Origin of the sequence: Rhodococcoides fascians A44A (assembly GCF_000760735.1) — a bacterium.
Classification (GTDB): Bacteria; Actinomycetota; Actinomycetes; order Mycobacteriales; family Mycobacteriaceae; genus Rhodococcoides; species Rhodococcoides fascians_E.
Genome location: NZ_JMEX01000007.1, coordinates 286,842 through 344,512, shown reverse-complemented (window position 1 = coordinate 344,512; position 57,671 = coordinate 286,842). Strand labels below are relative to the sequence as shown.

Annotated in this window: 50 protein-coding genes (2 of these 50 cut by a window edge); 32 read left to right on the top strand and 18 right to left on the bottom strand. The window is 64.9% G+C overall.

What is annotated here, in order from left to right; translation table 11 throughout:
* The 6 genes from BH95_RS11965 to BH95_RS11940 all read left to right on the top strand — a co-directional run.
* Positions 1–469: the 3' end of a GTP pyrophosphokinase gene (locus BH95_RS11965; protein WP_019666676.1), read on the top strand. 500 nt of this gene lie to the left of the window's left edge; 469 of the gene's 969 nt are visible here — the last part of the coding sequence; its start codon lies off the left edge, out of view; it ends in the stop codon at positions 467–469.
* A gap of 77 nt (positions 470–546) precedes the next feature.
* Positions 547–2,001, top strand: coding sequence for a DUF2079 domain-containing protein (locus BH95_RS11960; protein ID WP_037182333.1), 1,455 nt, complete (start codon positions 547–549; stop codon positions 1,999–2,001).
* A gap of 178 nt (positions 2,002–2,179) precedes the next feature.
* A complete protein-coding gene (locus tag BH95_RS11955) occupies positions 2,180–7,648 on the top strand; it encodes a glutamate synthase-related protein (RefSeq protein ID WP_037182324.1) in 5,469 nt (1,822 codons plus the stop codon).
* Positions 7,649–7,668: 20 nt separating this feature from the next.
* Entirely contained in the window at positions 7,669–9,456 is a 1,788-nt protein-coding gene (locus tag BH95_RS11950; protein ID WP_037182323.1) for a sulfite reductase subunit alpha, read from the top strand.
* Between the two features lie 53 nt (positions 9,457–9,509).
* Positions 9,510–10,565 (top strand): hypothetical protein, encoded by a 1,056-nt coding sequence (locus tag BH95_RS11945; RefSeq protein ID WP_037182322.1) that lies wholly within the window; start codon positions 9,510–9,512, stop codon positions 10,563–10,565.
* Positions 10,566–10,666: 101 nt separating this feature from the next.
* A complete protein-coding gene (locus BH95_RS11940) occupies positions 10,667–11,527 on the top strand; it encodes a TY-Chap domain-containing protein (RefSeq protein ID WP_037182321.1) in 861 nt (286 codons plus the stop codon).
* On the opposite strand, the gene recD is transcribed toward BH95_RS11940, so the two are convergent.
* The 3 genes from recD to recC are packed head-to-tail and all read right to left on the bottom strand — an operon-like array spanning position 11,489 to position 20,018.
* Positions 11,489–13,387: an exodeoxyribonuclease V subunit alpha gene (gene recD / locus BH95_RS11935; protein WP_037182319.1), complete on the bottom strand. Its 1,899-nt coding sequence runs from the start codon at positions 13,385–13,387 to the stop codon at positions 11,489–11,491. The genes BH95_RS11940 and recD overlap by 39 nt on opposite strands.
* Complete coding sequence (locus BH95_RS11930) at positions 13,384–16,746, bottom strand: UvrD-helicase domain-containing protein (protein ID WP_037182318.1); 3,363 nt, start codon at positions 16,744–16,746, stop codon at positions 13,384–13,386. Before BH95_RS11930 ends, recD begins: the two co-directional genes overlap by 4 nt.
* Positions 16,743–20,018 (bottom strand): exodeoxyribonuclease V subunit gamma, encoded by a 3,276-nt coding sequence (gene recC / locus BH95_RS11925; RefSeq protein ID WP_080738008.1) that lies wholly within the window; start codon positions 20,016–20,018, stop codon positions 16,743–16,745. The genes BH95_RS11930 and recC overlap by 4 nt, the downstream gene beginning before the upstream one ends.
* Before the next feature lie 117 nt (positions 20,019–20,135).
* Here recC and BH95_RS11920 point away from each other — a divergent pair, with 117 nt between their 5' ends.
* The 5 genes from BH95_RS11920 to fahA all read left to right on the top strand — a co-directional run bounded on the left by BH95_RS11920 (position 20,136) and on the right by fahA (position 24,413).
* On the top strand, positions 20,136–20,549 hold the full coding sequence (locus tag BH95_RS11920) for a nuclear transport factor 2 family protein (RefSeq protein WP_052060040.1): 414 nt from the start codon (positions 20,136–20,138) through the stop codon (positions 20,547–20,549).
* Positions 20,550–20,591: 42 nt separating this feature from the next.
* Entirely contained in the window at positions 20,592–21,119 is a 528-nt protein-coding gene (locus tag BH95_RS11915) for a MarR family winged helix-turn-helix transcriptional regulator (RefSeq protein WP_020113024.1), read from the top strand.
* Positions 21,120–21,194: 75 nt separating this feature from the next.
* The gene (locus BH95_RS11910) at positions 21,195–22,388 is read left to right on the top strand and encodes a homogentisate 1,2-dioxygenase (RefSeq protein WP_033187813.1); all 1,194 of its coding nucleotides are present in this window, start codon (positions 21,195–21,197) and stop codon (positions 22,386–22,388) included.
* The gene (locus tag BH95_RS11905; protein ID WP_037182317.1) at positions 22,385–23,182 is read left to right on the top strand and encodes a hypothetical protein; all 798 of its coding nucleotides are present in this window, start codon (positions 22,385–22,387) and stop codon (positions 23,180–23,182) included. Before BH95_RS11910 ends, BH95_RS11905 begins: the two co-directional genes overlap by 4 nt.
* Positions 23,183–23,237: 55 nt before the next feature.
* Positions 23,238–24,413: a fumarylacetoacetase gene (fahA, locus tag BH95_RS11900; protein ID WP_037182316.1), complete on the top strand. Its 1,176-nt coding sequence runs from the start codon at positions 23,238–23,240 to the stop codon at positions 24,411–24,413.
* On the opposite strand, the gene BH95_RS11895 is transcribed toward fahA, so the two are convergent.
* Entirely contained in the window at positions 24,410–25,072 is a 663-nt protein-coding gene (locus BH95_RS11895) for an IclR family transcriptional regulator (protein WP_052060039.1), read from the bottom strand. The genes fahA and BH95_RS11895 overlap by 4 nt on opposite strands.
* Before the next feature lie 196 nt (positions 25,073–25,268).
* Here BH95_RS11895 and BH95_RS11890 point away from each other — a divergent pair, with 196 nt between their 5' ends.
* From BH95_RS11890 to BH95_RS11840, 11 genes are all read left to right on the top strand, one after another.
* A complete protein-coding gene (locus BH95_RS11890; RefSeq protein WP_037138895.1) occupies positions 25,269–26,093 on the top strand; it encodes an SDR family NAD(P)-dependent oxidoreductase in 825 nt (274 codons plus the stop codon).
* Positions 26,086–27,525, top strand: coding sequence for an FAD-dependent oxidoreductase (locus BH95_RS11885; protein ID WP_037182450.1), 1,440 nt, complete (start codon positions 26,086–26,088; stop codon positions 27,523–27,525). The genes BH95_RS11890 and BH95_RS11885 overlap by 8 nt, the downstream gene beginning before the upstream one ends.
* A 39-nt stretch (positions 27,526–27,564) precedes the next feature.
* Complete coding sequence (locus BH95_RS11880; RefSeq protein WP_371828319.1) at positions 27,565–28,899, top strand: MFS transporter; 1,335 nt, start codon at positions 27,565–27,567, stop codon at positions 28,897–28,899.
* An 11-nt stretch (positions 28,900–28,910) separates the two neighbouring features.
* Positions 28,911–29,684: an SDR family NAD(P)-dependent oxidoreductase gene (locus BH95_RS11875; protein WP_033187819.1), complete on the top strand. Its 774-nt coding sequence runs from the start codon at positions 28,911–28,913 to the stop codon at positions 29,682–29,684.
* A 51-nt stretch (positions 29,685–29,735) separates the two neighbouring features.
* Entirely contained in the window at positions 29,736–31,400 is a 1,665-nt protein-coding gene (locus tag BH95_RS11870; protein WP_371828318.1) for an FAD-dependent monooxygenase, read from the top strand.
* 73 nt (positions 31,401–31,473) lie between these two features.
* On the top strand, positions 31,474–31,827 hold the full coding sequence (locus BH95_RS11865; protein ID WP_037182314.1) for a VOC family protein: 354 nt from the start codon (positions 31,474–31,476) through the stop codon (positions 31,825–31,827).
* A 197-nt stretch (positions 31,828–32,024) separates the two neighbouring features.
* Positions 32,025–33,437 carry a dicarboxylate/amino acid:cation symporter gene (locus BH95_RS11860; protein ID WP_020113013.1) on the top strand — a complete coding sequence of 471 codons (1,413 nt, stop codon included), beginning with the start codon at positions 32,025–32,027 and terminating at the stop codon, positions 33,435–33,437.
* A 58-nt stretch (positions 33,438–33,495) separates the two neighbouring features.
* Positions 33,496–34,620, top strand: coding sequence for a hypothetical protein (locus BH95_RS11855; protein ID WP_230595473.1), 1,125 nt, complete (start codon positions 33,496–33,498; stop codon positions 34,618–34,620).
* A gap of 192 nt (positions 34,621–34,812) precedes the next feature.
* The gene (locus tag BH95_RS30005) at positions 34,813–35,526 is read left to right on the top strand and encodes an excalibur calcium-binding domain-containing protein (RefSeq protein ID WP_037160188.1); all 714 of its coding nucleotides are present in this window, start codon (positions 34,813–34,815) and stop codon (positions 35,524–35,526) included.
* Positions 35,527–35,621: 95 nt separating this feature from the next.
* A complete protein-coding gene (locus tag BH95_RS11845) occupies positions 35,622–36,926 on the top strand; it encodes a T3SS (YopN, CesT) and YbjN peptide-binding chaperone 1 (RefSeq protein WP_037182307.1) in 1,305 nt (434 codons plus the stop codon).
* A gap of 27 nt (positions 36,927–36,953) precedes the next feature.
* Positions 36,954–37,622, top strand: coding sequence for an NUDIX hydrolase (locus BH95_RS11840; protein WP_019666691.1), 669 nt, complete (start codon positions 36,954–36,956; stop codon positions 37,620–37,622).
* Between the two features lie 26 nt (positions 37,623–37,648).
* On the opposite strand, the gene BH95_RS11835 is transcribed toward BH95_RS11840, so the two are convergent.
* The 3 genes from BH95_RS11835 to BH95_RS11825 form a co-directional block, all read right to left on the bottom strand.
* Complete coding sequence (locus BH95_RS11835; RefSeq protein ID WP_020113008.1) at positions 37,649–38,158, bottom strand: O-acetyl-ADP-ribose deacetylase; 510 nt, start codon at positions 38,156–38,158, stop codon at positions 37,649–37,651.
* Position 38,159: 1 nt separating this feature from the next.
* The gene (locus tag BH95_RS11830) at positions 38,160–39,095 is read right to left on the bottom strand and encodes an ADP-ribosylglycohydrolase family protein (RefSeq protein ID WP_037138888.1); all 936 of its coding nucleotides are present in this window, start codon (positions 39,093–39,095) and stop codon (positions 38,160–38,162) included.
* 65 nt (positions 39,096–39,160) lie between these two features.
* Entirely contained in the window at positions 39,161–40,171 is a 1,011-nt protein-coding gene (locus BH95_RS11825; protein WP_037182305.1) for an FAD-dependent monooxygenase, read from the bottom strand.
* Positions 40,172–40,224: 53 nt separating this feature from the next.
* Between BH95_RS11825 and BH95_RS11820 the strand changes: the two genes are divergently transcribed.
* The 4 genes from BH95_RS11820 (at position 40,225) to BH95_RS11805 (ending at position 44,874) form a co-directional block, all read left to right on the top strand.
* Complete coding sequence (locus BH95_RS11820; protein ID WP_019666695.1) at positions 40,225–40,806, top strand: TetR/AcrR family transcriptional regulator; 582 nt, start codon at positions 40,225–40,227, stop codon at positions 40,804–40,806.
* An 80-nt stretch (positions 40,807–40,886) separates the two neighbouring features.
* Positions 40,887–41,903, top strand: coding sequence for an AurF N-oxygenase family protein (locus BH95_RS11815; protein WP_037182303.1), 1,017 nt, complete (start codon positions 40,887–40,889; stop codon positions 41,901–41,903).
* Between the two features lie 61 nt (positions 41,904–41,964).
* On the top strand, positions 41,965–43,515 hold the full coding sequence (locus BH95_RS11810; protein ID WP_179278525.1) for an FAD-dependent oxidoreductase: 1,551 nt from the start codon (positions 41,965–41,967) through the stop codon (positions 43,513–43,515).
* Between the two features lie 96 nt (positions 43,516–43,611).
* Positions 43,612–44,874, top strand: coding sequence for a DUF2786 domain-containing protein (locus tag BH95_RS11805; RefSeq protein WP_019666698.1), 1,263 nt, complete (start codon positions 43,612–43,614; stop codon positions 44,872–44,874).
* 3 nt (positions 44,875–44,877) lie between these two features.
* On the opposite strand, the gene BH95_RS11800 is transcribed toward BH95_RS11805, so the two are convergent.
* The gene (locus tag BH95_RS11800; RefSeq protein WP_019666699.1) at positions 44,878–45,870 is read right to left on the bottom strand and encodes an isopenicillin N synthase family dioxygenase; all 993 of its coding nucleotides are present in this window, start codon (positions 45,868–45,870) and stop codon (positions 44,878–44,880) included.
* A gap of 81 nt (positions 45,871–45,951) precedes the next feature.
* Here BH95_RS11800 and BH95_RS11795 point away from each other — a divergent pair, with 81 nt between their 5' ends.
* The 4 genes from BH95_RS11795 to BH95_RS11780 are packed head-to-tail and all read left to right on the top strand — an operon-like array spanning position 45,952 to position 47,635.
* Positions 45,952–46,287 (top strand): ArsR/SmtB family transcription factor, encoded by a 336-nt coding sequence (locus tag BH95_RS11795; RefSeq protein ID WP_019666700.1) that lies wholly within the window; start codon positions 45,952–45,954, stop codon positions 46,285–46,287.
* A complete protein-coding gene (locus tag BH95_RS11790; protein WP_019666701.1) occupies positions 46,284–46,751 on the top strand; it encodes an SRPBCC family protein in 468 nt (155 codons plus the stop codon). The genes BH95_RS11795 and BH95_RS11790 overlap by 4 nt, the downstream gene beginning before the upstream one ends.
* Before the next feature lie 24 nt (positions 46,752–46,775).
* Positions 46,776–47,153, top strand: coding sequence for an ArsR/SmtB family transcription factor (locus BH95_RS11785; protein ID WP_230594070.1), 378 nt, complete (start codon positions 46,776–46,778; stop codon positions 47,151–47,153).
* Positions 47,150–47,635 (top strand): SRPBCC family protein, encoded by a 486-nt coding sequence (locus BH95_RS11780; RefSeq protein WP_037182301.1) that lies wholly within the window; start codon positions 47,150–47,152, stop codon positions 47,633–47,635. Before BH95_RS11785 ends, BH95_RS11780 begins: the two co-directional genes overlap by 4 nt.
* 10 nt (positions 47,636–47,645) lie before the next feature.
* On the opposite strand, the gene BH95_RS11775 is transcribed toward BH95_RS11780, so the two are convergent.
* From BH95_RS11775 to BH95_RS11765, 3 genes are all read right to left on the bottom strand, one after another.
* Positions 47,646–48,005, bottom strand: a complete 360-nt coding sequence (locus BH95_RS11775) for a VOC family protein (protein WP_019666704.1) — start codon at positions 48,003–48,005, stop codon at positions 47,646–47,648.
* Between the two features lie 19 nt (positions 48,006–48,024).
* Complete coding sequence (locus tag BH95_RS11770; protein WP_019666705.1) at positions 48,025–48,435, bottom strand: VOC family protein; 411 nt, start codon at positions 48,433–48,435, stop codon at positions 48,025–48,027.
* A gap of 96 nt (positions 48,436–48,531) precedes the next feature.
* Positions 48,532–49,491: an EamA family transporter gene (locus BH95_RS11765; protein ID WP_020113000.1), complete on the bottom strand. Its 960-nt coding sequence runs from the start codon at positions 49,489–49,491 to the stop codon at positions 48,532–48,534.
* 38 nt (positions 49,492–49,529) lie between these two features.
* Here BH95_RS11765 and BH95_RS11760 point away from each other — a divergent pair, with 38 nt between their 5' ends.
* On the top strand, positions 49,530–50,063 hold the full coding sequence (locus BH95_RS11760; RefSeq protein ID WP_037182299.1) for a CGNR zinc finger domain-containing protein: 534 nt from the start codon (positions 49,530–49,532) through the stop codon (positions 50,061–50,063).
* On the opposite strand, the gene BH95_RS11755 is transcribed toward BH95_RS11760, so the two are convergent.
* The 3 genes from BH95_RS11755 to BH95_RS11745 all read right to left on the bottom strand — a co-directional run bounded on the left by BH95_RS11755 (position 50,060) and on the right by BH95_RS11745 (position 52,159).
* On the bottom strand, positions 50,060–50,734 hold the full coding sequence (locus BH95_RS11755) for a DUF998 domain-containing protein (RefSeq protein WP_244164940.1): 675 nt from the start codon (positions 50,732–50,734) through the stop codon (positions 50,060–50,062). The two genes, BH95_RS11760 and BH95_RS11755, sit on opposite strands and share 4 nt — an antisense overlap.
* Before the next feature lie 75 nt (positions 50,735–50,809).
* Positions 50,810–51,337: a dihydrofolate reductase family protein gene (locus BH95_RS11750; protein ID WP_020112998.1), complete on the bottom strand. Its 528-nt coding sequence runs from the start codon at positions 51,335–51,337 to the stop codon at positions 50,810–50,812.
* Positions 51,338–51,391: 54 nt separating this feature from the next.
* Positions 51,392–52,159 (bottom strand): ankyrin repeat domain-containing protein, encoded by a 768-nt coding sequence (locus BH95_RS11745; RefSeq protein ID WP_037182297.1) that lies wholly within the window; start codon positions 52,157–52,159, stop codon positions 51,392–51,394.
* A gap of 125 nt (positions 52,160–52,284) precedes the next feature.
* Between BH95_RS11745 and BH95_RS11740 the strand changes: the two genes are divergently transcribed.
* On the top strand, positions 52,285–53,085 hold the full coding sequence (locus BH95_RS11740) for an acyl-CoA thioesterase (protein ID WP_033187830.1): 801 nt from the start codon (positions 52,285–52,287) through the stop codon (positions 53,083–53,085).
* A gap of 4 nt (positions 53,086–53,089) precedes the next feature.
* On the opposite strand, the gene BH95_RS11735 is transcribed toward BH95_RS11740, so the two are convergent.
* The 4 genes from BH95_RS11735 to BH95_RS11720 form a co-directional block, all read right to left on the bottom strand.
* Positions 53,090–54,139, bottom strand: coding sequence for an SMP-30/gluconolactonase/LRE family protein (locus BH95_RS11735; protein WP_037182296.1), 1,050 nt, complete (start codon positions 54,137–54,139; stop codon positions 53,090–53,092).
* A gap of 46 nt (positions 54,140–54,185) precedes the next feature.
* Positions 54,186–55,769 (bottom strand): ABC-F family ATP-binding cassette domain-containing protein, encoded by a 1,584-nt coding sequence (locus BH95_RS11730; RefSeq protein ID WP_037182295.1) that lies wholly within the window; start codon positions 55,767–55,769, stop codon positions 54,186–54,188.
* A gap of 93 nt (positions 55,770–55,862) precedes the next feature.
* Complete coding sequence (locus BH95_RS11725) at positions 55,863–56,714, bottom strand: sugar phosphate isomerase/epimerase family protein (RefSeq protein WP_019666714.1); 852 nt, start codon at positions 56,712–56,714, stop codon at positions 55,863–55,865.
* Positions 56,711–57,671 carry the 3' portion of a dihydrodipicolinate synthase family protein gene (locus tag BH95_RS11720; RefSeq protein WP_037182294.1) on the bottom strand. 221 nt of this gene lie beyond the right edge of the window, so only the last 961 of its 1,182 coding nucleotides appear in the window; its start codon lies beyond the right edge, outside the window; it ends in the stop codon at positions 56,711–56,713. The genes BH95_RS11725 and BH95_RS11720 overlap by 4 nt, the downstream gene beginning before the upstream one ends.

Here is a 57,671-nt window from a genome sequence, read left to right as displayed (position 1 = left end):
GACGAGGCTGCAGGACGCCTGGGGTGAACTCACCCACGAGGACATGTACAAGCCAGGTGAGGCTCTCAAGCCGACGGAGGCGCACACCGAGTACGCCCGGCAGATGGCAGAGCTTCTCCTCCAGGTCGACTTGATGGCGGACGACCTCGCGGCGCAGCTCGATTCACAGACGGCCGTCGCGAAGGGCGCCGTCGTCGAACCGGTCCCGAGGGACTCGGCCATCATCTCTGCTCGAGTCACCCGTACCGGTCCGAGGTATGCGTTGGCCGTCGGACCGGACGGTCGCCGGGGACTCATCCCCGCGCGTTCGGTCAAGGCGGTGATCGGCGCCAAGGACCGCATTGCCGTCGACGACTATCTCGAAGTCGGTGACGTCGTGGAGGTCGTCGTGGAGGACACCGCCGACGCTCTGTACTACCACTTGTCCTCTCAACCCCCGTCGAATCGTCCGCGCAAACGGCGAGTGTGACCGAACGACCGTGCCCGAGCGCTGTCACCTGCACTTCTCAGGTTGATCCAAGAAATGTCGGGTAGACAGCATTTCCTGTGACTGCAACCGAGATCTCCCCGCCCACTGCGGCCGAATCGGTCGAGGAACCCCGGGACACGCGAATCCGGCGTGCACGGCCCACAGCCGACGTCGTCGTCCCGGTGACGGCGTTCGCGGTACTCGCGACGCTGTACTCGCTGTTGTCCGTGCTCGGCCACCGACAGCTCCGCACGTCCGGATTCGATCTCGGAATCTTCGTGCAACAGATCTCGTCGTACGCCGAGTTTCGGGCGCCGACGTCCGATCTCCTGGGCACCGGTTACAACACCCTGGGCGACCACTTCTCCCCGATCACCGCACTGCTGGCACCGGTGTATCGCCTGTTCCCGTCGCCGGAGACGTTGCTGATCGCGCAGGCGGTTCTGTTCGCGCTGGCAGTCGTTCCGCTGTCCAGGTGGGCGGTCCGTGAGTTCGGCACGGCGACAGGCATCGCAGTGGCGTTCGCCTACGGCCTGTCCTGGGGTGTGCAGGCCGCCCTGAACTTCGACTTCCACGAAATCGCGTTCGCCGTGCCACTGATGGCCATGTCTCTCGTCGCCCTGGGCAATCGTCGATGGCTACCGGCCTTGGTGTGGGCGCTCCCGCTGGTGTTCGTCAAGGAGGACATGGGTCTGACGGTTGCCGTCATCGGCGGTCTGGTCGCATTCTGGACCACCGGACGCACCCGCGCGCTCGGAGCTCTCACAGCCGTCTGGGGCCTCGGCTGGGTCGTCCTCGCCGTCAAGGTGATCATCCCGCTGCTCAGTGCCGACGACTCGTACGGTCAGGGATCGAAGCTGCCTCCCCTCGGGTCGGGCATTGCCGATACCGCCCACGGTGTCGTCGCAGGTGACTCACGCGCAGCGACTGCCTTCCTCCTCCTTGCCGTGACCGCGTTCGTTGCGCTGCGCTCGCCGCTCCTGCTGGTCGCGGTCCCCACCGTCGCGTGGCGATTCCTCAGCGACAACACCAACTTCTGGAAGCCGATATTCCATTACAACGCGATCCTGATGGTCGTCGTCTTCGCGGCCCTGATCGACGCCGTCGTGCGGTGCCGCAGGCACGAGCAACTCACCGAGCGCGGGCAACGCACGATCTTCACGGCCGTGGCTGCGTTCGCGATCGTCGCCCTTCCGTTTCTTCCCATGGCTCGCCTGGCGACAGCCGACGGGTGGTCGACCGATCCACAGGTGACCGCGTCCCACGCCATCTCCGACGCCATTCCCGCAGATCGGACGATCGCGGCGTCGAACAATCTGGTTCCACAGTTCGTCGCCACGCACGACGTCTCCGTGTTTCCGCAACGCGCGACGAACACCGAGGCACCGGACTGGATCGTCGTCAACCGCAGCGATCCTGCCGGATGGCCGACGGACGGTGCGGGCGACGACAAGGCAGTCGCCGACGCGGTGGCGTCGGGCTATGTACTTCGATTCGCCGACGCCGGAATCGAAGCGTTCGAGCGGCCGTGATGATCGAGCTGTCCAGGCGAATTGACAAAGGCTAGCCTTATCTTAGTAGTCTGACCTCTCCGGGTGCCGCTTCATCGAAGCAGCGACGCCCTGCCCTGACGGCGTCACGCCGTCGATTCTGCGCACGGCGGATCCGACTCTTCGCCCGCCTGCGCCCGGACAGGGAGAGGGTCGATAGATGCACGAGAAGTCCATCGGTCTGTACGATCCGTCGCTGGATTCCGACAGCTGCGGGGTCGGCTTCATCACGCGCAAGGACGGCGTTCAGTCCCACGACGTGCTGATCAAGGCTCGTGAGGCGCTGTGCTCGGTGCCGCACCGAGGCGGCATGTCCGCCGAGGGTGTCGGCGACGGTGGCGGTGTGTCCCTCGACCTGTCCGTCGACTTCTTTCGACGCGTCACCGACCGTCGGACTCTCGAACTCGGCCGATTCGCTGTGGGCAACTTCTTTCTCCCCGACGACGAGTCGCAGCATGCACGAGCGGTCGAACTGATCCACCGCGCCATGATCGATCGCGGATTCACCCCGCTCACTGTCCGCGATGTTCCGGTGAACAACGACGCCATTCGTCCCGCGGCCGTGAAATATCAACGTCCCGTTCGTCAGTGGATCTGGGAGGTACCTCGTCCCCGGCCCGAACCCGCAGCCATCGATCGGCTGATTCACGAGGCACTGCTGCACATCGAATCGATCGCGTACACCACCCCGGCACTGGCCGGGCTGTATCCGCTGTCGCTCAGCGCACGGACGCAGGTACTCAAAGGCCGGCTGAACTCCGACGAGGTCATTCCCTATTTCTGCGACCTCGTCGACCCGGAGCATTCGGTCCACACGATCTTCTTCCACACCCGCTTCTCCACCAACACCGATCCACATCCGACCATGGCGCAGCCGTTCCGGTTCATGGCGCACAACGGAGAGTTGAACACCGACAAGAAGAATCGCCTCGCGGAAGCAGCGGTGGCAAGCGCCAAGCGTCGCGCCATCGTGCGCCCGCCCGGCCAGTCCGACAGTTGCCGCCTGGACCAGACCGTGCAGGCCCGCGTCGTCGAGGACAACGTGGAACTGGTCACGGCCGTCGTGTCGATGATGCCTCCGGCGTGGGAGAACGACTACACGCTCTCGCCTCGGGTCCGAGCGATGTTCGAGTACTTCTCGCTGTACGAGGAGAAGAACGACGGACCGGCTGCGGTGGTGTTCGGCGACGGCACGGTGATCGGCGCACGTCTGGACCGCTTGGGACTTCGTCCCCTCCGGACGGTGGAAACGAACGACTACCTGTGCGCCTTCTCCGAAGCCGGCCAGGTTCGGTTCCCACCCGAGACCATCACGCATCGTGGTCGCGTCGAAGCCGGCGGAATGATCTACTTCGATCACCGCGACAAGCACACCTACTACACCCGCGAAGCCTTCGAAAAGCTCGCTGTCGATCGCGATTACACCGCTCTGCTCGCAGCCGCGCGCGTCGGCATCGACGATCTGGACGCCACCGACTCCGTCGCCGACGCCTATGCGGGCGATCTGGAACGTCATCAGCGTTACGTGGCGTATTCGCTGGATCAGGAAAGCTTCAAGTTCCTGATGGATCCGATGCTGGCGAGCGGGGTCGAACGCGTCTCGGCGATGGGATACGGCAACGCGATCAACGCTCTCACCGACCGCGAAGGCGGGATGGCGAAGTACTTCTCGCAGCGATTCGCGCAGGTGACCAACCCTCCGCTCGACAGCATTCGCGAGGCCGACGGAATGACGCTTCGGGTGTCGCTGGGGCCGAAACCCAATGTCGGTGGCCCCGTTTCCCGCCAGGTCGTCGTGCCCAGTCCCCTGCTCTCGCACACGGATCTGCGCCGGATCACCGAACAGCCGCATACCCCGGTCGCACGGTTCGACATGACGTACCGGTCGATCGACACCGACAGCGAGGCCAACGAACGCGCGCTCGTGAAGGCCGTGAATTCGCTGGCCGATTCGGTCGTTCGGTTCGCCCGTGACGGCGGTATCGCCGTGCTCAGCGACCGAGACATCACTCGGGACAACGCTGCACTCCCGGTGATTGCCGTTGTGGCGTTCGTCAACGAACGGTTGATCGCAGCGGGTGTCCGATTACGGGTGTCGCTGGTGGTGGAGAGTGGCCAGATCTCCTCGTCTCACCATGTCGCACTCGTGCTGGGGTTCGGCGCTGCCGCGGTTCATCCACTGACGGTGCGGTTGCGAGCCGAGGACAAGTTCGGTGCCGACCCGGACGTGGCGTTCGCCAAGTTCGTGAAGGCGGCCGAGAAGTCGTTGATGAAGACGATGGGACGCGTCGGCCTGTGCACCGTGGAGAGCTACATCGGCGGTGAGTTCTTCGAACCGAACTTCCTCGACACATCGGATCCCGTTCTGTCGCAGTGGTTCCCGAACATGAAGTCCCCGGTGGGCGGCGTCGGGTTCCGCGCGATCGCCGCGGGTGTCGCGCACTGGCATGCCCACGCCCGTAGCGCGGCGAGCGAGAGCGACCTGCCGAACCTGGGGTTGTTCAAGGAACGCGCCGACGGCGCAGGCCATTCGTTCGGGGCCACGTCGGTTCGTGGATTCGTCGACATGACCAAGGAGAAGATCGCCTTCGCCGGTACCGAAGCCGATGCGACGCAGACCGATGCACTGCGGCTGCTGACCATCACCAGGCTGGGTGACGCGTTCGGTCTCGGCGCCGAGGCGTACGCGTCGACGAGTTTCGACCGGTTGACCGACGAACAGATCGACGCGTTCGAGGTGACGGGCGACTACCGGTCGTTCGTACGGTCGATGCACGACGAGCGCTCGCGTCGACCGGCAGCACTGCGCGACGTGTTGGCCACGCCGGCCGACGTGTCGGACTGTTCGTCGGCGCAGGAGTTCGCGCTCGAGCTCGGCCGCTTCGACATCGAGGGCAACACGGGCATTGTCGTCCGCGGCCTGCAGGTCGACGCCGTGTCGGACACCGAGTTCGCACTGACGCTGCGTACCGACCCTGCGCGTACCAACCCGGCGCGTGCGCATCTGCTCGGTGATGGTCTCGGTCTTCTCTTCGGCGACGAGGCCACGAGTCGCATCGACGGGGACACGGTGATCGTGACCTCCCGCGGCCGAGCGTCGCTGTTCCTCGGAAAACTGGGTGCGGCGCCTGCGTCGATCCCCTTGTCCGAGGTGCAGAAGGCAAGTGCGATCACACCGTTGCTCGCGTCGGGCGCGATGAGTCACGGGGCTCTCAACGCCAATGCGCACGAAGCCGTCGCGCACGGAACCAACATGGTCGGCGCGATGTCCAACAGCGGCGAAGGCGGAGAGCATCTGTCGCGCTACGGGACCGTCCGCGCCTCTCGCATCAAACAATTCGCCTCGGGACGCTTCGGCATCTGGGCCGGCTATCTGGCCGATCCGATGCTCGAGGAAATCGAGATCAAGATCGGTCAGGGCGCCAAACCCGGCGAGGGCGGACAGCTGCCTGCCCCCAAGGTCACCGTCGACATCGCCGCGGCCCGCAGCGGCACACCCGGCGTCGAACTTGTGTCTCCCCCACCGCATCACGACACGTATTCGATCGAGGACCTCGCGCAGTTGATCCACGACTGCAAGGCCGCGCGCGTACGCGTGATCGTGAAGCTCGTCTCGTCCGAGGGGATCGGCACCATCGCCGTCGGCGTGGCGAAAGCAGGTGCGGACGTCATCAACATCGCCGGCAACACCGGCGGAACCGGGGCGGCGTCCGTCACGAGCCTGAAGTACGCCGGACGCGCCGCGGAGATCGGCCTCGCGGAAGTGCACCAGGCTCTGTGCGCCAACGGACTTCGCCAGAAAGTGATCCTCCGATGTTCGGGAGCCCACCAGACCGGTCGTGACGTCGTCACCTCGGCGTTGCTCGGTGGCGACAGCTTCGAGTTCGGCACCACGGCGCTGATGATGATGGGCTGCGTCATGGCGAAGAATTGCAACGTCAAGTGCCCAGCAGGATTGACGACCAATCCCGAGGTGTTCGACGGTGACCCTCGATCGATGGCGCAGTACCTGCTCAACATCGCGCACGAAGTCCGAGAGTTGCTCGCCGAGCTGGGTATGCCGTCGTTGCGGCACGCCCGCGGCCGCACCGATCTTCTGCACCTCGTCGACCATGCGGCAACGGTGGGTGCGCTGGACCTGCACTCGATGCTGACCGTCGTTCCCGAATCCGTCGTCACCGACCCCGTCTACCTCGAACGCGAATACGGCATCGACGACATGCTGATGGCCGAAGTCCGCACCGCCCTGATCGACGACCGCGCACGCACGGTCGCGCCCGGCGGCCGAACGCACCTGGGCAACCTGAACAAGAGCGTCGGCGGGCAACTGTCCATCGACATCGAACGCCTTCTCAACCACGAACTCCCGACGTCGGTGACCGACGCCATGCCCTCGGTGCTCGTCGACGACCGCGGCCGGCGATACCTGGCGCCGGGCACGGCCCTGGTGTCCACGTACGGCGCGGCGGGCCTCTCGTTCGCCGCCTTCTGCAACGACGGAGTCGTCATGGATCACACCGGCACCTGCAACGACGGAGTCGGCAAGTCCATGAACGGCGGCACGGTGATCGTCCGCTCGCCCGGCGGCGGATCACCCGAAGCGGGCGGCAACGTTCTCATCGGAAACTTCGCGCTCTTCGGCGCGACCGGTGGACGGGCATTCGTGGAAGGTGAATCGGGCGACCGCTTCGGCGTGCGGAACTCCGGAGCCACCGCCGTCGTCGAAGGCGTGGGTGACTTCGCGGCCGAGTACATGACCGGCGGCGCCATTCTGAATCTCGGCGGGTTCGGCAAGGGTGTCTGCAACGGCATGAGCGGCGGATTCTTCTATCAGTACGACCCGAACCGTCTGTTGCCTCTCCGTGCGAGTGCCGACTCGGTGATCCTCGGATCCATCACGGCGGACGACGAGCAGGCAGCCATTCACACCGTCGCCGTTCGAATGCTGCTCGAGTGGCACGTCGAGGCCACCGGGTCGGCCTCCGCGACACGGTTGCTGCAGAACTGGGAGGTGGAGCAGCATCGCTTCGTCTACGCGATGCCGCGGGCGCTGCAGCTCTACCAGGACAGCGACGCGATCCTTGCCGCGAAAACCCGGAAGGAGCTGCTCGACGAGCTCGCGGGCTCGCTGGCAACCCAGCAGGTCCGGTCCTACAAGCTCAGCCTGCGAGAGGGCACTCCGGTGCTCGGCGGATCGGTGCCGGGATACGGCGAAACCGATACCGACACCGTGTACGCGCTGTTGAACCAGTACACGGTGATGCACTACGCGCACGAGGTCGCGCTCACCCGAGTGCCCGGTTCCAGCGCGATCGACGACCCGGCCGTGCACAAGGCAGCACGAAACCTCGTGCTGACCGAGGACTTCGCGCTCGTTCACCGGCTGACCGCCTACGCGAAGGACGTGCTGGGTGGGTACGAGGACGAGCAGTTGGCTGCCCTCGTCGGTCACAAGCGCGTCGACGACTACAAGCAGGCCCTGACCGCGAGAAACGTGCGCGGTTCCGACAGCCCGGCCACCTACGGCTGGATCATCTACCAGGACGCCAAGAACCGCGCCAAGCTCGGATCGCTACCGAACTTCGACGAATTGTTCGCCGTGCGATCCGTCCCCGACCTGGTGTCCTGACGAGAGAGACGGAAAGTTCAGTGCTCATTCCCTACATTCCCGAGGACGCGCCGTTCACCGGAGATCAGCGCGCCTGGTTGTCCGGTTTCCTGGCGGGACTCCATTCACGACTGGCGATGCCCACCGGTTCCGCCGCGCAGCCGGACACTGCCTCGGTAGCCGCTGCGGTCCCGCTGCAGATTCTGTACGGCAGCCAGACCGGAAACGCCGAAGCGCTTGCTCAGGACGCCGCCGACCTGGCCCGACAGCACGGGCTCGACCCTCATGTCGGGTCGCTGGACGCGGTGGACATGAACGCGTTGGCGGCCATGCGTCGCCTGATCGTTGTGACATCTACATACGGCGAAGGCGAGATGCCGGACAACGCCCAGCTATTCTGGGATGCTGTTGCCGCCGACAGTGCACCTAGACTGGAAGGGCTGTACTTCGCGGTCCTCGCACTGGGCGACACGAGCTACGACGGATACTGTAAGGCGGGACGAGACATCGACTCACGACTGGAAGCACTCGGGGCGACCCGGACGGCCGACCGTCTGGATTGCGACGTCGACTACGAGGACGCGGCCGCAGCATGGCTGGCCGGCGCAGTCCCCTCCATCGCATCGGTCGACGGCGGCGGGGCTCCTGCATCTGCACCGCCCGAAGCACCTGCAGCGAAGCCCGCGAAAAGTGCCTCCAAGCGGTCACCGTGGAACCGGAAGAACCCGTACCGCGCCACCGTCCTCGCCAATCGCGTTCTCTCCGGGCCGCAGTCGTCGAAGGAAGTCCGTCACTACGCGTTCTCGTTGGGTGACAGCGGCCTGACGTACGAGGCAGGCGACGGACTGGGCGTCAAGCCGGTCAACCACCCGGAACTCGTCGACGCACTGATCGGGCGGCTCAGCGTGGACCCGGACACGACGGTCACGGTCAAGGGCTCCGAGCAGCGTCTCGACGAACTCTTGACGCATTCCTACGAGATCGGCGTGCCGTCGATGGACCTCATCGAGGCCATCGCCGAACGATCGGGCGACGACGAACTCCAGCATGTCCTCCAGACGGGTGACCGCGAGTCTCTCGACGCCTGGACCTGGGGCAAAGATGTCCTCGACGTTCTCGCGCTCGATCCGGCGCTGACGATCGAGCCCGCCGAGCTGCTCGAACTGCTCCGCCCGTTGCAGCATCGTGTCTACTCGATCTCGTCGTCGCCGCTGGCGCACGAGGGCACCGTCCACCTGACGGTCGCCAGCGTTCGGTACCGCTCCGCAGAACGTGACCGCGGCGGTGTGTGCTCGACGTTCCTCGCGGACCGTGTCGGAGAGGGCGACGGCGCGGGGGTGTTTCTCTCTGCGAACAAATCGTTCCGGCTACCGTCGGACGACGACGCGCCGGTCATCATGGTCGGACCCGGTACCGGTATCGCGCCGTTCCGTGCGTTCCTTCACGAACGGCGCGCGCGCAACGCATCGGGCCGCAACTGGCTCTTCTTCGGTGATCAGCACCGCGCGTCGGATTTCATCTACGAGGACGAATTGAACGCGCTGTCTCGCGACGGCGTGTTGTCCCGTCTCGACCTGGCTTTCTCGCGCGATCAGACCGAGAAGGTCTACGTGCAGAACCGCATGCGAGAGAACGGCAAGGAGCTGTACGCGTGGCTGGAGGAGGGCGGTCACTTCTACGTGTGCGGTGACGCCACTCGTATGGCCAAGGACGTCGACGCCGCGCTGCACGACGTCATTGCCGAACACGGGGGACGCTCCGCGGATCAGGCCGAGGACTACGTGTCCGAGCTCAAGCGCGCCAAGCGCTACCTGCGCGACGTCTACTGACCCCTCGCGGGCCGAAAAAATCGTCACAGCAGTACTTCCTCAGGAGTATCACCATGTCCGCTCCATCCAGTTCGGATGGGGATCGGTCCGACGATCCCACATCCACCCCCGGCCCGCCGGCTCTGCCAAGCGGCTCACGCAGACCCTGCGGCCGCCACAGTGAATGCCGTTGCGAGGCTGCAGCACCCACCGACGCGGGTGACTCGGCCGCCATCAGTGACCTTGACGCACTGCTGACCAAGCCGGACTTCTCGGGCGAGCAGATCGGCGGCGGCGCCGCAGGAGTTGCCGAGTTCTTGCCCCTGCTCGACGAGACCGTGGCCATCACGGTCTCGGGACCGGCGGTGATGAACGACGTCGGTCATTACGACGTCCCCACCGAGATCGGCGGACCGATCCGTACTGCGAAAAATCGAATCTCGCTGCGTATGAACATGTCTCGCCTCCACGCCGCGGTTGCCACCGACCCCGATCAGTACCTCCCTCCGACCTTGAGGATGTTCGATACCACCGGGTTCGCGGCGCACGCAAGCTATCTGACGCCCCGATCGGACAGGTTGGCGTTCGAGGCACTGAGATCGGTGCGCACGCGGCCGTCGTACGCGGTGGTGCCACGACCCCGCACCCCCGTCTCCGACGCGGACGCTCTCACCGAGTGGGAGGGCGCCGACCAGATTCAACAGTTCGACTCGATCCTCGCCGACGGCGGCGTGGCCCGGCAGGCTGCGCTTCCGGCGTTGGCCTCGCTCGGCACGCGGCAGATCGATCCGACGGCAATCGCGGGCGCGCTCGAGCACCTCGCCTACCTCGAACTTCCCATGACGATGGTCACCGCGGGCGCGGGATGCATGCAGATACATCACGATCATCTCATCGCCGCACGCATGACCGGCGGCAACCTGACACTCGCGTCCGGACTGTGCCGGATGATGGTGGACCTGACCCACGTCACCGAATGCTGGGCCACCGTCACCTCCGGCGTACGCGGCCCGACAGCGTCCATCGAACTCTACGACCGACGAGGCCACTGCCACGTGCTGTTCACCCAGACCGGCGCGACGGACTCCGTGGTAGCAGGCGTGTGGGAGGAGATCGTTCACTCTCTCTGACTCGTGCCTCACCAACTTTGTCGGACCCAGCCGATATCTTTCGAGGGCGGCGGTTACAGCCGGGTGAAACTTCGAGAATCCGGTTCGACGAAGGAGCGCATGTGTCTACCGAGCAGGGTGGTATCGAGCACGGTCCGTTCGATGCCGGGATGTTCGATGCCGATGTCGCGGGTGCGTGGCAGCGGTTCGAGAAGAACCTCACCGCTCATGTCGCGGCGATGCCCACGGGAAGCTACGTCACCATCACCTCGGCCCAGGCATCTCATGGACAACGAGGCCAGCGGCCGTATGTGGACCTCGTGGCGATCGACGGAGACGTCATCGTCGGCGTCGCGTCGTTGCCGTCCTACCTGTACCCCGACGACGTCGACATGACGGCCGCCGATCGGCGCCTGCACGGTCTCGGCTGGTCGGAGGCCGGGAAGCCCATGCTCGACGGCACGGTGATGGACTTCACCGTCGACGGACCGCGGGACGAGGCGGATCTGCTGGCCACGGTCGCGGTCGCCACGTTCCGCGAAGTGTGGGACGTGCCCCATCCGTCGTTCCTCAGTGCGTGGACGGTCGGTCTGGCCGGCGGCGCCGGCGGACCGGTAGCGCTTGCTCACGAGCCACACCCCGTCGCGGCAGCATCCGCCGAACGACAGGCGTCCGCCGAAGTGCCGGAGGGCCTCCGATCACTGCACACGTTCTGCGAGCTCGCCGGCGGTCCGTTGGACAGCGTGACGGTGGCGTCCCTCTGCGGCGCCGACCGGTTGGACGAACTGGCTGCCACTGCGGGCGTGCACGCCGACCGGGCAACCGCTCGGGCGTTCGAGCTCCGTCGCCGGGGTACGCCGGCTCGGGCGCGCGTCTGGGAACAACAGGCGCGGTCGTGGTCGGACACCGCAGTCAGTCTGCGTCGCCACCTCGGCTCCGCGTCGTCACTCGACGATCGTCCGGCGAAGTCCGCTGGCTCGTAGCACCTGACGTTCCACGCCGGCGCGCAATGCGTCCTCGCTACCGATGATTCGCACATGTTTCCGTGCTCGCGTGATGGCCGTGTACAGCAGTTCACGCGTCAGCAGTGACGAGGCTTCCGCGGGCAACAGCACGGACACGGTGTCGTACTGGCTGCCCTGGCTGCGATGAATGGTCATCGCGTACACCGTCTGCACCGACGACAGCACGTTCGGATGCACCATCAGAGGCGTGCGTCCCCGCTGGAACGCGGCCATCAACGCACCCTCTCCGGTATCTATCACCACTCCCGTGTCGCCGTTGTAGATGCGTGCGTCGTGGTCGTTCGCGGTGACGAGCAACGGCTGGCCCGGGTACCAGCGCGACGGATCGAGAAAGGTGCCGGACGACTCGCCCACCCAGTCCATTGCTCGGCGCGCCCACGTCTGCACCCCGTACGGGCCCTGACGGTGTGCGCACAGAAGCCGATGCGATTCCAGCTCCGCCAATGCCGTGGATCCGTCACCGGCGCGGGCTGCGTCCGTCACCGACGCGGCGGTGGACAGAACGTCCGCCTGGAGTTCGGACAGCTCCGACGGTGAATGAAAGGAGAGCTCGTCCGGTCTGTCCTTCAGCAACGCGATTGCGTCGTCCGCTCGCCCGTCGCGAACAGCGACGGCAAGTTCCGCGATGGCACCGCCGAACCGTCGGCCTCGGCTCAACCGCACGACCCCGCCTGCCAGACGGGCCCGTTCCTTCGCCGACAACGCGGCCTCGTGCGGATCGCTGACGGCGTCGAGGTCGTCCTCGATCAACGCGGTCAGCGGCGAGGCGTGCCGTCCGTCCGAATGTCCGCCGTCGGCAGCGGCGATGCCCCGGATAGGACGCGCCACCAGGTCCGCGAGGACGGCACCGGCGTCGACGGACGTCAGCTGATCCGGGTCACCGACGAGCACGAGCCGGGTCTCCGGACGAACGGCTTCGAGCAGCCTGCACATCATGGTCAGCGACACCATCGACGTCTCGTCGACGACGATGACGTCGTACGGCAGGCGATTGGTTGCGTTGTGACGAAACCTGCTCTTGCTCCCCCGCTGCCAACCCAGCAACCGGTGCACCGTCATGGCAGTGATTCCCGGCGGAAGCCCGAGGGCTGCAGACTGTTCGGTCACCGATTCCTGGAGCCGCGCCGCCGCTTTGCCGGTGGGAGCAGCGAGGCCGATCCGAATCCCCGGACCGAACTGTCGAGAGAACATCGCCAGCACCCGGGCCACCGTGTGCGTCTTGCCCGTGCCGGGGCCACCCGCGATGACTGTTGTCCACTGTGTGGCAGCCAGTGCCGCCGCGATCCTCTGCCGATCCGGGGCCATCGTCGGCTGCCCGTTCTCGTCGAGGAACAGCTCGTGCAGCAGCGACCTCACCTCGTCGACGTCCACATCGGGCCTCGACGATTCGCGTGTCTCCAGAACCGTCCGAATCGTGCGCTCCTGCAGGTGATACCGATCCAGGTACAGCAGTTCACCGTCGTCGGTGTCGACGAGACGCAGTGGGACCAACGGCCCGCGATCTCCTCCCGTCACCAACGGACTGGCCCGCAACGCAGCCAACACATCCCCGAGCTCCGGCCACGGCAACGAACCGAGGTCGACGTCGGACTCCTCGTCGACGGTCACGTCCCTCAACCTCCGCAGATCCAGACACACCGACCCCGACCGCACAGCCCGAACCGCAAGAGCAGCGGCGAACAGAACATTCGGATCGGATTCTCCGCCGAGCGCACCGAGCCGGAGGGCGACGTGAACATCGGCCGGAGCCAGAACGCCGACCTCGTTGAACGTCTTCAGCAGCCCGTCCGCTCGCTTCACCAACGACGCATCGGTCACGACGAACCTCCTGTTCGACCTGGTCGCTCCGCAGGCTCCGCTCCTGCCCGACCTGGTCGACCGGATCTCGGATCGTGTCCCGCGAGGAGATCGGACACGTCGGTGACCAGTGCCGGTGGCGGGTACCAGTCGAAGACTCCGCAGCCGGCCGGTGTGTGCGGGCCTGCCATGCCGCGTACGAAAAGATACTGCACACCGCCGAGGTGGGTGCGGGGGTCGTAGTTCGGTTGACGCCAGCGCAAATACCGGTGCAGAGCAACGGCATACAGCAATGCCTGCAGCGGGTAGTGCGAGCGCATCATCTCCTGGGCCATGCGCTCGCGAGTGAAGTGTTCGACGGTGAGGTCACCACTGGTGATTCTGTTTGTCTTGTAGTCGACGACGACGTAGCGCGTCCGGCCTGCTTCGTGAACACGCAGGACCGAGTCGATGCTTCCGGTCAGATACCCCCGCAGCGGCGGTGATTCGAGGGCATCGAGACGGTCGGCGTACGAGGCCAGGACGTCGTCCGCGGGCAGATGGCTGCGAAGGAGCCGAGCGATGCCCCGGATGGTCACGACCTGCGCGGTCGGGTTGTCACCGCCCGCGAGAGGAAGTTCGAAGTTCAGCTCCGCCAAGTGATCCGACGGTGCAATATCCTCCAGGGTTCCGAAACCCAGGGGTGTGCGCAATACCGGTAGCAACGCGTCGGCCAGCGCCTGCGGCTCGATGTCCGCGACGTTCTCCTCGATCGCGTCGGTGCATCGGCTCAGCAGCTCGGCCTCCACGTCATCGGCGGACGTGTCCAGGTGCTCGAGAATCTCGTGCACCAGGGTTCCGAATGCCGCTCCGGCGGGCAAACCGTTCATCGGGGACGGGATGCCCTGCATGTCGTCGTCTGGTCCGACCACCGGACCCGACGCAGGCTCGTCGGGTTCGTCTTCGATCCCCGGTTGCTCGGGCTCGCTGCGCACTCCTGGCCCCTCGTGGGCCGCCGCGGTCATGGCGGAGTAGGACGTGCGGCGCCAGAGCATGTCGAGCGAGCGTCCGAAGACCGCTGCGCCGAGCGCCGGCTGCACACGGGGCGTCGAGTCGACCGGCGCACGCGCATCGCGGCGTTCGGCCGGTTCGACCGCGACTGTCCCGTTCGCGGCCCCTGCCCATGATTCCAGCCGGTTCGCGGCGGCAGCGTCGTCGAGCACCTTCGGTCTCGGCTCCAGTTCCGCCGTCCCCGGCATTCGGCCGAACAGCACTCGGTGCAGCGGTGACCCGGCCGTCGTGATCGCAGGCGCCCACCACAGGACGACTCGGCACTGGGCTCTCGTGAGCGCCACGTACAGCAGGCGTAGCTCCTCGCCTGCCTGTTCCTTGTCGGACAGCGTTTTTCTCGCACCCCACCCCTGACCGCGCCCACCACCGACGTCGAGGATTCGTCGGTGTTCGTCGTCGTGGTAGACCAGCGTCGCGGGCTTCTGCGGGGATGTCGCGTGCCACGCGAACGGCACGTACACGACCGGAAACTCCAGTCCCTTGGTCGCGTGGATCGTTGCGATCTGCACTGCTGCAGCCTCGCTGTCCAGTCGGCGGCTGCGTTCACCGGTGTTCACCGCATGCGGATGGCTGATGCGCTCGGTCAGCCACCGGACGAGTTCGGTTGCGCCGAGCAGGTCTTCGACGGCCGCCTTGTTCAACAGCTGCGCGACGTGGCGAATGTCGGTCAGCGCGCGCTCCCCCGAATCGAGTGCCAGGAGGCGCGCCTCCAATGCCGTGTCTCCGCTCAGCTTCTCGAACATGGCCGCGAATCCCGCTCGACCGAAGAGGTTTCCGTATTCTCGCAAGCTGCTGCTCAGCCCGGCGACGATGTCGTCGGCACCGGCGTCGAGCTGCTCTGCCGTACGACCCAGCAACGGTGTGAGCGCAGCCATCCGGACGCGATCGGCTCGGTGAGGTTGTTCCATCGCTTGAAGCAGCCACAGCCACTGCGTTGCCGCGGGCGTTTCGAACACCGAGGATCCCCCGGTCAGCACCGACGGAACGCCTACCCGATCGAGAGCGTCACGAACGAGCGGAACTTGCGCGTTGTATCGGACGAGGACCGCGATGTCTCCTGGTTCGACCTGCCGTTCCACGCCGTTCAGTCGAATGGTCGTGCCGCCGGCGATCAACTCGGCGATGTCCGCGGCGAGATCGGCGGCGACGATGCCTCGCACTCTGTCGACAGCAGGGAATCCGGACCGGTTCAACGGGCCCGCACCCGTGCGTGGGAGGTACCTCACCTGGAGCGGCTCGCCGTGGCTGAGCCTGGAGTACTCGTGCGTGGCGCCGACCCGGTGAGCGACGATGCCCTCGTGGCCCAGCGCAGCGCCGCCGTACACGTGTTCCAGTGCCGCGAGCAGGCCCGCGTCGCTTCGCCAGTTGGTGGTCAGCTCGAGCCGGTGATCGGCAACGGACACCGCGTCCAGGTAACTGAACACCTCGGCGCCGCGGAACGCGTAGATCGCTTGTTTCGGGTCTCCGACGAGAAGCAGCGTCGAGTTTCCGTGGAAGGCGCGGGCCAGGATTCCCCACTGCCACGGGTCGGTGTCCTGGAATTCGTCCACGAGGACGACCTGAAACTGTTCACGGACACGTGCGCACGCGAATTCGCCGAGCTCAGGATCCGCCAAGACCCCGTGCAGTAGCTCCAGCAGATCGTCGAAGTCTCGGATTCCTGCGATCCGCTTGCGTCGGCCGACCTCGGTGCGTACCTCCTCGGCGAACGACACTCGATGTCCGACGGCAGGATCGACATCCGTCTCGGGTGCCAGGACAGACTGCCTGTCGGCGATGGCCTTTCGCGCAAGCTCGCGTGCCTCCGTGAGCGTCATCGGCGGATCACGGTCCGCGACCTTGGCGTAGCGACGAAGGAAGGTGTCGTCGACGACCTCCATCGTCAGGTCCTCGACGTTCTCCACCAGCACGGCGTCCGGCTCGTTCTCCCCCGCGATGCCCAGACTGTCGAGCATCCGCTGGCAGAAGCTGTGCGTCGTCGCAATGGTGCCGGAGTCGAACTCGGACAGTGCCTGCAGCAGACGCTGCCGTCTCGCCAGAACTTCCTCGTCGGTGGTGTCGGCCAGAAAGGCCACCAGGCCGTCGTCGTGCGGACCGGGCAACGCGAGTTGTGCTGCCACCGAGGCGAACCGCGCGCGGGTTCGATCACGCAGTTCCCTCGTGGCGGCTCGGGAGAACGTGACGAGTAGCAGTTGCGAGATGTCGCACAAGCCCTCGGCGACGTAGCGCGTGGCCAATCCGACTATCGCGTAGGTCTTTCCGGTGCCCGCACTGGCTTCCAGCACTGTGGTGCCGGTGGGGAGCGGACCGTAGAGGTCGAAGTCCGTCATGGTCGCCGTACCTCCTCGTTCGCCAGCAGTGGGCGCCAGACCACCCCGGCGAGCGATTCGAACACCGTCTTCTCGGCACCTGCTCCGGAGGGGAACTCGTTCCAGTGGCCTCGGGTCAGAGCCGCGAGGGGCGCGGAGGGGCCCAGTACGTACGCGATACTGCGGTCGGAGTGGTCACCGAACCTGTCGGACCATTTGTCGCTCGCGTCCTTCCACGCGTCCTCGGCAGGCAGTCCCGCCGTTCTCCTCTCCGCGTAGACCGACGACGCGATGGGCCCGATCGGCAGCGGTGCGTCGAGGCCCGTGTCGCGCAGCGCAACCAACTCCGCCAACACCGCGAGAGCGTCGGTCGGCGCGTTCATCGTCGATCGCATCGGGTGATATCCCATCCCGCGGCCTGTCGTCACGGCCAGCCAGGGACGCGAACCGTCCTGCGCAGCAACGGCCAGAAGTCTGATCCACGCAGCGATCCGGTGCTTGGGAGCGAGCTTGGAGTACGACGTGCGCGCGATGACGTCACCGTGAATTCCGGTGACCGTCCCGGTGAGCCTGCGTCCACCGCCGAGGTCCACCGAGATGTCCACCACGCGGGGAGGAACGAGGTGTATCTCTCGCGAGGCCTCGTAGAGAGTGTCGACGCCGGTGACGATGTCTCTCAGGGACCGGGCTCCGAATTCGAAGGGCGGCAACGTTCCACGACGCATTTCCGCCGCACGGAAGTCGTCCAGCTCGGTACCGGAGAGCATCTCGTTCAACATACGGTCCCCGACTTCCCACCGCTGAAGGCCGTCGAGGGTGATGTCGAGCGAATCGGCGATGTCGTCGTCGGTCTCGGGAATCCGCACACCGAGGCGTTGCTTCAGGAAACCCGCAATCGGGTTCTCGAAGAACGACACCAGGTCGGCGAGCGCGACATCGGTCGGCGTGCGGGCCGGCAGGCGACTCGGCAGGAACTCGTCGGCGGGGACGCTGTCCTTCTGGGCGGCGAGCGCACCCTTCAACGACACGGCGTCGAAGCTGAACGGATTCTCGGCATCGAAGTTTCGCGCATCGAACGGCTGCAACGGATGTCGGCGGACCACGTCGGCGCCTGCGGTGGTGCGTACGACGTCGAGCAGCTCGCTCAGCGGTATCGCCGGAGGTTTGGTGGATCCGTTCACGGGGTCGGCGCCGGTGTAGAACAGCAACAATTTCTGCCCGGCGGACATCACCGCGTCGAGCAGCAACTGACGGTCCTCGCTGCGGACGTCCCGTTCACCAGGTGCTGGATCCCTGGCGAGCACGTCGTCCCCGTCCATGCCGCCCGTGCGGGGGAACACTTCGTCGTCGAGGCCGAGAAGTACTACCACCCGATGCGGAACCGAACGCATCGGAACCATGGTGCACACCGTCAGCTCGCCCGTCCTGAAATTCGTTCGAGACGGGCGGCCTGCGAGCGCTCGGGCGAGCATGGCCCGGACGTCGGCGAGCCGGAGCGGTGCCGCATCGCCGTGACGTGTGGCGGCCGCGATCTCACGCAGTGCCTGCGCTCGCTGCCACGCGTCGGCCGGTGCCACGTCGGCGAGGAGGTCGAGTGCTCGAACCAGGGCACGACGCCACTCGGACGTGGTGGAGGTTCCCTGCATGTCGCGTACGACGCTGGCAAGGCGGTCGATGAATTCCGCCAGACGCCCGGTCAGATCGATGTCGCTGCTGTCGACGTCGTCGACGGGCAGGGCACGTCCGAGCCAGTGGTGCGCGGTTTCGTCGGCCGATACTCCCAGAAGCAGTCGATCGACGGCGGCGAAGAACGTGTTCTCGGTGAAGTCGTCCAAGCCGACGTCGCGTCGCTGCCGGGAGTTCAGGCCCCAACGTGCGCCAGCCACCTGCGTCCACTCGCGGAGTCGTTCCAGATCGTCGTCGGTGAGCGAGAACTGCCGTCGAACGGGTTCGGCGGCAAGCAAGTCGAGAACTTCGCTCGCGGTGATCCGCCCGACGGCGAGATCGAGCACTGTCGCCACGACGGACAGCATCGGGTTGGTCTGACGGAGACTGCGGTCGGCGAGGCGCACCCTGAGCGAGTGCCCGGGATGATCCAGCGAACCCAGTCCGAACGTCGCTCTGATCAACGGTGCGTAGGTCTCGACGTCCGGACACATCACCACCACGTCACGCGGTTCGAGTGTCGGATCCTCCTCGAAGGCGTGGAGCAACACCTCGCGGAGGACCTCCACCTGCCGGGCCGCGCCATGGCACGCGTGCACGGCGATGGTTCCGTCGGGTGTCGCCGAATGCACCGGCGCGCGTGCAGCTTCGATATCGGCTTGGACACGTCCGAGCAGGGTGGGTACTTCGAAGGATTCTTCCTCGGCGCGATCGACGATCCTGGCGTCCAGAGCAAGGAGTCTCGACTGGAGCTCTCGGACGTCCCGGGACAGGCTGGCGAGCAGCGGGTGATCGATCGTCAGGATCGATCGGTCGTCCGCACGCTTGACGATGGAATTCGACCGCGCCCTCTCGTCCCACAGCGCACGACTGGGATGCGGAAGCCAGAAGTGCACGTCTCGATGCGCTGAAATGGCTGCGACCACCTGCAGTTGATCGGTCGTCAGACGAGTAGCGCCGAAGATCGACAATCGGTCCGGAAGCCGGAGAAGATCGGGACGGCTCCGCACGACGTCACAGCTTTCCGAGAGCCGTTCCGCCGGACTCGGCGTGCCGATACGTTCACGGACCGCGCGCCACAGCTCGGCTTGCCAGCGCAGATCCTCCGGCAGGTCGCCACCGAGTCCGTCACTGTCGACGCCGCGCTGCCAGTCGACGAGCATGAGCGGCCGGTCCGCTCCGTAGGTGCGAAACAGACCCGCCAGATGGGCCGCCGTGGACCACCGACGTCCGGCGCGATGGTCGTCGGCACCGTGCCCGAGGTGGTGCGCCACCACCGCGCACCACGGCTGGTCCATCGACTCGTCGAGGACCGCGAGGGTTGCCCAGAGAACTCGGTCCGTCGACCACGCGTCGTCCACCGGGTCGAAGCCCGCAGCATCTGCCAGGGCTTCGTCGACGAGCTTTGCCGGAGAGGGGAACTCGATGTTGGCGGCAACGCCGTCGCCCCTGTCACCGCCGAGGGAAACCGACAGCCGCTGCGTCAACCACCGCTCGACACCACGTGCGGGGACGGAGACGACCTCGGCCGCGAACGGATCCGACAACGGCGTGGCCAGAACATCGGCCAGAGCGGACGCGAGAACACTCGTGCGTGTCGCACGATGGATCAGCAGCGTCAACGTCACTCCCCTTGCTCGTCGCCGGCGGCGGAAATCTGACTTGACCCTACTCGAGCGACCGACATACTCTCGCGACTACGAATCGCACATTATGTGCGTTTATCGCACGGCTGAGGGAGCTTCATGATCGACGCGGAGACTGCTACTGCGATACAACTTCTCTACGGCCGCCAAAGTCATGCGATCGACTCGGGACGCGCGGACGAATGGGCGCGCACGTTCACCCAGGACGGGGTATTCGATTCACCGAGCTACCCGCAGCCCGCAGTCGGCACGGCCGCGCTGACGGCGTTTGCGGAGCAGTTCTTCGCCGATGCCACTGCCGCACAGGAAAAGCGCCGCCATGTGATCACGAATCTCTCCGTCGACGATCGCCAGGACGGCTCACTGGACGTGGACTGCTATCTGCAGATCATGGCGACTCCTCGAGGTGGCGCCACTCGACTCGTACGCTTCACCGTGGTCCACGACCGAGTAGTCCACGAGAACGGCAGTTGGCGTGTCGCCTGCCGAACGGTGTCCCGCGACGATATTTGATACATACATTTATTTTCTAGTACGGTCGTTAGGGTTACTGACGTGACCGATTCCGACGAACCCGACTTCTGGTCGTTCATCGCCGCAGCCAACTCCAAGCTCGCGGGCGAGTACGGCTTCGAACATCAACTGGCAACCGAAGTACTCCTGACGCTCAACCGCGCGTCGAACATCGTCACCTACGACCTCGAATCCTCGATCCATCGGCCGCGCGGCTGGTCGTGGTCCTCGTTCCGCCTGCTCTTCGTGACCTGGCTCGCCGGACCGATCGAACCGAAGCGCGCGGCCGAACTGAGCGGAATGAGCCGAGCCGCGGTATCCAACCTGTCCAAGACACTCATTGCCGACGGGTTGCTCGTCAGGACACCCGACCAGGTCGACGGCCGATCGGTCCGACTCGCCCTCACCGACGACGGACACACCCGCATGGTCGAGTCCTTCGCCGAACAGAACGAGCGCGAACAGGCGTGGGCAAGCGTCCTCACCGAACCCGAGCAGCGGATTCTCGTCATGCTGCTGAACAAGCTGATCACCAACCGCAGCCAGTTCGACGTTCGCGGGCGCAATTGACGGCCAGGGTTGCACAGATCACTCCAAACTAGTTAATGTGTTTACTATCAGCTCAGGACACATCTAGGAGATCTCGTGGCCTACTACCGGCAACTCGGCTCGGTACCGCCGAAGCGTCACACTCAGCACCGGACACCCGACGGAGGCTTGTACTACGAAGAGTTGATGGGCGAGGAGGGCTTCTCCTCGGATTCGTCGCTGCTCTATCACCGCCACATCCCATCGGCGATCGTCGACGCGACCGTCTGGGAGTTACCCGACCAGTCGACGACGCCGAATCACCCACTCAAACCAAGACACCTGAAGCTGCACGATCTGTTCCCGCCGGACGTCGTCGCAGAGACCGACGTGGTCGACGGCCGCCGACTGATCCTCGGAAACGGTGACGTCCGAATCTCGTACGTCGTCGCCACGAAGCCGTCGCCGCTGTACCGTAATTCGACCGGCGACGAGATGGTCTATGTCGAATCCGGCAGCGCTACAGTCGAAACCGTGTTCGGCGCACTGCAGGCACGCCAAGGCGACTACGTACTGATCCCCCGCGCGACGACGCATCGCTGGGTCCCCGACGGCGAGATACGCGCTTACGCGATGGAGGCGAACAGCCACATCGTCCCGCCCAAGCGGTACCTGTCGAAGTTCGGCCAGCTCCTGGAGAACGCACCGTTCTGCGAGCGTGACCTTCACGGTCCGGCCGCCCCTTTGCTTGCCGAGGGCACAGATGTCGAGGTCCTCGTCAAACACCGTGGATCCACTGGAATCGTCGGCACCCGCTACGTGTATCCGAACCACCCGTTCGACGTCGTCGGCTGGGACGGATGCCTGTATCCGTACACGTTCAACATCTCCGACTACGAACCCATCACCGGTCGTGTGCACCAGCCCCCGCCTGCGCATCAGGCGTTCGAGGGCGACAATTTCGTCATCTGCAACTTCGTGCCGCGCAAGGTCGACTACCACCCGCTGTCGATTCCGGTGCCGTACTACCACTCCAATGTCGACTCCGACGAGATCATGTTCTACGTCGGCGGCGACTACGAAGCCCGTAAGGGCTCGGGCATCGGGCAGGGCTCGATCTCCATCCATCCTGGCGGACATGCTCATGGTCCCCAGCCCGGCGCGTACGAACGTAGTATCGGCGCCGAGTTCTTCGACGAACTCGCCGTCATGGTCGACACGTTCCGCCCCCTCGAACTCGGCGAGGGCGCGCTCGCCTGCGAAGACCCGGCTTATGCCTGGAGCTGGGCTGGGCGAGGACCTGCGTCGTGACCGCATCCTCGATACCGGAGCTCTTCCACGGACTGTGCGACGACGCAGCCCTGTTCCCGCCCGGCAACGCACCTCTGGGCCACGCGGTGCCGCAGCACCTCGGCTACCGCGACGCAGCCTACGCACATCTCGTCGGGCCGTTCGTCTTCCCGATCCCGCGACTACATGAGCTGACGCCCACGAAGATCGACCTGTCGTTGACCGCTCCTGGAGGCCCGTCGAGCGTCGCTGCAGGACTCGAAGCAGCGCAGTCGATCCCAGGCGTTTCGGTCGTAGCCGTCGAGGTCGCAATTCCGGACGGCACCGACCTGACTGCACTGCGCGCCGTCGCCGACAACGTCGATGTCTACGTCGAGATCCCCCGCGACGATCGCCGACACGACATCTTCGACGCCGTCGAGCGGCGCGGTTACCGGGCGAAGTTCCGCACGGGAGGCGTCACAGCGGACCTGTATCCGGACGAGGCGGAACTGGCGGCGGGCATTGCCGAGGCCTCCCGTCGTGGTGTTCGGTTCAAAGCCACCGCAGGGCTTCATCACGCGATCCGGAACACCGCCGCGGACAACGGTTTCGAGCAGCACGGCTATCTGAATGTGCTGCTTGCAGCTCAGGCCGCGGCCGACGGTAGTTCAGTTCGTGATCTCGAACGCATCCTCGCGATCCGGGATCCCGATGTCGTGGCGAAAGAAGTCGCCGCGATCGACACCAACCGCGCATTCCTGTCGTTCGGGACCTGCAGTATCAGTGAACCGCTCGACGACCTGATTTCGCTAGGACTCATCAACCCCTTGTGAGTAGAAATGTGCACCAGGGTGCACATTTCTGCTCACAGCTCCGAAGGAGCCCCACGTGACACATATCGACGTCCCTTTCAATTCCGAGTTCGGGATCGACAACCTCCCGTACGGCATCTTTTCGACCGGTACGACCGACAAGCGCGTCGGAGTCCGGCTCGGCAACAACGTCGTCGACCTCGTGCAAGCTTTGCACGACGACGTGTTCGACCACGCGTCTCTCAACCCCTTCATGGCTCAGGGCCGCGCGCGCTGGATCGAGGTCCGCACCACGCTCACCGAGGCCGTCACGACAGACTCCGTCCCAACCGACGCAATTCACCCGCTCGACACCGTCACGATGCACATGCCGTTCGACGTGGCCGATTACGTGGACTTCTACGCCTCGGAACATCACGCCACCAATCTCGGTCGTCTGTTTCGTCCCGACGCAGAACCGTTGCTGCCCAACTGGAAACACCTTCCGGTCGGATACCACGGTCGCTCAGGTACCGTCGTCGTCTCCGGAACGGACATCGCGCGACCGAACGGTCAACGCAAGGCGCCCGATCAGGCGATGCCGTCCTTCGGGCCGAGCACTCGACTCGACATCGAGGCAGAGATGGGCTTCGTCGTCGGAATCCCGTCGAACGGCCCGATCACACCGGACCGATTCGCAGAACACGTTTTCGGTGCCGTAGTCGTCAACGACTGGTCGGCCCGCGACATCCAAGCCTGGGAATACGTGCCCCTCGGCCCCAATCTCGGCAAGAGCTTCGCGACGTCGATCTCGCCGTGGGTAGTGCCGCTGCTCGCCCTCGAGTCAGCGCGAACCATCACCCCGATCCAAGAGCCGCAACCCCTCGAATATCTGCGTGAAACTCAGTCCTGGGCACTCGATATCGACCTGACCGTCTCCTGGAACGGCCACGACGTCTCGTACCCGCCGTACCGCGAGATGTACTGGTCACCCGCTCAGATGCTCGCTCACCAGACCATCAACGGAGCCACCTCGCGCACCGGTGATCTGTTCGCGTCGGGAACGATCTCCGGGCCGGAGAAGCACCAGCGCGGGGCGTTCATCGAACTGACCTGGGGCGGAGCGGAACCCGCGATACTGGGCGACGAGACTCGAACTTTCCTCGAAGACGGCGATGAGGTAGTCATCGCTGCCAACGCACCAGGACCGAACGGCACCCGCATCGGTTTCGGCGACGTCCGCGGCCGCATCGTCCCGGCAAAGAACGACTAACGCAACAGCCGACCCAATTGTGCCGCCGCGGCGACCACCGCTGCGCCGAGGCGCTTTTCGTCGTCGATCTCGAAGACGGACGCGCCGAGACTTGCCAGCGCATCACCGCGGCGGCCTGGAATCACCGCTGACACACCACCTACAGACGGAATGACCTCACCCTGGGTGACCGCATAGCCGACGGCGCGGGCCCGGGTCACTTCTGCGCGCTCGCCTTCCACCTCGGGCAGAGCGGCGAGCATTGCAAGTCCGGCGGATCCGCGGTCGATAGGATCCACCTGTCCGCCGCGAAAGGCGACGTGTACCTTCGCGCCGCGGGGTTCGACGACCATCAAAGCTCGCACCTCGTGGTCGTTCTCGCGTACGACGAGATGCACCGTCGCACCCAGCTGATCAGCGAGCTCCTCCAACACCGGACGCGCCACGGTTCGGAGATCTTGCTCGACGGGCTCGGCAAGCGCTACGAGTCCTGCCCCGAGTGCAATTCGTTTGAAGTCGTCCCGACGGCACAGGTGATGCGCCTCCAGGGTCCGCACCAGTCGGTGCGCGACAGTGCGATGCACGCCGATGCCTTCGGCGATCTCGGTTATGGACAGTCCGTTCGGATACTCGGCCAGAAGCTCCAGAACCACCAGGCCGTGATGAAGGGTTTTCGACATGCCCGAATCGAGCTGAACTGCATCTTTACCCGAGAAACCATGAGTCACTTGTCGCCCCTGTTGACGTTTGTGAGGTGGACCACCTACAGTTCGATATGTATCGCACACTGCGTGCGATTATCGCACACCTCCCGGGCCACCGCAAGCTCTGCTCCGGTCAGCCCGATCGAGAGACTTTTTCGCAAGGAGAGATTTCATGACCACCACCAATCCTGGACGCGTCGTAGACCGCACGATGACCGCGGTCTACCCGGAACTCGCGGGCAAGGTCGCCGTCATCACCGGTGCCGCGCGCGGAATGGGCTCGGTGTTCGCCAAAGGTCTTGCGGCTCGCGGTGTGAACGTCATCGGCGCCGACATCAACGACGCGCAGATGAAGGAAACAGCCGAGCAGCTGAACCGCGAGCTGGCCACCGACAAGCTCGTCGCCCAGCCCGGAAAGGTCGTCGGCGCGCGCATCGACGTCACCGTCGCCGACGATCACGAAGCCCTGGCGCAGACCGCTCTTTCAGAGTTCGGCCGAATCGACTTCTGGATCAACAACGCGGGCATCTTCCCGTTCGCCCTTGCTGCCGACATCACGCCGGAGCAGATCAATGCGACGCTGAGCGTCAACGTAGAGGGAGTCCTGTTCGGTTCTCAGGCAGCAGGCAGGCACGTGAGCGAGGGCGGCGCCATCGTCAACATGTCCTCGGTGTCCGCACTGCGTGTCCGCAAGGGCCGTGGCGCCTACTGCACCTCGAAGGCGGCCGTCGCACATCTGACGGAGTCCCTCGCTGTGGAATTCGGCGACATCGGCATTCGCGTCAACTCCATCGCACCCGGCTACATCGACACCGAGATGACCCGTTGGGTCCAAGAAGACCCCGAAGCCCTCGCAAAGGCGCTCGACGCCGTACCGCTGCACCGCCTCGGCGCACCCGAGGAGGTCTTCGGTCCACTCCTGTTCCTGTTGTCGGACAGCGCACGCTACGTGACCGGGCACAGCATCGCCGTCGACGGTGGCTCGCGCCATGTCTGACAACGATTACGACGTCGTGGTGATCGGTGGTGGCGGTGCAGGACTCGCGGCAGCTGTAACCGCAGCCGAGAACGGCGCGTCGGTGATTCTGTTCGAGGCGTTGAAGGAACTCGGCGGTTCGACGGCTCTGTCCGCCGGCCTGTTCACTGCGGCGGGGACGTCCGTCCAGCGCGGTCTCGGCATCGAGGACAGCGCCGAGAAGTACTTCCAGCACTACATGGACCTGAACCAGTGGATGCTGGAGCCCGGACTCGTTCGCGCGTTCTGCGAGAACGCCGGACCGACACTCGAATGGCTCATCGAGCTCGGTGTCGAGATTCCCGTCAGGGTCTCCGGCAACGCTCATCAGCCGGGGCTGAGTCAGGCGGGAGTCGAAGACGTATGGCGCGGACACGTACCGAAGGATCAGGGATACGGACTGGTGCAGGTTCTCGACGCCGCTCGCCGTAAGCACGGCATCGACGTCGTCCTCGATACCCGCGTTCAGTCCCTGCTCTCCGAGAACGGACGCGTCGTCGGTGTCGTCGCCGACGACGTCGAGCTCAGTGCAGGCGCTGTCGTCGTCGCGTCGGGAGGCTTCGCTCAGGACCCGACGTTCGTCGATCGCCACTATCCCGTCACGAACAAGGCAGGCGACTCGCTGTTCGTCGTTGCCGCCGAAGGCAGTCGCGGTGACCATCTTCGCTTCGCCGAGGCGGTGGACGCGTCGATCACCGGTGACGGATGGGGCCTGATGCTTCCCACTGTCTACTTCCAGCGGTACCACCACTGGCAGTCCGGATTCCCGCCGAAGTCACGCATCTACGTCAACGCCGCAGGACGACGATTCATGGACGAGGACGCTTCCTACGCCGTCTCTACCGGCATCATCGATCACCAGGGCGGTTCGGCGTGGATCGTCTTCGACGAGAACGCACGGGTGAATCTGCCCGTGGGGTATGCGGATTGGGCAGCCGATCGTGTCACCGAGGAGGCCGACGCCGGCCGCACCCTGCGGGCCGACACCCTCGATCAGCTTGCCGACCTGATGCAGGTCCCCGTGACGGCCTTGAACGCTACCGTCGCGCGATGGAATGCGAACCTGCCGCGCGGCGAGGACCCCGACTTCCTGCGTCATCGGACGTTGTCGAACAAGGGGAGCACCGAGAATCCCGACCCGGTCGACCAGGGCCCGTTCTACGCAGCACGGATCCTCCCCGCGGAACTGGTCTGCACACACGCAGGACTGCAGATCGACCGGAACTCGGCCGTACTGAACACCGACGGCGTTCCGATTCCCGGACTCTATGCCGCCGGTGAGGCAGGTGCCGGTGTTCTCGGCCTGCGCTACGTGGGCGGCGGTAACGCAGTAGCCAACGCGTTGACGATGGGTCGCATCGCCGGCCGAAACGCCGCGCACGCAACAGCGAGCGCCGAGGCGCTGGCGATCTGACCTCTCCACTCCCCTACCCTTGACCACTGAGGAACAATGATGACTACCAACGAGAGCGCCGTGCACTCCGAGCCCGGCCGCGAGGCCGATGAGTCGACCACGGTGAAGCAATCCCCCTTGACGGTGATACGCGCCGCCGTCGTCGGAACCGTCGTCGAGTACTACGATTTCGGCATCTACGGCTACATGGCCACGACCATTGCAGCCCTGTTCTTCGTATCGGAAGATCCCACCGCCGCGTTGCTCGGAACCTTCGCGGCATTCGCTGTTGCCTTCTTCCTTCGCGTTCCCGGTGGAATCTTCTTCGGACACATCGGTGACAAGTACGGACGAAAGAACGCGCTGTCCTGGACCATCCTGCTGATGGTCATCGCGACAGCCGGAATCGGACTGCTGCCGACGTACGTCACCCTCGGAGTGTGGGCGACCTCGGTCCTGGTGCTGTGTCGATGCCTTCAAGGATTCGCCGCAGGCGGCGAACTCGGCGGAGCGAACGCCTTCGTCTCGGAATCCGCACCGACTCGGTGGCGTGCGACTCAGACCTCGATTGTCAACACCGGCACCTACATCGGTTCGTTGTTGGCGTCACTGTGCGCACTGGCGCTGAACACCGTCTTCACCGAGGACCAGGTCCTGTCGTGGGCGTGGCGAATCCCATTCCTGCTCAGCCTCGTCATCGGCGGAGTCGGCATCTGGATCCGTAGCAAGCTCGACGACACACCGGAGTTCAAGGAGCTCGAGGACAAGGGCGAGACCAAGAAGCTGCCCATCTCGGAGCTCCTGAGCACCTCCCGCGGAAGCGTCGTCAAGATCATTTTTCTCGGCGCACTCATCACCGGCGGCTACTACATCGCTTCGGTCTACGCGGCGACGTACCTCAGGACCGAAGGCGGCCAGACTGCCCAGGCAGCATTCCTCTCCACCTCCCTGGCCCTGGTCCTGGGCGTCATCACCCTTCCGATCGCGGGCTTCATGGCCGACAAGTACGGTCGCAAGCCGGTGCTGTTCGGCGGCAGCTTCGCATCCATCGTCCTCGGCGTGCCGATGTTCATGATGATGGCGGGCGGCAGTTTGTGGCAGGCCGTCGTCGGCCAGTCCGTCCTGTTCATCGCGGTCTCGGTGGTCAACGGCGCTTCGTACGTCACCTACGTCGAGATGCTCAAGACATCGGTGCGCTACAGCGGTCTCGCACTCGGAAACAACACCACCAACATGCTCCTCGGTGGTACCGCGCCGTTCATCGCGACGTGGCTGATCTCGATGACCGGCAACGCACTGGCTCCGGCCGGTTACTTCGTGTTCTGCGCCATCCTCACGTTCGTCACGGTCTTCTTCGTCGCCGAGACCAAGGGCACCGAGCTGAAGACCGGATAGGGAACGCAGACATGAGTTTTCAAGGAAAAGTCGTTCTCGTGACCGGCGCGGGCAGCGGTATGGGCAAAGTCGAATCGCAGTTGCTCGCGCAGCGCGGCGCGAAGGTGTGGGTCACCGACATCTCGTCCACCTCGGCCCAACAGGTGGCGGGAGAGATCGTCGCCGACGGTGGCCTCGCAGAGTTTCACGCTCTCGATGTGACGTCGCCGGACTCCTGGCAGCAACTCGTGGAACGCATCGAAGACGTGGACGGCGGCTTGGACGGACTCGTCAACAATGCAGGCGTCAGCCACCGAGCGGGGATCGTCGAGACGACCGTCGAAGATTGGCACCGCGTCATGGACATCAATCTGAGTTCGGTGTTCTACGGCATGAAGTTCTGCGCGTCCTTGCTCGTGCGAGGAGGTGGGTCCATCGTCAACGTCTCGTCCATCGCCGGCATGCTCGGCTACTTCGCGGCCGGATACGGCGCCAGCAAGTGGGGGGTACGTGGTCTGTCGAAGGTCGGTGCACTCGAATTCGCCGAGCACGATGTCCGCGTCAATTCGATCCATCCCGGCCTTGTCGACACCCCACTGCTGCACTCGGGCTCTTCGGAGTTCGTCGACACCAGCCTGAAGTCCGTTCCAGCAGGTCGTGTCGCCGACTCGGAGGAGATCGCCGAGTCCGTCGCATTCCTGTTGTCCGACGCCGCTCGCTACATCACCGGGACCGAGATAGTCGTCGACGGTGGCTTGACGTCCGGCGGGATCTACCACCGAATCACCCGCGAGCTGAAGGGATGATCGTCGCAGTCATCCGCCAAGCATGAGATCGATCCGAGTATGGGCCGCAGCATGTCGCTGCGGCCCATACTCGTCCTCGTTCGATCATGCGACGGAGGTGGCGTACACGTGAGTGCAGATGTGCTGATTGCCGGAGCGGGACCGATCGGGCTGACCGCGGCGATAGAGCTGCGCAGGCGAGGTATCGACTGCCGCATCGTCGATTCCGCGTCGACTCCGCCGCAGTACGCGAAAGCCGTTGGTATTCAGCCGCGCACGCTGGAGGTGTTCGAGAACATGGGCGTTTCCGGTGCGATCCTCGATGCTTCGGTGCCGATGCGGGGTCAGATCGCGTTCGACGGAGGTGTCGAGGTCGGCCGAATCGAGCTGACGTTGCCGCCGGATGTTCCGTATTGGTTCGCCGGACTCCCCCAGTACGAAACCGAACGCATTCTCGCCGAGCATCTCGCCGGGCTGGGGACTGTGGTCGAGCGGGGCGTCGGGCTGGCGTCGTTCGAGCAGGACGGGCAGCGCGTCGCTGCGACCCTGACCGACGGATCGACGGCGGACGTGCAGTACTTGATCGGCTGCGACGGGGCCCACAGCGCGGTGCGCAAGCAGCTGGGACTGACGTTCGAGGGTGGGGCGTTCGCGGAGGGCTACATGCTGGGCGACATCGAGGTCGACTGGTCGCTACCACCGGGATACGGGGTCAGGAGCTCACACCGGACCGAGGACGGAACCGTCGACGATCTGCTGGTGGCGATCCCACTTCCCGGCCACGGTCGTTACCGGATGTCGATGTTCGTGCCGGAGGAGCTCACGGCCGCGCCCAGTGCCGGCGACGGCATCGTGCACGGCTTCACCGGTGGGCCGGCGCCCGAACTCCACCACATCCAGGCGGTGTTGAACCGGTTGTCGCCCGAACCGACGACGGCACGGAATCTGCGGTGGTCTTCCGTGTTCAAGATCAGCCACCGCATCGTCGACGTGTACGGCAGGGGACGCGTCTTCGTCGCCGGGGACGCTGCGCACATTCATCCTCCGACCGGCGCTCAGGGCATGAACACCGGCATTCAGGACGCGCACAATCTGGCGTGGAAGGTAGCCCTCTCGGTGCGGGGCATCGCCGCGGACGGCCTGACGGACACCTACGACGCGGAGCGCAGGCCTGTCGGTGAGGACGTCGTCGGGATGACCGTCCGCAGCGCCCGCGAGGGCATCGGCGCCGGTGAGAACTCCTTCGAGACGGCGATGCGTCGGCAAGCGCAGTTGTTGATCTCCTACCCGCCGGGTCCCCTCGTGTCGGCAGTCGACGACGCGTCGACCGCGGTGCAACCGGGAGAACGCGCTCCGGATGCTCGGGAGTTGCGTCGGGACATCGTCGCGTTCTCCTTCCGGTTGTTCGATCTGTTCGCCGGGGTGTCGCACACGCTGCTGCTGTGGTCGGACGTCTCGGGGGGCTCGGGGGGCTCGGGGGGCTGGGTGGCGGAGTACGAGGAACTGGCAGCTGACGCCGTCTCTGCGGCACACGGCCTGCTCGACGCCTACCTGGTGGTCGCCGAGCGGGTCGACTCGACGTTGCCGGTGATCGTCGACGCGCAGGGGCAGTTTCGCGACGCGTATTCGATTGCCGGTCCCGAGGTGTTCGTCGTGCGGCCCGACGGGTACCTGGGCCACCGGGGATCTCCCGATACCGCGGCGGTCGTCGGCTATCTGAAAGGCACCTTCGCCTGAGATCGATGACTTCGCACGCCGGCGCGGGTCTTCATAGGTACGAAGCACAGTTCTCCTGACGAACGGACACCTCATGGCCATCGAACACGTACTCGCCGTCGTACCGGTGACGGACATCGACGCAGCCGAATCGTGGTACTCGTCGTTCTTCGGGGCGCCTGCCACCAACAACCCGATGCCGACCCTCGTCGAATGGAAGGTGACCGATGTCGGGTGGGTGCAGGTCACCGTCGACGACGTACGCGCAGGCACCGGTCTGCTGAATTTCGGGATCGACGATCTCGACGCTCACCGCGCGGAACTCGCACTCCGAGGTATCGACGCCGGTGACGTCGTCGACGCGAACAAAGGCGTTCGGTTGTCGACGGTTCTCGACCCCGACGGCAACACCATCACCCTCATCGGCGGGTTCCGGGTCGACTACTGAACCCGGGCGCACGTTCGAGGTCGAATCAACTGGGAGTAATCTCCAGTAAGTGATGCCGCTCCTGACCAGTCGACGCTACGTCGACCTGCGCCTACAAGCGAGCTCTCTCTGTCTGTGACCGAGTCGTCTCGGCGTCGCATTCTCTGATTCGAAGGGCTTCTCCGCCCTCACCTCTTTTCCTGTCGAAAGGCATCTTCATGTCTGCGCCCAGTACTACGCGCGCGTCCCGCATACCCACGTGGGCAAAATCCTTCGGGCCTCAGATCGTCGCCGGGTTGATCCTCGGCGTCGTTCTCGGTCTCATCGCACGATCGATGCCCGACGCGGCCGACGGTAACGAGAACTGGCTGGTCGGCACCGTCGCCACCATCGGGTCGAGTTACGTCAAGCTGCTCACCGTCGCAGTCGTGCCGCTGGTGTTCACCGCCATCGTGTCCTCGATCGCGAATCTTCGCCAGGTAGCCAACGCTGCCCGGTTGGCGGTCCAGACTTTGTTGTGGTTCGCGATCACCGCGTTCATCGCCGTGATCATCGGAATCGTCATCGGTCTGGTCGCTCAACCGGGTTCACGCACCGGCGTCGAAGCGACGTCCGCGAAGGACCCGAGCAGTGTCGGTTCCTGGTGGTCGTTTCTGACCGGGCTGGTACCGAACAACTTCTTCGCGCTCGGGTCGAAGACATCGGTCACCACCGAAGCTGCCGGTGACGGAATCGCCAGCACAGCAACCACTTCGCTGAGCTTCAACATTCTCCAGCTTCTCGTGATCGCGGTCGCCATCGGCATCGCGGCGTTGAAGATCGGCGAGAAAGCGGAGCCGTTCCTGAACTTCAACGCATCGTTGCTCGCGATCGTGCAGAAGGTGTTGTGGTGGATCATCCGGCTCGCTCCCATCGGCACGGCCGCACTCATCGCGAACGCGGTCGCGACCTACGGGTGGGATGCGATCGGTTCCCTCGGCGTGTTCACCGTCGCCATCTACGTCGGCCTGGCCATCGTCTTCTTCGTCGTGTACCCCGTCATCGTTCGTGCGCACGGACTTTCGGTTCGCCAGTTCTTCTCCGGCGTGTGGCCCGCCACGCAGCTGGGCTTCGTCTCGCGCTCGTCGATCGGCACGCTGCCCCTCACCGAGCGCGTCACCGAACGCAATCTCGGTGTGCCGCGTGAGTACGCATCCTTCGCAGTACCGCTGGGCGCCACCACCAAGATGGACGGTTGCGCGGCAATCTATCCCGCCATCGCCGCCATCTTCGTCGCCCAGTTCTACGGCGTCTCCCTCACGTTCACCGACTACCTGTTGATCGTCGTGGTCTCCGTCATCGGATCCGCCGCGACCGCGGGAACCACCGGTGCGACGGTGATGTTGACTCTGACACTGTCGACGCTCGGATTGCCACTCGCCGGCGTCGGATTGCTGCTGGCGGTCGAGCCGATCGTCGACATGGGCCGCACGGCCGTCAACGTGACCGGACAGGCGCTCGTCCCGGCGATCGTCGCCAAGCGCGAGGGCATCCTCGACGAAGCCCGGTACAACAGCCCGCGTAACGGCGACCCGTTCAGCGACGACGACGTCACGCCGCCGACGGACCGCCAGCCGCAGCTGTCGTCCTAGTGACAATGGCTGCGGCGGTGCGCCGAGCGCGCCGTCGCAGCCATTAAACTAGGCGCTCATGGGATCCAAAGGACCGGCAAGCCGGGGGCAGAAGCGCGCAGCGAAAACGAAGGCGCGTGCCCGACGGCAACAATCCGCAGGCTCCGCTGCCCGCACATCCACGATCTCCCATGCCCTGCTGGAACATTTCCACTCCTGGCTCACCGATCGCGACATGGGTGAGCACGCCGACCGCGTGGTCAGCCTGGTGAAGACGACGCTGGGTCAGGTCGACCGGGCCAACCCGGGATTCGTCGTGACCTCCTGGACTCCGAACGACGCCCACTTCATCGTCGACGCCGTCGAGCGGATCGAGGACTCCGATCCGGACAACGGTGCTGCCGCAGCAACGAACATCGTCGTGACGCTGCTCGAATTCCTCACCTTCCTCGACGAGACCGACGCATGGACCGGTAGCGACGAGGACTTCGCGCACTGCATGGAAGACCTCACCGACTTCATCGACAACGATCCGGACGTCCTCGCCCCGGACGACATCGAGTTGCCGCTCGTCGCGCCGGCCGACGAGTCGGCAGCACTGGCCGCACTTCCCGTCGTGGCCGGTGTCGCAGCCTTGGTCGACCGGGTGGGATCCGGCGCCTCGGTGAACGACATTCCCGAACTGTCGACGGCGCTGTCCGAGGAAGGCGAGCACGACCACTCGGACCACGAACCGCAGCCCGAGAACATCACGGCCCTCGACCACTGGGCAGTCGCCTTCGCCACCGACATTCTGGAGACGGACGGCACCCGGGTCGTGCCGGGCTCGGCGGTGGACAGTTTCTCCTCGCGATCCGTCGACGTGCTTCGAGACGTCCTCACCCAGCACATCCGCCACCAACTCAGCATGAGCGAGACCGACGTCTCGATGTCCCTGTCGAACACCTTTGCCATCCAGACCTTGCTCGCGGCGATGACCGAGGACCTGCCCCTCGACAACGCGGACGAGGACTACGAGGGCCTCGAAGGCGAGGACCTGCGGACGGCGCAGTTGATCGACTACCGGATCCGCGCCTTGCAGGAGCAAACCGTGCTGGTCTCCGCCGACGACGCATTGACGGTTCCCGAGGCACTGCGACCTGCCGTTCTTGCGGGTGTGTCGCTGGCGGAACCGTTCGGAGATCAGGATCCGGACGACCTGTAACGAACTACGCGGTACGTACGACATGGTGCTCGGAATACAGCACATGGCCCCGTGAAACAGTCCGCGGCAGCCGGATTCTCGCTTCGAGCCCCACCGTCGTACGACAAAGCGATCCGTCGACATGATCGATCGGCCGTCTCGACTGGTCACGGTGCTCACGCGCCACTTCTCCAGCACTCGAGGACTCCCCCCATGACCGATCCTTTCGCCCAGCCCTACGTCTTCCCCGGCGCTGAACGACCCGAGCGACCCCGACCGTTGATCGGCCGGATCATCGCGTGGTGCGCCGCAGTACTCGGCGCGCTGGTCCTCCTCGCGTCCATCGCGGACTTCTCGCTCCCCGGCATCGTGTTCGGACTGTGTGTCGCCGCGGCTGGTGCGCTGTACTTGATCGTCAAGCCCTCCCATGGCCGAGTCGTCTGGGCAACTCCTGCCTTGGCAGCCATTCCCGCGCTCGTCGCCGTCGGCATCGTTGCTCCCACAGCACACTCCGAGGACGTACCCGCCCCGGCGGCGTTCGCTGCACCGGCTATCGCCGAGGTGTCCCCGACGACGACCCGCCCGACGACCACACGACCGACGACGACCACTCCCACGGCCACGGTCGCGCCGACTACCACTGCACCGACGACCACCCTCGCGCCGGCTCCCGAGACCGTCACCGTCTATGCGCCTCCGCCCACCACTACCGTGCCGTACGTTCCCGAGCCCGCACCGGTCTACATCGCCGAGCCCGAGCCGGAGTACGTGCCACCGGCCCCCGCGGCAGCGGCGGTTCCGTCGTACGTCTCCTACGCCAACTGCGCCGCGGTTCGGGCTGCCGGTGCCGCACCGATCTACGCAGGCGATCCCGGCTACAGCTCCAAACTCGATCGTGACGGCGACGGCGTCGGCTGCGAGAACTGAGCTCGCCGAACTTGTCGGACCCCACCGATACAGTTCTTGTCGCAGGCCGATTCGGCTGCCGCGCAAGCAATGACGTCAGTGGCAAGGGGTGCGCAGTGAACGACAGAAACTTCGATCTCATCGACTTCATCGAGGGTGCGTGGCGCACCTACCAGGCGGATCTCGCCGCGTTCGTCGCGGAGATGCCCGACGGTGAGGAACTGACGTTGAGTGCGGAGTCTGGGGTGGACCGGACAGACGGGGACTCGCCGTGGATCCGAGTGTCCTCGGGTCCGGATGGAGAGATTGTGTCGGACGCTGCGCTAGGAAGCTACCTCTACGACGGGATCGAGCCGCCGGTGGGCGACGACGAGAAGCTCCGCGAACTGGGGTGGGCCACGCCGGGTGAACGAGACGTCTTCGGAGTGAAAAGCTGCTCCCTGCAGTGCAACCGCACCGACGGGGCTGATCTCGCGGAGCGAATCGTCACTGCGTTCCGGTCCGTCTGGCACGTCACCCACCCGGCGTTCCTGTCCGCAGACGCGGAGGGCGGCAGCGGACGCCAGTTTCGCACCGCCGCCGATCCTCGCCGCACCGATTCCACCGCACTGGTACCGCTGGACATCGATCATCTTCGCGCTCTCATGATCGACACCCTTCGCGCAGCCGGTATCGACATCTCACAGGAAGACAACGGCGACATAGCAATCGGTGAATTCGCATTACCGGTCCACGTGTGTCTCGGTCCGGACGCCACGGCCGTCCGACTGCACGCTCCTCTCGTGACCGGTATTCGGCACTCCACTGCTCTGTCACGCAAGATGGCCTGGCTCGGCACACGATGGAAGGAGATCAACTTCGTCGTTGCGGGTGGGCAGTTGTTCGCAGGTGTCGACGTCACGACGCGCACCTTCGTCCCTCGGCACCTCACTGCCGCCATCTATTCGCTCGGTCTGTTCGTGGACCGCATCAACACCGGGTTCGCGTCCGAGCTGGGCGGCGCTGTGTTCGATCCGGACCACACACATCCCGATGCTCTTGCACAGGTCACCTGGTCCGACGACAGTGGAACGCTCGGCACTCTGCGGGCCGCGTGCGAGCTGACGGGCGGTCCCGTGGACACGGCGACCGTCGATGCATTGTGCCGTCGCCAGGACCTGGCCGAACTCACCGAGCGCGCACTGTGGTCGGCCGAGCGCTTTCGTGGGCACGCCCACCGGCTGGGCGACGAACGCCGTCTCCGGGCCGCGGTCCTGTGCGACAAGTTCGCGGCAGCCTGGGAGGACGTCGCTGCGAGCCTGAAGCGCGCCGCCCGGCCTGCACCTGCTCCGGTTTCCCGCGGCGAACAGACCCAGTTGTTTCTCCAGTTCGACCAGCCCTCGTTGTTCGATGTCCGAGTGGATAACTCACCAGCGCGCTAACAGCAGTAGGTGCGCTAACATCGACGAATGACCGAGGGCGCGGGCACGACACTGACGGATTACCCACGTCCGTCGGTAGCCGTCGACGTCGCAGTGCTGACCGTGCACGAGTCCGCCTTGTTCGTGGTCACCGTCGACTCACCTCGTGGCCTTGCACTGCCCGGTACCTTCCTTCATCCCGGTGAACGCCTGTCCGATGCAGCGCATCGAGTGCTGCAATCGAAGGCCGGTATCACGGCACTGCAGTTTCACCAGATCGGCATGTTCGACGCCCCCGACCGCGACGACCGCGGTTGGGTCCTGTCGATGGCGCACGGCGCTGCAGTTCCGTACGGCTCGCTACCCATCGGTGTGAAAGTGGTTCGCATCGAGGATGATCGGCCATCACAGCCGTTGGCGTTCGACCACAGCGACATGGTCGTTCTCGCCGTCGAGGACCTGCGCCGGCGGTATGCGTCGAACATCGATCCGTCGCTTCTGCTCGGTGAGGAGTTCACGCTGCTCGAGCTGAAGCAGTTGTACGAGGTGGTGTTCGGGAATCGATTCCCGAAGGACACGTTCAGACGCCACGTGTCACCGGCCCTCGACGGGACCGGTGCGACGTCCGTCGCGGCGGGTGGCCGTCCGGCAGAACTGTATCGACGGAAGGTCGGCGCGGTCCTGCCGGAAACGGCGTCCGCGCTGTTGCGGTCCTAGCCGCAGGATGCGGCCTGTCCGCTGAATCAGCCCAGCAGACGCGTCGTCGTTCGCGCAATGCTGTCGCTGAAGGCGACGAGCGTCACCACGTCCACGGACGTTCGAGCGCCCGTGACGGCGGCGACCTGCTGCGCTACTGCATCGTCCACCGGCCATCCGTACGACCCGCCCGACACGAGCGGAAACGCCACCGTCGACGCGCCGAGCGAATCTGCGACGGCCAAACTGCGCACGTATGCCGATCGCAGGATTGCCGATCGATCCTCGTGTGCCGAATACCGTGGTCCGACAGTGTGAATCACCCACCGAGACGGCAATCGGCCTCCGGTGGTCGCGACGGCAGCGCCCGCGGCCAAGCCGTCGGGCAGGCTCGTGCGGCGCAGCTCCTTGCACGCTGCGAGGATGTCGGGCCCTCCTGCTCGGTGGATCGCGCCGTCGACACCCCCTCCTCCCAGAAGCGTCGAATTGGCCGCGTTGACGATCGCGTCGACCCGTAGCGTGGTGATGTCGCCGCGAACGACGTCGATGATGGCCATGTCAGACCCCTCCTGTTAGTTCGGCGGCAAGCGTGAGGAGATCCCCGCCCGTCAGGTTCGGGTACCCGTGCAGCATCATCTGCCACTTCTCCGGAACAGCCGATGCACCCCAACGGGCTCCGACGAGTCCTCCGGCGATCGCCGCAGTGGTGTCGGTGTCACCGCCCGCGAGAACACAGAGCTCGAGCGTTCTCACCAGGTGTTTCGGTCCTACCTGCTCGGCTTTCGTTACTGCCCACCATGCCGTCTGCAGCGCGTGGACGACCCACCCGTTGTTCGGGAAGTCCGTCGGGCTCCCGTTCTCGGCCTCGTCGAGCAGTGGCGCCCAGAAGTCGGCCGCGTGTCCGGCGACGTCCAGCCATCCGCGCACGCCGTCGAAGTCTCCGTGCCGGACGGCGTGTGCGATCGCGAACGTCCAGAGCTGGCACGCCTCGCCTGCCCGCGGATCGGAATGCGTGAGTTCACTGATCGATCGGGCTGCGTTCATCAGGTCGTCGGTGGTGTCGTTCAGGTACGCGAGCGCGACGGGGGCCGTGCGCATCAGCGAACCGTTTCCTCCCGTGCGGCCGGTGAGAGCTCCCGCTCGACGTGTCATGTCCGCGGCGGATTCGCTTCGGTACCCGAGTACCGACCGCGTCTGATGTCCGATGTCGGCCGGATCGGTGTCGTACCAGGCGACGAAATTGGCGGCCACGGCATCGAGTCCGGCGCCCTCTCCTGGTTTCGCATCGCGGGCTGCGAGGGCCACTGCAACAGCCATGGATGTGTCGTCGGTCCACTCACCTGGTGCCCAGTCGAACGGGCCGCCGCCGATCATGTCGACGACTGTGCCCGGTGCTGGATGGGTGAACTCGTAGCCGGCACCGAGGGCATCCCCCGTTGCCGTACCGATTAGCACTCCGGCTGCGCGATCGCTTCGACCGGTATTCGATGTCACTGCCGAATCTCCTTAGCTCGTTTGTGCGCTTAGATTAGCGCATATTTGAGCTAAACTGCAACAGCTCACCCGATCCTCGCGAGACCACCCGCCAGCAGGTCCCGCGCTCTCGTCCACCGACGAGCAGTTGCGCACGAACCAGCCAACGACGACGCGCGCGAGATCCGGTACGCCCGGCGGCGTCGAGCAGCGTCGTACCTACGCAGAGCGCCGGCGACCGTCTCCTCCTCGACGAGGGAAGAGGCCAGAGCGACCGCATCCAGCAGGGACTCACACGCACCACGGCCCAGATTGGGCGCCATTGCGTGCGCGGCGTCACCGACGAGCGCGACATTGCCACGCACCCACGACTTCATCGACGGGATCATCGCGAGCTCACGGAAATCGCTGCGCTGCTGATCGATTCGCGCAACCACGTCGGACACACCGCCGTGCCACGACGCGAAATGCTCCGCCATCGACTCACCCTCGCCCAGCTTCGTTCGCCTCACAGACGCGAACCAATTCGTGCGACGGCTGTCGTGGGGCGTCGTTCCGAACAGCTTGCCTCGGCCCCACGTCTCCGTCATGGACACACATGGGCCGTCGACGGTCCCCCGCCACGCAACAGCGCCCAACGGAATCGGCGTCCCCTCGGGCCCGAAGACTTCCGACCGGATGGCGCTGTTGATCCCGTCGGCGGCGATGATCACGTCGCACTCGGACACGTCGGACAACACCTCGACCCGGCGGCCGAACTCCACGACACCTGTCGGACTCGCCGCAGCCAACGCTTCCAGAAGATCCGGTCGAGGAACGAGACGAGCTGAATGCTTCGCGCCCAGACGAGCGATGCACGAACCGTCAGGGCGTAGAAATCGCGCGCCGGTCACTTCGACCGACGCGGATCGAACAGCGTCGCCGACCCCGACTGCATCCAGGGCCCGCAGCGCTTCCGGCCACATCCCCAGAGCCGTACCACCCGCGGACACCTCGTCCGACTTCTCGAGCACACGGACGTCCCACCCCGCGCCGACCAGAATCGGCGCGGCGGCGAGTCCTGCAATTCCACCCCCGACGATCACCGCTGACTTCATGTTCCGGACACTACTACGATCGTAGTGCCCTGGCACTACTTTTATAGTGAGCCATGACCACCCAGCGTCGACACACCGCCGCAGCAGCTCTCGTACAGGTAGGCGAACACGGGCTCCACGGCCTCACGCATCGCAAGGTCGACGCTCGCGCAGGCGTGCCGGCGGGGACCACCTCGAACTACTTCCGCACTCGGTCCGCCTTGATCGCAGGCGTGCTCGAACATCTCGAAGAACTCGACCGGGAGGCGTGGGAGAACGCGTCCGCCACACCCCGACCTCGGTCTCGTGGGGAACTGACGGCAGCGCTGGTCGCATTCGTGGACGACGCGATCGGCCCGCGGCGAACGCATACGACCGCGCGATTCGCACTCTTCGCCGCAGCGGCCGCGGATCCCGAGTTGGCGACAAGGCTCGGCGCGATCCGCGCCCGGATCGTCGAGTGGGCAGAGAGCGTTCTGATCCACATCTCGACCGAGGACACGGCGTCGTGCGCCCGCGCGCTGTGCCACTACCTGGACGGCCTGATCCTTCACAAAATCGCCACTGCGACAAGTTCGAGCACCCTGTCACACACAGATTCCGTGGATATCGGCGTGGCCGTCGACCGAATAACTGCAGGTCGAACCCGTTCTTGAAAGTTACTCGCTAGTAAACTGGATTTTGCTGATACTACGAGTTACATTAAAAACACGTTCGCACCATGTAGGAGGAAGCGATGACACTGACGTCAGAAGACGGCACGATCTCGATCGACCCGGACGCAGAGACCGAGAAGTACAACGAGACTCTGCGCCTTCTGTCCGAGGGCTCGGTGCACAAGCATTTCGACCCGTACGTGGACATCGACTGGGAGTCCCCCGAGTTCGCGGTGACCGAGAACGATCGCCGGTGGATTCTCCCGACCAAGACCGACCCGATCGGTGGGCACGCCTGGTACCAGGCTCTGCCGGAGGACAAGCAGATCGCGATCGGCATGTGGCGCCAAGCCAACGTGGCCAAGGTCGGACTGCAGTTCGAGAACATCCTCATTCGCGGGATGATGCAGTACGTCTTCTCCCTGCCCAACGGTTCGGCCGAGGCGCGGTACTGCACTCACGAGTCGATCGAAGAGTGCAACCACACGCTGATGTTCCAGGAAATGGTCAACCGGGTCGACAACGACGCACCCGGCATGAGTCGGCCGATGAAGATGCTGTCGCCGATCATCCCGCTGTTCGCGTCGATCGCCCCCGAACTGTTCTTCGTCGGCGTCCTCGCAGGCGAGGAGCCGATCGACCACATCCAGAAGAGCGTGCTGCGGTCGGGCGAGGAAATCCACCCGATCATGCAGGGCGTCATGGCCATTCACGTTGCCGAGGAAGCACGCCACATCTCCTTCGCGCACCAGCTGCTGCGTCGTCGCGTACCCAAGATGTCCAAGGTGGGTCGCTTCTTCCTGTCGCTCGCTTTCCCGATCGTCATGCGGGTGCTGTGCGACGCGATCGTCATTCCCCCGAAGCGGTTCTGGAAGAAGTTCGACATCCCGGCGTCGGTCAAGAAGGACCTGTTCTGGGAGAGCGAGGAAGCCCAGCACACGCTGCAGGACTACTTCGGTGACGTGCGCATGCTCGCCAAGGACACCAAGATGATGAGCCGCCCGGCCAAGCTGATGTGGAAGCTGTGCGGAATCGACGGCAAGGCCTCGCGCTTCCGCAGCGAGCCGGACCGTAGCTCCAGCCAGTTCGCCGCCTGATTCTCCCCGTCCTTCACAGCGCCAGTTCTCTCCACAGCAGCGCCTGCCGTCAGGAATACTCATGCCCCACGTTGTCACCCAATCGTGTTGCAGCGACGCATCGTGCGTCTACGCATGCCCCGTCAACTGCATTCACCCGACACCCGACGAGCCTGATTTCCTGACGGCAGAGATGCTGCACATCGACCCGGCGTCGTGCGTCGACTGCGGGGCGTGCGTGTCGGCGTGCCCCGTCGACGCGATCGTTCCCAAGTCGAAGCTCACCGAGAGTCAGCTTCCGTTCCTCACGATCAACTCCGATTTCTACAAGCAGGAACGGCCGCCGCGTCCGATCCTCGCCCCGGTGTCGCCTGCACCAGCAGTCACCAAGGAACGCGAGCCGCTCCGTGTGGCGATCGTCGGCTCCGGCCCGTCGGCCATGTACGCGGCAGACGAGTTGCTGACGCAGCCCGGCGTGAAGGTCGACGTGTACGACAGACTCCCCCAGCCCCACGGTCTCGCTCGCCTCGGCGTGGCACCCGATCACGAGAAGACCCGTCAGGTGTCGCGTCTGTTCGACCAGATTGCCGCGCAGTCCGGTTTCGAGTTCCACCTCGATACCGAGATCGGCAAGGACATAACCCACGACCAGCTGCTCGAGACCCACCACGCGGTGATCTACGCCGTAGGCGCCTCACGCGACCGCGAGTTGACGATCGACGGCGCGGACCTCCCGGGACGGACGTCCGCTACCGACTTCGTCGCCTGGTACAACGGGCACCCGGACCACTCGCACCGCCGGTACGACCTGTCGCACAAGCGCGCCGTCATCGTCGGCAACGGCAACGTCGCTCTCGACGTCGCGCGCATTCTCACCATCGATCCCGAGCGACTCGTGGGCACCAACGTGCCGGATCACGTGGTGAAGACCCTGCGTGAGTCCAAGATCGAGGAAGTGCTCGTCGTGGGCCGACGCGGTGTCGCGCAGTCGGCGTTCACCGTTCCCGAGTTCGCCGGCCTCCTCTCGACCCCGGGCATCGACATCTCGCTGCACCACGACGAGATCCAACTCGATGCGACCACGGCCGCGCTGGCCGACGCCGACGACCTTCCCCACGCCGTCGCGCAGAAGCTACAGTTGCTGCGTCGCGTCGAGGACACCCCCGGCGGCGACAACAGGCGCATCGTGCTGCGCTACCTGCTCTCCCCTACCCGCATCCTCGGCGAAACCTCGGTCACCGGAGTCGAATTCGATCGGATGACGCTCGAGACGGACGAAAACGGAGGCGTGCGCAGCGTCGCGACGGGTGAGAAGGAAACCGTCGACGCCGGACTCGTGCTCACCTCGATCGGCTACCGAGGCGTCGCGCTTCCCGGTGTGCCCTTCGACGACCGTCGCGGAATCATCCCCAACGACGACGGCCGGGTGCTCGACTCCCCCGATGGTGAGGTCGTTCCCGGAACCTACGTGACCGGCTGGATCAAGCGCGGACCGTCGGGATTCATCGGAACCAACAAGTCCTGCGCGCAAGGGACCGTTCTGAACCTGGTCGAGGACTTCAACAACGGACTGCTCCCCGATCTCGGCGTCGCAGCCCCACCCCGCCGACAGTGGCGACTCCGTCGCACGTGAGTGGATTCGATGTCGTAGTGCCCTGATAGAACTTTCGTCGACAGCGTTGCCAGCCCCTCACTGGCGTCGACGACTCTTTCGACGAGGGGAACATTCATGGGCACTTCGGATCTGACTCGCGCCCCGCAGTGGTGGCTCGGGCACAGCAACATCGATATCGACATTCACACTCTGATGACCGCCGGAATCGATCTGGCGTCGAGTCTGCTGACGGACGAGACGGCACTGCACGCCTTCGTCGGTCGGCTCATGTACATCGAGAATCGGCTTTCGGCGACCCGGTTGTGCATCGAGAGCTCGGTGTTCTCCGCGTCGCTGCTGGAGACGGCGTTCGAGCGTGGGTGGATGCCTGCAGAACTCGTGCACGTCATCGGCCAGGGCGCGGACAAGGCAGCCGCACCGATGCTGGTGGTTCTTCTCGGCGAGCACGCACGGCGCAGTCATGCGTTCTCGCGTGCTCCCCAGGAGTGGATCGGGCAATTGCGCACGCTCGGTGTCGATCCAGGTGCGGAGCTCGCCGGCCTCCGCACCAACCGCCGAGTCACGCCGCGTGCGTTCTGGACCACTTTCCTGCACCTGAATGCCACCGTCCGCAGGTTGCCCATCTTGGAAATGACCGGGCCACCGCCGTCTCGTTGGGGTGAGAAGTCGCCATCCGGTCGCGTCAGGTCGGACGAGAAAGTGCTCAACAAGATTCGCGGATTGTTGGCCAAGGCGGAATCGTCGTCGTTCTCGGGAGAACGAGAATCGTTCTCCGCCAAGGCGCAGGAACTGATGACGCGCTACGCGATCGATACCGCGATGGTCGACGCGCGGTCGTCCGACCCCATCGACACCCGTGTCGCCGTCAGAAGATTCACCGTCGACAACCCTTACGTCGATGCGAAGATGCGGTTGTTCTCCTCCGTCGCTCGTCCCAACGGCGTCAGAACCGTTCACTACCGGAGTTTTCAGCTCGTCGCCGCGGTAGGCATGCCCGTCGATATCGACTTGTGCGAGTTGCTCTACACGTCGTTGTTGGTGCAGTCGTCGATGGAACTGGACGCGGTGGGTGTGGATCCGAGCAAGCGCGGCAGAGGTTTTCGCCGGTCGTTCCTGTTCGCCTATGCCGAGCGAGTCGAGGAGCGCATCACCGAGGCATTCCTCCGAGCTCGCACCGAGGCCGGCGAACACTACGGCACCGCCCTGGTCCCGGTCTTCGCCGAACGCGACCGAGCCGTCACGGCGCTGTTCGACGAGATGTTCCCGAAGCTGAAGTCGAGGAAGACCAGCTTCTCCAATCACAGTGGCTGGCAACATGGTCGGGTTGCTGCCGACCGCGCCGATATCACCGGAGGGCGAGAGAAGATCGAGGACTGACCCTCAGTACGCCGGGCCCGGACCGGTCGCCGTGATGCCGTGGTGAATCTCGGCGACATCCGGGTGGGCTCGTGTTCGCGACTTCCATGCGTTCTCGCCGTAGGTCGCGAAGATGGGGTTGGTGGGATCGTCCTCGACGCCCCGGCTTCGAGCGGCGAGTTCGTCCGGCAGTTCGACAATGGGAATCACGGCGTCGAGGGCTGGATTGAGGAAGAACGGAATGGATACTCGGTCGGTGCCCTCGCTGGGCGCGACGACGCGGTGGCGGGTGGCACGCAGATATCCCTGCGTTGCCACTTCGAGGAGCTCTCCGATGTTGACGATGAACGCGTCCTGGACGGGCGGAACGTCGATCCACTCGTCCGGCGAGAGCTCCACCTGTAGGCCTCGGGAGTCCGGCTCGACGAGCAGCAACGTCAACACTCCCGAATCCTTGTGCGCACCCACTCCTTGCGGGTTCTCGGAGCTTCCGGGGTACCGCACCACCTTGATCAGGGTTGCCGGGTTGTGTGCGAACGCGTCGTCGAACACGCCGGGTTCGGCACCGAGGGCCGTTGCCCATTGTCGTAGCAGCCGCAGGCCTACGTCGGACAGTTCCTGTTCCCATGCTTCGAACGCGGGACGCAGTTTCGGCAGCGCCGACGGCCAGAGGTTCGGACCCTGCAAGTGCCAGTAGCCCTCTGCCCCGTCGACGAGGGCACGTTCGGGGCCGATGTCGATCTGTTCGCGCCAGTCGGTTCGTCCGTTGGTGAGCTCTCCACCGAGACGCGAGTATCCACGGAACTGCGGACTTTTCAGTTGCGAGATCTCGTCCTTGGCGCCGTCGTCCAGGGCGAAGAACTCCCGTGCCAGGCGCAACACCTCTGCGATTCGGGATCCGGACACCCCGTGGCCGGTCAGGTAGAAGAACCCGGATTCGTGGGCGGCGGCGAGCAGATCGGCGCGAAAGCGCACCGGGTCGGAGTCCGCGTGTGTGAGGTCGAGAACCGGAAGCATGCTGTCCAGTATCGAACTCCGCATCGACATCCGCTAATGGTTAGCCCTTGCGCTAACCATTAGACGTTGATAGTTTGCCTTATGGCTCAGTTTTCGCCGACGCTCGATCTCGTCTTCCACGCACTGTCCGATCCCACCCGACGGGCCGTTCTCGCACGCCTCGGACGAGGGCCGGCAAGCGTCGGAGAGTTGGCCGAGCCGTTCTCCATGGCCCTACCGTCCTTCCTGAAACACATCCGCCTGCTGGAGGACAGCGGGTGCATTCTGACCCACAAGACCGGGCGAACACGTATCTGCACGCTCGTCGCGGATCCATTCTCCGCGGTCGAAATGTGGCTCGAGAAGCAGCGTTCCACCTGGGAAGCGCACACCGACCGTCTCGAACAGTTCGTCACCGAAACACAGGAGCCGTCATGACACACACGCAATCCGACCTCGATCTGACCGTCTCTCGGATCATTCGCGCACCACGCACACGAGTGTGGAAAGCCTGGACGACACCCTCCCAGCTGGAACAGTGGTGGGTCCCGAAGCCCGCTACGGCACGTGTCGTCGACCTCGACCTGCGACCGGGTGGATCGTTCGTCACCGAGATCAGTGAGACAGAAGAGACGTTCGGGCCGCACATCGCGGGATGCTTCCTCGACGTCGTCGACGGGGAACGATTGGTGTTCACGAATGCACTCACTGCAGGCTGGCGACCGGCTACCGACCCGTTCATCACTGCCGTCATCACGTTCGCCGACCACCCGGACGGGACCGAGTATCTCGCGACGGTCATGCACAAGGATGCAGCCACGGCTGCGCAGCACGTCGAGCTCGGTTTTCACGACGGGTGGGGAACCGTCACCCGGCAGCTCGCCGAACTGACCGAGGCCTGACAGGAAGTCCTCGACCCTTGACCGATGCCGACCGACCGCCTAACGTACAACCAAATGGTTGTAGATGAAGTGAGCGATGCCGATCTCGACCGCCTCTTCCAGGCGTTCGCGGACACCACTCGGCGCGACATCGTGTCCAGGCTTCTACGGAACGAGCATTCGGTGTCCTCGCTCGCCGCTCACTACTCCATGAGTTTCGCGGCCGTGCAGAAGCACGTTGCGATTTTGGAACGCGCTTCGGTCGTGAGCAAAGAGAAGCGCGGACGGGAGCAGATCGTGCGAATTCATTTGGTAGGCATCGAAAGAGCACGAGCACTGCTGGCCGAGTACGAAACGATCTGGCGCCGACGCGTCGACCGGATCGCCGATATCCTCGCCGAAGACCAGGGAGAACCCTCATGAGCGTCATCAGCACAACACAGAACCCCGACCGACTGAACTTCACGATCGTCGTCGAGTTCGACGCGACAGTCGACCGGGTGTGGCAGATCTGGGCCGACCCTCGTCAGCTCGAACGCTGGTGGGGCCCACCGACCTGGCCCGCGACCTTCGACACCCACGAGTTCGTCGAAGGTGGCAAGGCGCTCTATTACATGACCGGTCCCGACGGCGAGAAGGCCCGCGGTTGGTGGCGCATCACGTCACTGGACGCTCCGTCGAGCCTGTCGTTCGACGACGGTTTCGCCGACGACGACTGGAACCCCATCGACAACTTTGGCGTCACGAAGACCGCCGTCACGCTCGAGGACGTCGACGGACGTACCCGCATGACGACGGTCGCGACCTTCGTCAGTGCCGAGCAGATGAACACGCTCATCGAGATGGGCATGGAGGAAGGCATGAGCCTCGCCATGGGGCAGATCGACGCCGTGCTTGCTGGGTAGCGGCCGGAAACTACTGCGCCGCCCAGATTCCCAGTTCGTTTCCGCTCGGGTCGGTGAAGTGAAAGCGTCGACCTCCGGGGAATTCGTACGGCCCGTTGACCACTTCACCGCCGGCTGCGGTCACTGCGTCCAGTGACGCTTCCAGGTCGTCGGAGTAGAGCAGAACGAACGGGCCACCGGTCGGGCGTGGTTCGGTGGAGAGCGCGAGACCACCGACCTCGTCCCCGTCGGCGCCTTGGATTCCGGCGTACTCGGGCCCGTAATTGTTGAACCCCCAGCCGAATGCGCCGGAATAGAAGGCCTGAGCTGCGGCCAGGTCTGTCACTGTCAGTTCGATGTAGTTCAGTCGATGGTGCATGTTCTCGGCCATGTCGGCAGCCTACTTTCCATCACGAACCTGCGATGTTGACCAGCCAGTTGATGCCGAATCTGTCGGTGAGCATGCCGAAGGTGTCACCCCACGGGGCCTTGTTCAGACCCATCGTGTTCTGTGCCCCGTCGGCCAGTGTGTTCCAGTATCCGGTCAATTCGGCCTCGTCTTCGCCACTGAGCGAGACGGAGATGTTGTCGCCGACGTTCAGGTTCATGCTCGACGGCGTGTCCGCACCCATCAGAGTCAGACCGCTGGGCGAGACGAGTTGGCCGTGCATGATCTGGTCTTTCTCGGCCGGGTCGTCGCTCGCACCGAAGTCTGCGAACGTGTTGAGAGTGAGCTCGCCTCCGAACACGGAGTGGTAGAACTGCAGTGCCTCACGGGCGTCGCCGCGAAAGTTGAGATACGGATTCAGGCGGGTCGTCATGATGTCTCCTCGCGCTCGGTGCCGGCCACTTCGGGGTTCGACGACAATCCTAGGAGCCTGACCGCCGGCGGGGGCGTGTTCGGATATGTGCGGCATTCACGGGTTACGCGGCTCACCCAGCTTGACCACGATGACTCCGATCAGGATGAGAACGCCGCCCGAGATCTGAACGAGCCGTGGCGTTTCACCGAGAAGCAGCCAGGCGAAGAGCAGAGCCGACACCACTTCCGTGAGCCCGACGAACGACGCGAGTCTCGACCCCAGCCTGCGAATGGCGGCAATTCCGCAGACGTAGGCCAGCGCTGCCGTCACGATTCCCAGCCCGAGGACAGACCCCCACCAGGGCATGGTCGCGCCGGCGAGGACGACATCGTCGGTGTTCGCCGCGAAGGGAACCACTCCGAGCGCGCCTGCGACGAGCAGAATCGTTCCGCCGCACAGCAATCCGGCAGCGGCCAGCGTCAACGGGGGCAGCCCGTTTCCCTCGTCGGCGGACATGATCCAGTACACGGCCGCGCCCGCCATTGCTGCCAGCGCCCACAGGACCCCGAGGAGATCCAACGAAGCACCGGACACGAGATCGAGCACCAGGAACAGGCCGACGGCGGCGACGGCAGCGCCACCGACCGTCACCAGCGTCGGGCGCTGCCCTCGCCGCAACCACATCCACCCGATGACTGCCACCGGAGAGGTGAATTCGATGAGCAGCGCCACCCCGACCGGCATGTAGTTCACCGCGTTGAAGAATGCCAACTGGCAACCGGCGACGGCGAACACGCCGTAGGCGAGGATGGTGCGCAGATTCTTCGACAGCAGTGCCCACCGTCCCCGTAGCGCGAACATGCCGGGAACCAGAAGGACGGCGGCGGCGATCATGATCCTGGCCGTGACGGCGGACCCAGCCGTCCACCCGGCGTCGAGCAGGCTCTTCGCCAGCGGCCCGGACAGCCCGAACGCAGCCGATGAGACAACCGCCAATCCCAGGCCCGAGGCCAGCCTGGATGGAGTGGCTGCCATCCCACCCAAAGGAGTTCCGTCATTGGTCAACGCCGTCATGGCTCATTACAGTAGGAACCGATTGGTAAGGTGTCAACATGGTCTTCACCGATGACACCGCAGGTGCGCTGGTGTCCGCCGTAGCCTTGGCCAACTCGGGCGAGGATCCCGACACACTCGTGACCCGGGACCAGCTGAAGGAGTTCTTCGCCCGACACCACTACACGGGACGTTTTGACGGCGACGCAGCCGAGCTCGATGCCGTCCGCGCCCTACGTCCGTCGTTGCGGACCTTGCTGACGAGCGACCGTGACACTGCGGTGGAGCTCGTCAACACGATCCTGGCCGACGCCTGCGCCTTGCCCCGACTGGTCCGCCACGGCGAGACCGACTGGCACCTGCACGCGGTCAGCGACGACAGTCCCCTTGCGCGACGCATCGCCGTCGAGACCGCGATGGCGATGATCGACGTCATCCGCGCCGACGAATTCTCTCGTCTGACCATCTGTGCAGCCGACTGCGAGGGCATCGTGCTCGACCTCTCGCGTAATCGATCGCGCAAGTTCTGCAGCACAGCGTGCGGTAACCGCACCGCCGTCGCGGCGTACCGGACGAGGCAGGCCGGAACTTAACGCTCGCGCACCCTGTTCGCCGACGCCGCCCGAACCCAGAGGGCCAGCGAGATGAGCGCCAGCACCTCGGCGACCACCAGGGCGCGCTCGACGTAACCCAGCGTGACGACCCGGTACCAGGGAGTCGTCGTGGTCGCGCCGACGACGAGCGCGTACAGGATGGGGAGCAACGTGGCCACCGACAGGAATGCCAGGCCGAGCGTCGACCGCGCTCGAACACCCCACCGCCCGTCGCGTAACCACGGCAGAGCGAAGGCGATCACGGCGATCGGCACGCTCACGAACGCCATTGCCGCACCGGCCCGGTGGATGGCACCGCCGAGCCCGAGTGTGGCGTCGTTGCTCCAATCCTGTTTGGGGACGGCGACAACGGCGACGAGGCCGACGGTCCACAGCGTCAGGGCGACCGCCGCTGTCGATCGTGGCCTGACCAACCCGGTGCGAACCGCAGCCACCAGCGTCGCGGCGGATCCCAGCGCAAGAAGCAGCACTCCTGCGGTGAAGACCCACTGCTGGGCGCCGAGGCCGTACTCACTGATGGTTCGACGCAGGTGGCTGGCATTGCTCGCCGCGGTGTGAATGTCCAGCACGAGCACGAGGATGGAACCGAGGATGATGGCGACGGCACCGGCCGAGGCGGGTCGCACGAGGCGCGGGATATCGATCGTCACCCGATCCACTGTGCCCGAAGAATCCGACTTCAGGCTCGTCACCGACGTGGAAGTCACAGAACCGCGCAGGCCGCTTCAGCGAAGCACGCGGTACCAGTTCTCGACTTCACCGGGGATGCGTTCGAGGGTCACCCGTTCACCACCGGGGCGGTCGAAGAGACGCACACCGTCGCCGAGGAGAACCGGCGCCGTGAAGACCAGGATCTCGTCGAGCAGTCCTTCGTCGATGCACTGCCGGGCGACATCGGCACCCAGCACGTTGACATACTGCTCCCCCGCCGCAGCGGCAGCGCGTTCGACGGCTGCGTGCAGGTCGGTGGCGACCGAGACCCCGGGAATGGGATTCACCGGAGGTCGATGCGTCAGCAGCACGGTGGGGCCGTCGTACTGGCCACCGAACGCACCCTCGGCATCCGTGCCTCGATTGGGGTCGTCGCCGAAGAAGGTGACGGCTCCACACAGAATGGCCCCGATTCGGGACAGCAATCGATCCGCAGCCTCGTTCGGCTCCCCCACGTACTCGCTCAGCCAGGACATGTCCCCGCCTCTACCGGCGATGAATCCGTCGAGCGACATCGTCGCCGAATACAGCAGAGTTGCCATGACGTCGTACCTCTCTGGTCGGTTACATGGTGAGACTCGCCCCGAGCGGCGGAATCATCGGCCGGTCTCGACCGGAAATCCTCGCGCACGCATCTCGTCGACCAGCTTCTCGCGTGAGGACAGGAAGTCGCGATTCATCACTGTGTCGTTCGTCCGGAACAGCGAGGGCAGGAACGTCTCACCGGTGTCGTTACGAAGACCGGCGTCGGCTCCGGCTTTCACGAGCCGCAGGCACATGTCGACGTTGTTCACGGCCGCCGCCGAGAACAACGGAGTCTGGCGACTCACGGTCTGACGGGTGTCGAGTGACGCCCCCGCGTCGATCATCACGTCGAGCATGTCCTCGCGGCCATACAGCGCGATGCCGTGAACGGCGTTGCCGCCGAAGCGGTCCGGTGAGTCGACGAGGGTTGCATCCCAGTTCAGCAGCGCCTCCACGGATTCGATGTCGTCTCGCAGCACTGCATAGTTGAGGGCGTTGTAGCCACCGACGGTCTGGGCGCGGGCGTCGGCTCCGGCCTCCAGGAGAGTGGTCACCGTCGACGCCGAACCGAACTCGACCGCCCACAGCAAAGGTGTGATCGCTGCGCGTTTGGGGTCGTGGTCGTTGCTCGGCGACTCGATGTCTGCGCCGTCCTCGACGAGGGAACGCACCTCGTCCAGGTTCCCCTTCTGCGCGGCGTCCAGCAGAGCGACGACCCGCGGATCGTCGAAGTACTTGTCCGCGTCCGCTCCGAAGAACCTGGACAGCGGCTCGAACGCACAACCGGAGAGGCAGAGAGCCACCAACAACGGAAGCGCCCATTTCGTGACCTTCGGCATGGCCGGTCCTTTCGTTCGATGTCGAACGACTGTATGCGCGAGGGAACAGCGGGCGGATCGGTGAAACTACTCGAGTCCGGTACTATGACGCGCAGCATAGAACCGCCGATCAGAGCAGGGGAACGATGTCCGACGATCATCAGTTCGACGAGGCCATTGCACTCGAGAGCATCAGTCCCGGGGTGTTCCTGGGCCGCACCTCGGCGCCATACAACAACATGGTCGGCCCGTTCGGTGGCGTGACGGCAGCAGCCTTCGTGCGCGCTGTCCGTCTGCATCCGGATCGTCTCGGCGACCCGATCTCGCTCACGATCAACTTCGCCGGCCCCATCGCCGAGGGCGAATTCGAGATCTCGACGCGCGCGGTGCGCACCAATCGATCGAACCAGCACTGGTACCTGGAATTGACCCAGGACGGCGTCGTTGCGACGACGGCAACCGCCGTCTTCGGCACTCGACGCGACACATGGGACGACGACGAAGCGACTCCCCCGGCCGTGCCTGCGCCGTCGGAGCTCGAGTCCGGCGGTTTCCCGGAGTTCATCGCGTGGGCGCGAAACTACGAAATGCGCTTCGCCGCAGGACCGTTGAGCGAGAACGAAGCCGCGGACTCCGCCATCGCCCTGTGGGTGAGGGACACCCCGGCACGCGCATTGGATTTCGAGTCACTGACGTCCATGTGCGACGTGTTCTACCCACGAGTCTTCCAGCGCCGCGGCAAGTACGTGCCCGCCGGCACCATCTCGCTCACCATCCACTACTTCGCGACGGCCGACGATCTTGCTGTGCAGTCGGATTCGTTCGTTCTCGCGAACGCCGCAGCCCGACGGTTCCACAAGGGGTACTTCGATCAGTCGGCCGAACTGTGGAGCAGCGACGAGAAGCTACTGGCGACAAGCCATCAGGTGGTCTACTACAAGGACTGAGCGCCTATTCTCGAATGGAGCTGACGGTGAAGGGCTCCACCGGATCTCCTCCCCGCTTGTCGAACTGACTGTTCACCACGAGCAGGCGATCGTCCGTGGCAGCGACGGTCGTCGGGTAGGCGAAGGATCCGTCGGTGATCTCTCCGACGACTCGGCCGGACCTACCGTCGTCGGACAGATCCACCCGTGAGATGAGTCCGTCGCGATTGCGGACGACGTAGAGCGTGTCGTCGTCGAGCTCGAGTCCGTCGGCGTTCACGAGAGTCCGACCGCCGAGATCGACCTGGGTGACTTCCTTCGACCGTCCGTCGACTCGGTACAGGTTTCCGGTGGACGACTGCGCGACGACCAGCGCGCCGTCGTCGACCTCCACAATGCCGTTGGCGTTGAAACCCTCGCCGTACTGGAACGGGGTGCCGTCGAAGTCGACGAAGGTTTCGAGCGGACCGTCCTGAGCTCCGTCGCGCACCTGCACTGCCGGAATGCGGAACAGCGCAGGGCTGCGCGAATCGGTGACGAACACGTCGCCGTTGTCGGCGATCGCGACGTCGTTCAGGAATGTCGCGTCCTCGCCGAGGCCGTTGGTGAACGTGCCGACGAGGGCACCGGACACACTGTCGTAGACCCAGACCTTGCCGGTGGGTCCCCCTGCGATGACGAGCCGGTTCACGTCGTCGACGTCGTTGTCGTCGTCGTCGTTGTCGCCGTCGGAGACGTCGAGGCCCGCCGCGGCGGTTCGCCCGTCTGCACCGCCGGGCAGGAACACCTGCAGCTCAGGGGTGCCGAGCGTTCCCCGGAACACCGTTCCGTCACCCGTCGACGTCACGTAGAACGTCTCGTCGTCGGCGGCGATGCCTTCGGGAAACACATCCTTTCCCGGCAGGGTGTAGATATCGGCGTTCGACGGAGAAGGTGTCGATGCCGACGACGCCGGCGCCTGAGACGAGGACGTGGTGTCAGGCGCTGCGGCCGGTGTCGGATCGGAGGATCCGCATGCCGCCGCAAGCGCGGTGACGGCAGCAAGGGCAGGAATCACGAAGGGGGCGCGTTTCACCCTCCCGAGTGTTCCATATGTCCGAAATATTGGCTGCCGTCCCACGTCACAGCGGCATCTGCACCCCGGCAGTTTCGGCGACGCCGCCCTGGCCGTCGAAGGACAGTTGCCGCACGGCCACTTTTTCGACGAAGAACCGGTCGTGGCTGACGAGGATCACGGCGCCGGGGAAGGCGATGAGGGCGCGTTCGAGCACTTGTGTACTGGCCAGGTCCAGGTGGTTGGTGGGCTCGTCGAGGACGATGACGCCTGCTCCGAACAACAGGCACTGCGCCAAAGCGACACGTGCTTTCTGCCCGCCGGACAGGACGCCGATGCGCGTCTTGAGATCGAGTTCCGAGAATTGGAGCAAGGTCAGGAAGCGATTGACTTCCTTCTTCGTGGCGGTGAATGCCAGGCTGCCGGGCATGGCGTTCACTGCGTGCGTGACGGTGTCGTCGGGGTCCAGGTCCGCGAGTACCTTGTTGTAGTAGATGAACGACGGCGCTTTGGTCTTCCACTTGACCTTGCCGGCGTCGGGTTGCTGTGCGCCGGTGAGGATGTCGACGAGAGTTGTCTTTCCGCATCCGTTGGGGCCGGTGATCGCGATCCGGTCTCCTCGGTGAATCTCGAAGGACACGTCGGAGAAAAGATCCTGATCGCCATGGCGTTTGGAGATCCCGCTGATTTCCGCCAGGTTGTCGTGGACGTGCAGACCCCCGTAGATGGCGGTGACCACGGTGTCGACGGGTCGAGGATTCTTGGCCTTCTTGATGTTCGCGAGCCTGCGCTTGAGGACGCCGCTCGGGTTCTTCAGCGCTTCTTTTCTATCGGAGATGGCTTCCTGTTCGTACGCCAGCAACTGCTGTTCGCTACTGAATTCTCGTTCGAGGTTTTTCAGCCGGAACTGCTTCTGCACAACGTATTCCGAGTACGAACCGTCGTACGTCTGCAGGTGATGGTTCTCGATCTCGACGATGCTGGTGACCACCTGCTCGAGAAAGTGCCGGTCGTGCGACACCACCAGCAGGGCTCCGCGGAAGTCTCGCAGCCAGCGTTCGAGCCACGCGATGCCTGCGACGTCGAGGAAGTTGGTGGGCTCGTCGAGCAACAGTACGTCCGGCGCTTCGAGCAGAATCTTCGCGAGCGCGGCGCGGTTTCTCCAGCCGCCGGACAACTTGCCGACGGGAAGATCCCGACGGTCGGCGTTGAACCCGAGCATGGACAGCACGGTGTCGATCTGTTGGTGGTAGGTCCAGCCACCGCTGTTGTCCATCGCCTCGAGCAACTCGGCCTGGCGATCGACCAGCTTGTACATCTGCTTCTCGTCCAGATCGCCACCCAACGCTGCCTCGACCGCGGCGAGCTCGGATTCGATCGCATGCACTGCCGTGAAGAGCGACTCCAGCTCGGCTTGGATGCTGCGCTCACCGTCGAGTTCCGAGAACTGGGAGAAGTACCCGATGCGGGCACCGTCGGTGACGTCGACGATTCCGGAATCCGGCTGCTCACGCCCCAACAGCAGCTGCAGCAGGGTCGTCTTGCCGGTGCCGTTGCGTCCGATCAGGCCGATCCTCTCGCCGTCGGCGAGCTTGAAGAACACCTCCCGAAGCATCACCTTGCCGTCGTATCCCTTGGCGACGTCGTTCATGCGGATCCAACTCAAACGAAACAGCTCCTACTAGGGATGTGACCGGGTATCGCCGACAACTGTAGGCCAGTTCGCGGCGATCCCCGTCCACGCTCATCCCACGAGAGCCGGTAGCACGAGGTCGCGGTAGCGCTGTTTCATCGTGTCGACGACCAGGTCGCAGTCGGTGTCCCAGACTGCGGTGTTGAAGATCTCGACTTCGACGTCGCCGCGATAGCCTGCCTCGCGTACCCAGGTGCCGATGGTCGTGAAGTCGATGACGCCGTCCCCCATCATTCCGCGGGAGAGCAGTGGGTCGGCTTCCATCGGAACCAGCCAGTCGCACACCTGGTAGGAGCTGATGCGGCCGCGTCGTCCCGCGGTGCGGATCAGCTCTTCCAGGTTTGGATCCCACCAGATGTGGAAGGTGTCGACGACGACGCCGACGGTCTCGGCCGGGTGGGGTTCGGCCATGGACAGTGCCTGTCCCAGAGTGGAGATGACGGCGCGGTCGGCAACGTACATCGGATGCAGCGGTTCGAGTGCGATTCGTACTCCCCGCTCGCGGGCGTAGGGAACCAACTGGGCCAAGCGATCTTCGACGCGGGCGCGGGCGCCGATCAGGTCCTTGTCCGGGATTCCTCCCATCACCATGACCAGTTCCGGCGCTCCGAGTTCTGCAGCCTCGTCGAGTGCACGGCGGTTGTCGTCGAGCCCGTCGTCGTCGAGGGCAGTCAGAAATCCGCCTCGGCACAGGCTCGATACGCGCAGGCCTGCGTCGGACACCAGCTTTGCAGCCTGCGCCACACCGACTTCGTGTACGCGGTCTCGCCATGGGCCGACGGCGCCGAGCCCGGCGCGGGCGGCGCCGTCGACTGCTTCCTTCAAGGTCCACCTGTTGACTGTCTTGGTGTTCAACGACAATGCAGCGTAGGGGTTGTCGAGGTCGTAGCAGGCAAGCGTCACGACGTGACTCCGTTCAGTTCCAGGAACAGCTCCATGCGGTGCACGGCCAACGAGGGATCGTCGAGCAGACCTGCTCTGTCGGCCAGGACGAACAACTGCGTCAGATGTTCGACGCTTCGGCCCGACGCCAGGCCCCCGACCATCGAGAACCCCGGTTGTTTTCCGCGCAGCCAGGACAGGAAGGCGATACCGGTCTTGTAGTAATAGGTGGGCGCGGAGAAGATGTGGCGTCCCAGCTCTTGCGTCGACCGCAGGATCTCCTCTGCACGTACGGTATTGCCGCGGTCGAGTTCCTGCAGGGCCGTCGACGCCGCGGGGTAGATGCCGGCGAAGATGCCGAGCAAAGCGTCGGAGTGGCCGTGCTCGTCGCCGATGATCAACTCCGGGTAGTTGAAGTCGTCTCCGGTGTACAACCGCACGCCCGACGGTAGTGCTCGGCGCAAGGCGATCTCGTGCTGTGCGTCGAGCAGGGAGACCTTGACGCCGTCGACCTTGTCCGCGTGCTCGTCGACGAGTCCGCGGAACACCGAGGTGGCCTCGTCGATGTCGACGCTTCCCCAGTAACCGGCGAGTGCCGGGTCGAACATGGTGCCCAGCCAGTGCAGGATGACGGGCCGATCGACTTCGCGAAGCAACGTCGAGTAGACGTAGCGGTAGTCGTCCGGTGACGCCGCGACCTTGGCGAGAGCGCGCGAGGCCATGACGATGACGTTGGCACCTGCTTCGGTGACGACGGCGATCTGCTCACGGTAGGCGCCCAGGACCATCTCGAGCCCGGCTGGACCCGTCGGCACGGCGTCGAGGTCCAGTTGGTCCGTTCCGGCACCACAGGCCAGCAGTCCCCCGACCCGTGCCGCTTCCGCACCCGAACGCCTGATCAGCTCCGCGGTCGCGGCCCAGTCCAACCCCATCCCGCGCTGGGCTGTGTCCATGGCGTCGGCGACACCGAGTCCGTAG

Bases quoted from the DNA above. Each gene is read 5' to 3' on its own strand.
- BH95_RS11955 (WP_037182324.1), top strand. From the start codon at position 2,180: ATGCACGAGAAGTCCATCGGTCTGTACGATCCGTCGCTGGATTCCGAC.
- BH95_RS11945 (WP_037182322.1), top strand. From the start codon at position 9,510: ATGTCCGCTCCATCCAGTTCGGATGGGGATCGGTCCGACGATCCCACA.
- BH95_RS11930 (WP_037182318.1), bottom strand. From the start codon at position 16,746: ATGACGGACTTCGACCTCTACGGTCCGCTCCCCACCGGCACCACAGTG.
- BH95_RS11920 (WP_052060040.1), top strand. From the start codon at position 20,136: ATGATCGACGCGGAGACTGCTACTGCGATACAACTTCTCTACGGCCGC.
- BH95_RS11895 (WP_052060039.1), bottom strand. From the start codon at position 25,072: ATGTCGAAAACCCTTCATCACGGCCTGGTGGTTCTGGAGCTTCTGGCC.
- BH95_RS11890 (WP_037138895.1), top strand. From the start codon at position 25,269: ATGACCACCACCAATCCTGGACGCGTCGTAGACCGCACGATGACCGCG.
- BH95_RS11885 (WP_037182450.1), top strand. From the start codon at position 26,086: ATGTCTGACAACGATTACGACGTCGTGGTGATCGGTGGTGGCGGTGCA.
- BH95_RS11880 (WP_371828319.1), top strand. From the start codon at position 27,565: ATGACTACCAACGAGAGCGCCGTGCACTCCGAGCCCGGCCGCGAGGCC.
- BH95_RS11875 (WP_033187819.1), top strand. From the start codon at position 28,911: ATGAGTTTTCAAGGAAAAGTCGTTCTCGTGACCGGCGCGGGCAGCGGT.
- BH95_RS11870 (WP_371828318.1), top strand. From the start codon at position 29,736: ATGTCGCTGCGGCCCATACTCGTCCTCGTTCGATCATGCGACGGAGGT.
- BH95_RS11865 (WP_037182314.1), top strand. From the start codon at position 31,474: ATGGCCATCGAACACGTACTCGCCGTCGTACCGGTGACGGACATCGAC.
- BH95_RS11860 (WP_020113013.1), top strand. From the start codon at position 32,025: ATGTCTGCGCCCAGTACTACGCGCGCGTCCCGCATACCCACGTGGGCA.
- BH95_RS11855 (WP_230595473.1), top strand. From the start codon at position 33,496: ATGGGATCCAAAGGACCGGCAAGCCGGGGGCAGAAGCGCGCAGCGAAA.
- BH95_RS30005 (WP_037160188.1), top strand. From the start codon at position 34,813: ATGACCGATCCTTTCGCCCAGCCCTACGTCTTCCCCGGCGCTGAACGA.
- BH95_RS11840 (WP_019666691.1), top strand. From the start codon at position 36,954: ATGACCGAGGGCGCGGGCACGACACTGACGGATTACCCACGTCCGTCG.
- BH95_RS11835 (WP_020113008.1), bottom strand. From the start codon at position 38,158: ATGGCCATCATCGACGTCGTTCGCGGCGACATCACCACGCTACGGGTC.
- BH95_RS11825 (WP_037182305.1), bottom strand. From the start codon at position 40,171: ATGAAGTCAGCGGTGATCGTCGGGGGTGGAATTGCAGGACTCGCCGCC.
- BH95_RS11820 (WP_019666695.1), top strand. From the start codon at position 40,225: ATGACCACCCAGCGTCGACACACCGCCGCAGCAGCTCTCGTACAGGTA.
- BH95_RS11815 (WP_037182303.1), top strand. From the start codon at position 40,887: ATGACACTGACGTCAGAAGACGGCACGATCTCGATCGACCCGGACGCA.
- BH95_RS11810 (WP_179278525.1), top strand. From the start codon at position 41,965: ATGCCCCACGTTGTCACCCAATCGTGTTGCAGCGACGCATCGTGCGTC.
- BH95_RS11805 (WP_019666698.1), top strand. From the start codon at position 43,612: ATGGGCACTTCGGATCTGACTCGCGCCCCGCAGTGGTGGCTCGGGCAC.
- BH95_RS11800 (WP_019666699.1), bottom strand. From the start codon at position 45,870: ATGCTTCCGGTTCTCGACCTCACACACGCGGACTCCGACCCGGTGCGC.
- BH95_RS11795 (WP_019666700.1), top strand. From the start codon at position 45,952: ATGGCTCAGTTTTCGCCGACGCTCGATCTCGTCTTCCACGCACTGTCC.
- BH95_RS11790 (WP_019666701.1), top strand. From the start codon at position 46,284: ATGACACACACGCAATCCGACCTCGATCTGACCGTCTCTCGGATCATT.
- BH95_RS11785 (WP_230594070.1), top strand. From the start codon at position 46,776: ATGCCGACCGACCGCCTAACGTACAACCAAATGGTTGTAGATGAAGTG.
- BH95_RS11780 (WP_037182301.1), top strand. From the start codon at position 47,150: ATGAGCGTCATCAGCACAACACAGAACCCCGACCGACTGAACTTCACG.
- BH95_RS11775 (WP_019666704.1), bottom strand. From the start codon at position 48,005: ATGGCCGAGAACATGCACCATCGACTGAACTACATCGAACTGACAGTG.
- BH95_RS11770 (WP_019666705.1), bottom strand. From the start codon at position 48,435: ATGACGACCCGCCTGAATCCGTATCTCAACTTTCGCGGCGACGCCCGT.
- BH95_RS11765 (WP_020113000.1), bottom strand. From the start codon at position 49,491: ATGACGGCGTTGACCAATGACGGAACTCCTTTGGGTGGGATGGCAGCC.
- BH95_RS11760 (WP_037182299.1), top strand. From the start codon at position 49,530: ATGGTCTTCACCGATGACACCGCAGGTGCGCTGGTGTCCGCCGTAGCC.
- BH95_RS11750 (WP_020112998.1), bottom strand. From the start codon at position 51,337: ATGGCAACTCTGCTGTATTCGGCGACGATGTCGCTCGACGGATTCATC.
- BH95_RS11745 (WP_037182297.1), bottom strand. From the start codon at position 52,159: ATGCCGAAGGTCACGAAATGGGCGCTTCCGTTGTTGGTGGCTCTCTGC.
- BH95_RS11740 (WP_033187830.1), top strand. From the start codon at position 52,285: ATGTCCGACGATCATCAGTTCGACGAGGCCATTGCACTCGAGAGCATC.
- BH95_RS11730 (WP_037182295.1), bottom strand. From the start codon at position 55,769: ATGAACGACGTCGCCAAGGGATACGACGGCAAGGTGATGCTTCGGGAG.